Here is a 49,197-nt window from a genome sequence, read left to right as displayed (position 1 = left end):
GCCGCCATCTCGCCGGTCGCAGCGCGCAGATAGCTTGCCTCCGCTTCCGCCAAGCGCCCCAACACCCGCAATTGGGCCGCCGCCCGCAGCGCCGCGTAGGGCGCGAGCGGTGTCCCGAGCGCTTCGTATCGGTTGTAAGCAGCTACCGCTTCGGCATGCATGCCAGCTGCCTCGTGGGCGCGGGCTGTGAGAAAGAGCGCCGGAGCGTAGGTGGGGGCATCTCGATCCGCCAACAATGGGCGCACCAATTCCGCCGCCGATGTCCAATTGCCGCGATCGCCATACGAGCGGGCCAGCATCAGGCGGGCAACTGGCGCTTCAGCAGCAGCGGGAAAGAGTTGCAACAATTGGCTAAGCAGGCTTGCCGCCGTAGAATTGTCGCCAATCTCACGAGCGGCTAACGCGCGCTGCCAGAGTTCAGCCGCCGTGATCGGCAGCGGAGTCGGCGTAGCCGGCAGGGAAGTGGGGGTGGCAGTCGGTGATGGTTGCGCTACCGGCATCAAGCAGCCCGCCAGTATGCAGCAGAGAAGGCAAGCGAGCCACACTGCGGCGCGCCGCCGGGGCAACTGCGTGAGCGCCATACATGCTCCTTTCGTCACGAGAGCAGTATAGCATGGTGTGGCGGGCGAGATTGCCGCGAGTGGCACTGTTTGGTAAGTGGGACGGATTTTTGGCAACACTCTTTGTGTATTACGCTGGTAGTACTTTAGTGCTAGAAAAGGTCAATCAAAGCACTACTTGAAAATAGTGTTTTTTACTATTTTCAAAACACCCAAAATATTTTATTGCATACACATTCATTAACACAAAAATCAGGAAATCTGTAGCTATTAAAAAACTACAATTGCCATTATTTTCCTAGTGTTGTTGTTATTTTTTATTGGATTCTTTTCCTTTCCAGAGTTTTTGCACAAGGTGTTGATGCTGATAAAAATAGAAATGACCTACTAGCTGCTGGCGAACAAGCAGTAAGGGAATATTTAGCGCGTAACAGTTCAACCGCTGCACTTGCGAGCAGCGACCCGATGGATAAGCAATATCGCCAATTTTTAAGCGATATATTAAATGATAATTATCCGGACATTTGGACAGATGAGAATCACGTAGCTATAGTAGCATACGCCGTTGAGCAATTAGGTTTAGCGGCAGACTTTGAAACGCCCTATGCGCAATGGACAACTTTTATACCGATTGTTGCAAATGGAATTTCACCAATCGTTTCACCTGAAGCAACAGTTGCTTCAGGTGGAGTCGCTCTACAATCCACGTCTCGTGTGAGGTATGATCGTAGTGCGGCTGTCAGGTACGCTTATGAATATACTAACAGATATGGAGGGTGGAATCGAAATTGGGCGTATCTTGATTTCTCAAACAGTGGTGGAGACTGCACTAATTTTGTTAGCCAAGCAGTCTTGGCTGGTGGTATTTCGATGCGGGGAGACGGTACTTGCCGCAGCGAGTCAACAACGCATGAGTGGTATATTTACCGCCTTAGAACAGAGTGTGGTTGGTGGTGGCAGAGTTTCCGCTTATGGAAATGGTCTACATCTTGGACTACAGTGGGAGATTTTCGGGCGTACAGGCGAGATTATGGGGCGAGCCGAGTGGAAGCCTATCCAGCTAATAAAGAAGCTCTATCATTATTAATCTCACGCGCTCGCCCCGGTGATATCATCCAGTTTGACGTGTATGATCGTTCTAAGGGCTGGGTTCCAACTCATTCGATCATTGTGGTAAAATCAGCGAACAATGATCTTCTCTACAATGACCATTCAGGTTCAATCTTGGGAAGCGATACATTTGAAGGCAGTATCAGGGGTAAGTTGAGGGAATGGTCTAGTGAATGGTTTAATGTTGCACCCTTCCGCTGAATGGTATTGATCCAAATGCCCTAAACGAGAGTATAAGTCTGATTGGCAGGTCAGGCGCAAGAGTAGTCTTGCGCCTGACCCACGATTGGCGCCCTTGCAGTTGTGCTGGACATTGCTATGAAGGTACACGCAAATCTTCCTCATCCCATCGCACTGTTACTAGTGCCGCTCATCATTGCCATACTGGCAATCTATCTCTCGTTAGCAACCCCGCCTGCCGATGATATACCGGTGGCCCAAGACATACCAACGCGCGAAGCGCCGATATTAGTGAACGAGATGGTTGCCCGTGTCGCTGCTGCGATCGTCGTGAGCATTTTGGCGTAAGCGGTATTTACCGGTTTATACCGCATCAACCGGGTGCATTCAACCGTGCAAGCAGTTGTCATCGGAGTAGTATCGCTAGCAGTGGGTCTCTTTGTCGCGTCTTCGCCAGTAGGCGCACCAATTGTATGGTCAATAGTGTATCGATTTCAATTCAAACAATATGATCGATTCTTGGACCACATCCTGTTAGCTCTGTATCATGGCTTGATGTTTGTGATTGCGTGTCTCGTTGGATTTACTCTGATCGCCATGATACGGTTGTGGGCAAGCGCTCATTCATCGCAGCGTTAGAGCGACAGCCGAGGCAAGGCAAAGAATGCGCCTGAAAGCGCTGTGATGCCGCTGAACCATGGTGATAAATGTTAATCGTGAGTAGTCTCTTGCATCTTCCCAATTAATGCCTGCGCTTCCGCTTCGCTCAAGGCCGGGGCGAACAGCCAGCCTTGCCCATGACTGCACGCCAATTGTTTTAATTGCTCGAACTGTTCCGGGGTTTCGATCCCCTCAGCCACCACTTCCATATTCAGGTTGTGCGCCAATTGGATGATCGTCTGCACAATGTCGCCTTGGCTCGATTTCGCGTCGATCCGGTTGACAAACGAGCGATCAATCTTGAGCACATTCACCGGGAAGGTATGGAGATAACTTAATGACGAATAACCGGTGCCAAAATCATCAATACACAATTCAACGCCTAAATTGCGAATGCCTTCGAGCAAATTATTAGTGAAACTGCCAAACTTAATAAAGGTATGTTCGGTGATTTCCAGCTTCAAATACTGCGGCGGCAAACCGGTTTGATCGAGAATGTGGTGCAGCCGCTCGATGAGATCGGGCTGGGAAACGATCCGTCCGCTCAAATTCACGCTAATCGACAAGCGCGGTTCGGTAGGAGTCTGCTCGTGCCAGCGCTGCATCTGCCGGCAAGCCTCTTCCAGCACCCACCATGTCATCGGCACGATCAGGCCGGTTTCTTCGGCCAGCGGCAAAAACTCACCGGGAGCCAGCAAGCCGCGTTGCGGGTGTTGCCAGCGAATAAGCGCCTCAAACCCGACAATTGCGCCGGTGCGCAACAGCACGATCGGTTGGTAAAAGAGGCGGAATTCGTTGCGTTCGAGCGCGAGCCGCAAGTCTTGTTCGAGTTGCAATTTCGCCAGCGCTTCGACATGCATCGAGGGATCAAAGCGCACGTAGCATGCTTTGCCGCGTAATTTGGCGTGATACATCGCGGTGTCGGCATCACGGATCAGATCAGCGGGTTGGGCATAGCTGCTGCTGTAGGCAATCCCGATGCTTGATGAAATGACGATCTTATGGCCTTGCAAGTAAAGCGGCGCTGACAAGGCGCGCTGGATGCGTTCAGCCACCTGCTCAGCTTGTTGTTCGTGATCGATCGGCTCGCTCAAAACGGTAAACTCATCACCGCCAAGCCGGGCCACTGTATCATTCGGCCGCACCGATTCTTGCAGACGCACTGCCACCGCGATCAACAACTGATCGCCAACTTATGGCCAAGGCTGTCGTTAATGACTTTAAACCGGTCGAGATCGAGAAAGAGCACCGCAAAGTGACGATCCGGCTCGCGCCGCTGGCGCACGATCGCGCGTTCGAGCCGGTCACTAAACAGCACCCGATTGGGCAGGCCAGTCAAGCTATCGTGCAGCGCATCGTGCTGAAGTTGCTGCTCAGCTTTTTTGCGATCGGTAATATCAGTCTGTGAACCGGCAATCCGCACTGCTTGGCCATGTTGATCCCACACCGCTAACCCCCGGCAGAGCATCCAGCGGTATGAACCATCACGGTGCAGGATGCGATACTCGTGCTGAAAATGGGACAGAAGCCGGCGGAAGTGAGCCATCAACCGCACCTCGAACAACTCGCGATCTTCCGGGTGAATCCGGTCGAACCACTCGCCCGGCGTATCACCAATCTCGTTTTCGGCGTAGCCGAGCATCTCTTGCCAACGCGGCGAAAATATAGATGGTACCGGCGGCAATATTCCAATCTCACAAGCCATCGTTAGCGCCGCGCGCTGCCAGCGCATACCGCTCTTCGCTAAGGCGCAAGGCTTCTTGAGAACGTTCGAGATCGGCAGTGCGTTCGGCAACCATCCGCTCAAGTTCGAGCCGATAGCGCCGCTCGCGGTCGCACAACCGCTTGCGCTCCAGACTGGCATTGATCCGCGCATTCAGCAGCACAATGTTGTACGGTCTGAAGACATAATCATCAGCCCCGTTACGGATGCAGGTGACGACATGATCAATATCAGCCGAGACGACGATTACCGGCAGATCGTAGAGATCAGGGTCGCTTTTAATATGGTTCAACACCTGAATCCCATCCATACCGGGCATCATAATATCGAGCAGGACTATATCAAAGGCGTGCTGCCGCAGCATGTGCAGGGCCGTTGGCCCATCAGGCACCTCATCAACCGCATGACCAAGAGCGGTAAGCTCGCGCCGCAGCAAGAAGCGTAGCACTTCCTGATCATCAACGATCAGTATCCGGCCGGGTTGCGTTTCGGCAACATCCGCTTGGGAGCGTTGGATGTGGTTCATAGCCTGCTCATCGATCTAAGCAGTGCGATTCAGGAGGGCTTGCACCTTTTCACGGAACCGGCCAAAATCGATCGGTTTGGTCTCGAAGTCATCACAACCGGCAGCCAACGAGCGTAGCCAATCTTCATTCAAGGCATAGGCCGTTAGGGCCAACACCGGAATGTGGCTCGTTCCCGGTTGAGATTTGATGCGATGAGTGGCTTGCCAGCCATTAAGCACCGGCAAACCCATATCCATAACGATCAAATCCGGTTTGGCGCTGCGCGCCAGCGCCACTCCTTGCGCACCATCTACCGCCAGTATCGGTTCGTGTCCCATTAATTCTATAATACGCGCGATCAGATCGCGATTATTGGCGTCGTCTTCTACGATCAGAATCTTAGCCATAACCGTAGCGCCCCACCCTATAACATACTCCTTAACCATGCAATCCATTTAGTTTGATGTGGTATTAGCAGCAGACGATGCCGGATTGCGTTGCATCATCTGCCGGATACGGACAACGATCTGTTCCAGATCCAAATCTGCCTTGCATTGGATCGCACTAACGGTTTGGGCCAATCGTTCGCGATCGTTGGCGGTCAGATCGCGAGCAGTCATGAAAATCACCGGGATGCTCTGCCCTACGGGATCGGCCCGCAGATGTTCCAGCAGTTGCAAGCCATCCATCTTCGGCAGCATATAATCGAGCAGGATCAAACCCGGTGGACGGGTCAGCGCAGCCGTCAGACCGGTTTCACCATCAAACGCCACCTCAACCGGCCAGCCAGCCACGCGCAACGTGCGCGCCACCAGTTCGGCCAGCGCCTGATCATCCTCGACGATCAAAATGTGGGACGGCGTCCCTCCATCTTGGCGCCGGCAGTAGCGTTTGACCACCATGAGCAATTTCTCTGGCTCGATCGGCTTAACCAGATATTCAGCCACTTCCAACGCCAAACCGCGGCGCGCCTGATCGTCAATCGTCAAGACCACGACCGGGATAGCAGCTACTTCAGGCGTGTCACGCAGCCGGGCTAATACTTCGATCCCATTCAAGTCAGGCAGTTTCAGATCGAGCACGATCAGATCGGGCAATAGATCGTTTGCCAAGCGCAACCCTTCCACGCCGGTCTCGGCTGTCACCACGTAGACCTCATTGCTTGGCGCTATCCGCCGGATCAGATCGCCAACCGCCGGATCGTCATCGATCACCAGTACGATGGCATTGCTGACCGGCGCGGCACTATCAGCCGCCACCGGCAGCGGCTCGCTTGCATCCTCTGCTGAAGACAGATCGGCTAAGCGCAGGGTTGGCGCGGGCAACACATCACCCAGCTCAGCCGGTATCTCCATGGTGAAGACCGAACCCACGCCAACGGTGCTCTGCACTGTAATCCGCCCGCCAATCAGCTCGCACAGACGCTGGCTGAGCACCAAGCCCAAGCCGGTGCCGCCGTACTTGCGGGTCGGCGAGTCATCAACTTGCGAGAAGGCTTTAAACAGCTTATCGAGTTTATCGGCGGGAATACCAATCCCTGTATCGGCCACCTCAAAGCGGAACCACGTCTTGCCATCTTGCTCGTGGCGAGTGACGGTCAACTTTACTTCGCCATCTTCGGTAAACTTGGCCGCATTGCTGAGCAGATTGATCAACGCTTGCCGCACCTTAGTCGCATCGCTATTGAGCAATCCGATATCAGGCGGGCAATGGACTTGGAAGCGGTTGCGGTTTTTATCCATCTGCGGCAGCACCGTATTTACCGCGGCGTGCACCAAATCAGCCACATTGGCATACTCGGCGCTGATCGTCATCTGGCCAGCCTCGATCTTCGAGATGTCGAGAATATCGTTGATGAGCGTGAGCAGATGGGCGCCGGCGGCCCAGATGCGTCCTACGTCGTGAATCACGGTCTCGTAGATGCCTTTGTTGACGAGTTGTTCCATCAGTTGGCTATAGCCGATAATTGCCGTCAGTGGCGTGCGCAGCTCGTGGCTCATAGTGGCGAGGAAGGTGCTCTTGGCGCGCGAGGCGGCTTCGGCGGCATCGCGGGCTTTAATGAGCTCTTGTTCCACCCGGCGACGCTCTTGAATCTCGGCTCTCAAACTCTCAGTCTGCTTGGCGATCTCAGCATTGCGCATGCGCAGTTGGTGCATCATCGCATTAAAAGCGCGCACCACCTCCGCCACTTCCCGCTCTGAGCGCACCGGCAGCGGATGGGGCAAATCGCCGCCGCCGATCCGTTCGGCGCCTTGGCGCAACTCGTCGAGCACGCAGAAGATGAACCGATTCAGGAGATAATTTGTCGCGAGCAAGAGAAGGATGCCGAAGATAATCAAACTGCCCGTGAAGATTATGCCGGCTCGAGTTGACAGCTCGGTGGCTTCTGCTTTCGGCACTTCAGTGAATACGTGCCATGAAGTGCCGGGGATATTGAGCACAACGCCGAGCGTCTCTTCGCCAACGAGGTTGGTATAATGTCGTTGGCGTCCGTCGGGGGTGAGCGTGCGAAATTCGGGCCGATTGTTAATACTGGTTAATACTGGTGTAGTCGAGCACAATTTGAGGATTAGGGTGAGCAATGATGACCCTATCCTCGTTGACGATATATGCGTGGCCGGTGCGGCCAAACCAGATCGTCGCCATCGTTTCCCACAGCAAATTCATGCGCAGCCGTCCGGCTACCACACCGCCGTCGCTGGCCGGAATAGCCATAATGATATACGGCTCGCTATCAGCAGTGATAAAGAGCGGGCCGAGGTAACGTTGGCCGGCCCGCGCCTGCTGAAACCAATTAGCGAGCGGGATGGTCACTAAATCACCCAGCAAGGAACGATCGCGCGTCACTTCCGCTATGACGCGGCCATTGCGATCAACCCGCACAATCTCGATCCACGCCGGCGCCCGGTTCAAAATCTCTGGCAACAGATCAGGCGAGCGTTCGACTTGTTCAACCGACAATGCGCCCACCAGTGTTAAGGTGTCTTCGATGCGCAGCAAAAAGTCATCGATCGTGCGCACCGCGTTCTGGGCCGCCTCGCGCTGCCGGCCAGCCCAGCCCTCGTGCTCGATCGACTCGATGAACAGGAAGAGGCCATACGCCGCGACCAGCAAGATCAAGGTCAGCATCAGGCTCAAAAAGAGCGTCAGCTTGACCTGCAAGCTAGTATTGAGATGTTGCTGAACAGAGCGTAGCCAAATGCGCAGACGTCGCACGAATCACCTCACCATCGCTGCCAGTAGTTGCTCCCACAATTGATGCCGGTATGCAGCCAGATCAGCCGGCGGTTCCAGCATATATTCCGCTTTCAACATATCCTCCCCGCTTGGAAAGATCCACGGGTGATGCTGCAAAGCTGGATCGATCAACTGCATTGCTTGATCGTTCGCCGTCGCCACGTAGACTTCATTCGTAATCAACGCGCACATTTCCGGCTGCAAGACAACATTGATGAATTGGAAGGCAGCCGCTTTGCGCGTGCTCTGCGCCGGCACAACGAACGTATCAATCCACATCATTGTCCCCTCTTCAGGAAGAACGAATGTTACCGCTGGATTGAGCGCTTGGCCTGCCAGCGCATCGTACGACCAACCGTACAACACCGGGGCGATACCGTTAGCCACCAAGTCGGCGGCAGTGGGCATTAACGGGTCAAGCGCCACCACATTCGGCAGCAGCGTACGCAAACGTTCGGCAGCCTGATCGAACACGGCTGGATCGGTGACTGTGAGGGGCTGGCCCATGGCCTTCAGCGCAATCATAAAGAGTTGGTCTTCTTCGAGCCACATCGCTATCTTGCCGGCCAAGGCCGGATCCCACAGATCGGCCCAGCGCGTAATCGGACGGTCGAGCAGATCGGGCCGCACGACCAACCCGCTCACTCCCCATTGGTAAACGACCGAATAACGGCTGCCCGGATCGTAGGTCAGATCGCAAAAATTGGCGCTGACATAACGAAAATTCGGGATTTGGCTGTAATCAATCGGAGCCAGCAATCCGTCTGCGACCAAAGTCGGCATCAACGTACTCCTCATCACAACCACATCGTAGTCGCCAGTGCCGGCGCGCAATTGGTCAATAACGTCAAATTGACTTTCGTAACCGACATATTCCACCGCAATCCCGGTCTCGGCGCTAAAGGCGTCGAGCAGGGCTTGCGGCATATAGCCGGCCCAACCGGCAATGACCAGCTTGTCTGGCGCCGGCGTGGCAGTAGGCGGCGTGACCACTGGCGCAGGGCTGCACGCAGCGAAGATAAAAAGCAGAATGAAGTGCAGAGCGTAACGCATATATTTATATTACGGTTGAGCGGCGCGCAATACATCAAATGTTATCGTACATTGCCTGTGTTATCGGATCAAGGGGTAATTCTAGTTCAGCCCGTTGCAAGGTAGCAAGCGAAGGGAAAATGACCTCGCTATTGCGAAACTCTGGCTTAACGAGGGGCCACGATACTTCATTCGCGGTTGCTATCGCTAGTTCATTCGTCACCAGCGCACTGATATCCAGTCGCAAAAAGAAATCAATAAACTGTTCGGCAAGCGCCTGCTGCGCGCTAACGGCTGGAATCACAAAACTGTCAACCCAGAGAATCGTGCCTTCACCGGGAGTAATGTAGGCGATATGGTCGCTTTGGCGCTGCGCGTCGAGCGCGTCATACGCCCAACCTAACGCCACCGCATACTCGCCGGATACAAGGTCTTGCGCTGCCGAGTCGACTCCCTCCTCAACCCAACCCAGCCGGCGGGCAAAATCCGGCGCCCGTTCGAGCGCGGTGGCAAGATGGACAGGATTGGTGGTGTTAATGGAAAAACCCAGCGATTTTAAAAGTACGCTCACCGTATCGCGCGGAATCGGCCAGAGTAAAATCTTGCCATCAAGGGCTGGATCCCACAAATCAGACCAGCGCATGATTGGGCGGTCGAGCAGATCAGTGCGAATGAGCAGACCAGTGGCGCCCCACTGGTAGACCACTGAATAGCGATTGCCCGGATCGAACGCCAAATCGCGGAAGTTGGCGCTCAGGTTGCGCGCGTTGGGAATGTTGGCGTAGTTAATGGGGACAATCGCGCCGTTGCTGACTAGATCAGGAATAAATTGATAGCTGACAACCATCAAATCATACACGACACCCTGTGCAAGCGCTGCAATTGCCGCTTCGGTGGTGTCATAACCGATATATTCCACTGCAACGCCCGTTTCAGCGCTGAAAGCGTCAAGCAGCTCTTGCGGCATATAATCAGCCCAGCCGGTCATAGTAATTTTTTGTGATGCTGGCATGGGTGTTGGTATGGGTATAAATGAACATGCTGCGAAAAAAATATGGTTGCGATGGGTTGGATTTTTATTTTAACCTTATTTTAAGTATAAAATCGCGATGTAGAAAGTATACCATTTGCATGTTACCATGATGATTCCAAGCGAAACCATAGAGCGATTATCAGATGACAATTTATTCATCAAAGAATGGCGGGACACGCGATCGCTCATCCCGCTGGTCGGATCACAAAGCGGATTGCTGCTTAATCAGCATTATCAATCTGCGCTCGCTGCGATGCGCCGCTGTAATCGATATACACGCTCTTCCACTCTGAGAAAACGTCGAGCATAGTCGGGCCGGCTTCGCGGTGGCGTCATTGGAACGCTTAGACCAGCCGGTGGTCACATCGGTGTACTGGTCGTGTTCTGGCAGGAGTGTAGCCAAGATGATACAATTGTTCCAACTGCTGTTATTAAGGTTGCTATCCATCTTTGCGCAGCCATTTGCCAAGCAGCGATTGAAGCGGTAGGCAAACCCGCCGGCTCAACATACAACCCGCTTGTCCGGAGCAGGGTGTTGCGCTCGCACGATTGGGTGGCACAGGCGGCGATGATTGATGCCGCTATTCCATACTGGAAGGAACAGCCCATGCCAAACCGCGAAGAAGTGATGACATTGCTGCGGCAACATTATCCTTATCTAGCTGCTCAGTATGGAGTTAAAAAGATAGGCCTGTTCGGCTCTTATGCTCGTGATCAGTCAGATGAAACGAGCGATGTTGACATCATTGTGGAGTTTGAACGTCCGCTAGGATTTCGATTTGTGGAATTAGCTGAATACCTCGAGCACCTCTTAGGCCTTAGGCCGGCGGGTCGATTTGCTGACGCTGACCGGCGTGCGCGGTGTCCGGTTGCCATGGGTGGCGGAAGAGATTGAGCGGAGCGTTATTGATTGCTAGTGGATTGCTGTGACAAAGAAATAAGCGCCTGTATCAGGTTATGCTATCTCTACTAAACTACGTGGCGAGACGCCCATGCAAGCGTCTCGCCATAGGGTTATCCCTGCCGCAAACTAATCCGCGTTATCAATTTGCGCCCGCTGCAACGCGCCGCTGTAATCGATATACACGCTCTTCCACTCAGAGAAGACGTCGAGCATGGTCGGGCCGGCTTCACGGTGGCCGTTGCCGGTGGCTTTGACGCCGCCGAAGGGCAGGTGAATCTCGGCGCCAATGGTGGGTGCGTTGATGTAGACAATGCCGGCCTGCAGCGCCTGCATGGCGCGGAAGGCGGCGTTGATGTCGCGGGTGTAGATCGCCGAGCTGAGACCGTAGGCCACGTCGTTCGCCACTGCCACCGCTTCATCGAGGCTATCCACCTCGATCACACTAAGCACCGGCCCGAAGATCTCTTCGCGAGCAATGCGCATCTGCGGCGTGACATTGGTGAAGACGGTCGGCGCAATGAAGTGACCGTAGTCGTAGTCGCCGCCGGTCAGCCGGTAGCCGCCGCACAACAGCGTTGCCCCCTCTTGCTTGCCGATTTCGATGTAGTTGAGCACACGCTGCATCTGCTTCTCATTCACCAGCGGCCCCATCTCGGTCGCCGGGTCAAGGCCGTTGCCGATCCGCAACGATTGGGCGCGAGCGACGATCCGATCCACTAGCTCTTTGGCCACTGCCCGGTGGACGATCAGGCGGCTGGTGGCGGTGCAGCGCTGGCCGGTGGTGCCAAACGCGGCCCACAACACCCCATCGAGCGCCAGATCGAGATCGGCGTCGGGCATGACGATCAGCGGGTTCTTGCCACCCATCTCAAGGCTAACTCGCTTGATCCGGCGCGCGCCAAGCTCGTATACCAGCCGGCCCGTCTCAGTGCTGCCGGTAAACGAAATTACCGGCACGTCAGGGTGTTCGACTAGCGGTTGGCCGGCTTTGGGGCCATAGCCGGTGACAATGTTGACCACGCCGGGAGGCAGGCCGGCTTCCATCAGGCACTGTACTAAATTGTAGGTGCTGACCGAAGCATCTTCCCCCGGCTTAATCACGACGGTGTTGCCGCAGACAATGGCTGGGAGCATCTTCCACGACGCGATCGCCATAGGGAAGTTCCACGGCGTGATCAGGCCGACCACGCCAATCGGCTGGCGAATGCTCATCTGAAACTTGTTGGGCAGTTCGGATGGGGTGGTGACGCCGTGCATGCGACGGCCCTCGCTGCCGGCGTACTGGGCCATACCGATCGCTTCGACAATATCGCCGCCAGCCTCGAACAACGGCTTGCCCATCTCGCGGGTCAAGTCGCGGCTGTACTGCTCTTTGCGCGCTCGCAACAGCTCGGCGGCGCGGAGCAGAATCTCGCCGCGCTTCGGCGCCGGCACTTTGCTCCATGTGGCAAACGCGGCCTTCGCCGCTTCGACTGCCGCATGAACATCACGCTCATCGCTGTCGGCAAATACCCCCACCACATCACGGGTATCGGCAGGGTTACGGCGCTCGAAGGTTTGGCCACTCTGAGCAGGCACAAACTCGCCGCCGATGAGATTGTGAAATATCCGCGGTGCGGACATCTTCGTCCTCCTTGTCTCAAGAACTGGTAACGGTCTGATTATAGCACGGGGCAACTTGTGGTATGCTGTAACGGACATTGGGCGATCAAGAGGGGAAGCGGGCAATGGCAGAGTTAGAGATGCGGGTCGCGATTGCGAAAGTTCCCCGCGCCGGCGAAGTTGAGAGTGGTGACACACTGGAGATGATCGAGCGTCCGGGGGGCGGGTTTTCGTTTGTGCTCGCCGATGGGCAGGGCAGCGGGCGCAGCGCCAAAACGCTGTCGCATCTGGTGGCTACGCGGGCGATTGCGCTGCTCAAAGATGGCGCTCGAGATGGAGCCGTTGCGCGCGCTGTCCACGATTACCTGTATACCTATCGAATGGGGCAGGCGGCGGCGACGCTCAATATCCTCTCGGTCGATTTTGCCGCGCACAAAATCTTGGTGACGCGCAATAATCCAGCGCCATTTTTCGCTATTACACCGCAGGGCTTGCGCAGCTTTAACGCGCCTTCAGCGCCGATCGGTTTGCAACCGCTCATCCGGCCCCAGATCAGCGAATTGCCGGTGGCGGCCTACACGTATGTCGTCGTGTTTACCGATGGCCTGTTGCGGGCAGGTGAGCGGCGCGGCGAGGATTTGGGATTGCCGAATTACCTTGCAGCATGGCCGGCACGTGAGGGGCGTGATCCGCAGACCCTAGTTGATAGTGTGATGCAACGGGCGCTCGAGCTTGATGATGGCCAACCGAGCGATGATATGAGCATCGTGGTGCTGGCAATCTTGCCGCGCAGCGATGCGCCGGGTCTCCGACGGCTAATGGTCAGTGCGCCGATCATCGCTACCGGCCATTACGAACCGCCCGATGAGCCGGAGATTGAAGAATAACTAGGGTGCGGCGGAGATGGATTGGCAGGATCATGAGCGGCGACAGCCACGGGTGAGCGCGCGCGAGCGGGTGGCCGCGCTGCGTGCGCAACGGCAGCAGCGCTGGCGGCGCTTTTTGACGTTTGGCGGCTTGGCGCTGGCAGTACTGGTAACGGTGTGGGGTGTAGGGTGGCTGTGGAACACCTTCGCCGCCAGTATGCGCCTGAGCGATCCGCGTCCGGCGAGCGGCGGGTCAGCGCCGGCGAATACTGTCTTTCGCCAGCCATTCACCGTCTTGCTGCTCGGCGTTGACCAGCGCGACGATGGCGCTGAAGGGGTGCGCAGCGACACTCTGATCTTGGCTTATGTCAATCCAAATGAACGCTGGGTCAGCCTGCTCTCAATCCCGCGTGATACGGTGTCCGTGATCCGCGGGCTTGGCGAGCAGAAGATCAATGCAGCGTATGGTTATGGCTACCGCCATGCTGTCGATCTGTACGGGCGCGGAGTTGACCCGGCAGCGGCGGGGGCGGCGCTCACCGCCGAGACGGTGGCTACCTTGCTCAATCTACCAGTCGATTATGTCGCCCAAATCGATTTTGCCGGCTTCGAGCGGATGATCGATGCGATCGGCGGCGTGATCATCGAGGTGCCCTCCCCCTTGCTCGATAGCAGTTTCCCGACTGCTGACTACGGGTACGAACGCATCTTCATTCCCGCCGGCTTGCAAGTACTCGACGGCGCGACCGCGTTGCGCTACGCCCGCTCGCGCCATGGATCGAGCGATTTTGACCGCGCCCGCCGCCAGCAGGCGATTGTGCGCGCGGCTCTAGCGACAGTACGCTCGCGCGGAATGCTCGATCAGGCCAGTGCTCTGTCAGCATTACTGGCCGAAGCCCGGCGCAGCATCAAGACGACGTTGCCGATTGACGATCCAGCGGCGTTGCGCGAGTTGATTGCGCTGGCCCAATCGCTCGATCCTGATCGGATTGCGACCTTCAGCATCAACCCGCGTGAGGTGGCAGTGGTGGCCGAAATCGGCTCAGACATCTACTGGAACCGGCGCGATGTGGCGGCGCTGGTCGAGCGGGTGCGAGCCGGGCCGCAGCTCGATCGCGAAGCAGCGACGGTGCAGGTGCTGAACGGGACGCCGGTGAACGGGTTAGCAGCGCGGGTCAGCCGGGCGCTGGATAATGCTGGCTTCCGCACCTTGCCGCCCGCCAACGCCGAACGCCGCGAGACGACGATCATTATCGATTATGCCGGCAAACCAGCGGCGCTCGCCCGCTTGGCCGCTCATTTGGGGTTGCCGGCGACACAGGTCTTTGCCACCCCGCCGGCTGATGCACCGCCCCAACCGCTGGGGGCCGATATCGTCTTGCTGTTGGGGCGCGATTACAATCCGGCGTGGGCCTTGGCGCCGTAATGGCGATATTGCGCCGGGATAGGGCATGCTATTCAGGGTAATGAATGCTTGAGAGCCGCACGGCCGTGCGGCTCTCTACGGGGACGTACATGGTGGTATCGGAAACAATGCTGTGGTTGTTATTGGCGCTGGCTTTCGTTCTGCCACCCATCGGCGCTATCATCCTGCGGCTGCTGCAAAACCGCATTGGCGGCGCCGGGGTGGCGGCAGGGGCAGGATTGTTGCTGCTCATCGCGGCGGTAGCGCTGCTGACCATTGCCCGTTCGGCGTTGCCGCCGTTGCGGATCGGCGATCTGACCTTGTTGCCGGCGTGGTCGCCGCCGGTCGCTAAGGCGGTTGACACCGGCGTAGCACCTGACTTGCCGACCGTCACCCCGCCGCCAGCGTTGCCAACCTTGCCCCCGCGGCCAACGCTGACCCCAACCTTGACGGCGACACCAGAGCCAACAGCAACGCCGGAGCCAACCCCGACACTGGAACCAACCCCGGAACCGACCCCAACGCCGGAACCGCCTGCCGCCGGGCCGCGCCGCTATACGGTGCAGGCCGGCGACACGCTCCGCGCAATTGCCGAACGGTTTGGGGTTACAATTGAAGCGATCTTGCAGGCGAATAATCTGACCCCGGCGCAAGGCGATAACCTGCGCGTCGGGCAAGAATTGGTGATTCCATGACCACAATTCGCACCGTTGAACGGCGCCCGCTGGTCGAGGCCGGGCCGGCGCCCTTGTTGCTGATGTTACACGGGTTTGGCAGCCACGAACGCGATCTGTTTGAGCTGGCCGATCTGATCGATGACCGGATGCACATTGTCAGCGCACGCGCGCCCATTGCCTTGCCGTGGGGCGGGTTTGCGTGGTACGAACTGAGCGGCGCTCCCGGTCGCCTGATTCCCGATCCGGTGGGGCGGGCGCGAGCGGTAGATCTGTTGATCAAATTTGTCAGCGAACTGCCGGCCCGGATCGGTGCCGATCCACGGCGCACCTATCTGTTTGGCTTCAGCCAAGGCGCGATCCTCAGTCTGGCGTTGGCATGGCGCATTCCCGAAAAGCTGGCCGGCGTGATTGCAGCCAACGGCTACCTCGATCCGGCCTTGGCAACTGATCCGCCAGCGGCAGGGTTGGGCCGGTTGCCGATCTTGCAACTACACGGCAGCTACGATGATGTCATCCCGGTCGAACAGGCCCGCGCCACTCGTGATCTATTGGCCCAACATGCGCCACACCACCGCTACCACGAAGACCCGGTCGGGCACAGCCTCCACCCGAACGGGTTGAACCTGATGCAGCGCTGGCTGACCGAGCAGATCGACGGCCCGCCGCCGCACGGTGAGGGGTAACAGGCATACGCTCCGCGCGCCTCCTTTCATTGCGAGCCGCCCAAGGCGGCGAAGCAATCCCCCACGAGCACGGACGATGACCGTCAGGCATGCCTTCCGCACGCCTCCTGTCATTGCGAGCCGCCCAAGGCGGCGAAGCAATCCCCTGCGAGCATGAACCTGCAGACATCTCGTTCGCTGAAGCGGGAGATTGCTTCGGTCGGGCGGCCCCGCGCTCCGCGGGGGCCGTCCCTCCCTCGCCATGACAAGCGAGAGCGTGTAGTTCCGCGCCGCAGCGCCTCGCCGTATGGTATACATGAGCAATGCCAGCACCCTGCTCGGCAAGACCTTTGCGTACCATCTGAGGTATCCCATGGCGGTTGATCTCACACGCTGCGCCAGTTGCGGGCAGCCGTTAACCAATGGCTACTACGTCTTAATTGACCGGCCTGACCGGTTTTGCCCGCAGTGCATCGCGACCCGGCCACGGTGCGACACTTGCGGCGCGCCGCTTGGTAATCGCTTTTGGAATTTGCATGATGGGCGGCGACAGTGCGATACTTGCCACGCGATTGCGATCTACGATCCGGCGCAGGCGCAACAGCTCTTTCAGCAGACGGCCAGTATGCTGGCCGAGGACATGGGGTTACGGTTGAATGTCGGTGTGGCCTTCCGGCTCGTTGATGCACCCACGATGGCTCAGCTCCGTGACCCGCAATTGCCCGGCCTGAACACGCTTGGCCTCTACCAGCGCCGGAACCATATTCGCGTGATCTATCTGCTCTATGGCTTGCCGTTGCTGGTGTTCCGCATCACGGCAGCTCACGAATACGCTCACGCTTGGCAAACCGAGCAATGCCCGTTACTGCGCGACGAGTTTTTGCGCGAGGGGCATGCGGAATGGGTGGCTTACCGGCACCTGTTGCAACTTGGCAGCCAAAAGGCGGCGGCACGCATGCTTGATGAAAACCATCCGTATTACCACCCGCTGCGCCACATGCTAGCGTTAGAAGCACAGTTGGGCGTGACGGGGGTGAATGCTTATTTGAAGCGGCTCGAGCAGTGATGGCATACAATATGCCATCATCCGCTCGCAAGCAGGTTATTCTATGCATATCTGGTGGCTCGATCCCTTTCACGGCGGTTCGCATGCGGCGGTTGCCAGCGGCTATGCCGCTCATAGCGCGCACCGAGTGACGCTGATCACGCTGAGCCAAGCCGGTGGCTGGCGCTGGCGCATGCGCGGCGGGGCGGTAACGTTGGCCCGGCAGGCGGCTGAGCGGTATGATGTACCCGACCTGATTGTCACTACCGATATGCTCGATGTGGCTGCCTTTCGGGCCTTGACCCAGCGCCAATTGGGCCACGTGCCGGTAGCCGTCTACTTTCACGAAAATCAATTGACCTACCCGCTGCCGCCGGGCCGCAAGCGCGACTACACGTTTGCGTGGATCAACTTTACCAGCGCGCTGGTCGCCGATGCAGTGATCTTCAATTCTGAGTTTCACCGTCGCGACTTTTTGACAGCGCTGCCGGCGATGTTGCGGCGCTATCACGATTATCACGAATTGCAGACGGTTGAACAGATTGCGGCCAAAGCGCAGGTCTTGCCACCCGGCCTCGATCTGCCGCCACTGCCGCCGCTGCCACCGCGTGATCCCGCGGCGTCGCCAGTGATTCTGTGGAATGCGCGGTGGGAATACGACAAACAGCCGCAGGTGGTGATGGCGGCGTTGGAATATCTGGCGGCGCAGGGCATTGTCTTTCGCTTGATTGTGACCGGCGAGCACATTGATCCGACCATGCCTGATCTGGTGGCAGCGCGCGAACGGTGGCAGGCGCAGACGATCCATTGGGGCTATGCCGCCACCCGCGCGGCTTATCTCCAATTGTTGCAACAGGCTGACATTGTGGTCTCGGCGGCGATCCAAGAGTATTTCGGGATTGCGATTGTCGAGGCGATGGCTTGCGGCTGCATCCCGCTCTTGCCGGCGCGGCTCAACTATCCCGATTTGATTCCGCCGGCATGGCAGGGCGACTGCTTGTACGCTACCGATGACGACTTGCCGGCTGCACTTGCCCGACTCATCGCGAACCTCCCAAAGATGCGCCAACGCGATTGGCCGGCGCTAGCCGCGCCGTACCGGTGGGAAACGCTGGCGCCACGCTATGATGCGGTGTTGGGCGAGATCAGTTATGGAAAGGGGTTGCGTTGACTTGGGTTGATGGGAGATTGTGGCAAGAGCGTAGTGACAGTGAGCGAACTCTGTGCGGCAGTATAACTGCCGCACGCCAGAGTGTCAAATGCGCTCATTTGGCCATCAAGGCGTTTATGTTCGGCTGTGTGCAGCGGCTCCCCTCTCCCGCCGTCAGGTGGGAGAGGGGGCCGGGGGTAAGGGTCATCAGCCCGCGCAGCGGGCTTCGTACCCCTAGCCCGGCCCTGAAGGGCCGGGCTCTCTACACAATGGTCAGCGGCTGCGCTAAAGAGATATCCTACTTACACATAACAAACGTGCGGCAGTATGACTGCCGCACTCCAGAGGGTCAATGCGCTACAATCAATAGCACAACTTGCCTCCTCACCCCAGCGGGAGCGTTGGGAAGAAGCCAGATGTGTACCAACCAGAAAGAGGTAACTTCATGCGACACGAAGATCAGGTAGCGCTGCGCAAGCTGATCGACGAGAACCATACCGCCGCACTCGGCACGGTCACTTCCGATGGTGCGCCGTTTGTTTCGTATGTGTTGTACGTCGTCGAACGGCGCGATGGGCATCCGCCAACCCTCTTGCTGCTGCTCAGCCGATTGGCGGCGCACACCGGCCATCTACTGGCCGAACCGCGCGTCTCGTTGCTGATCACCGCTGCGCCGGGCAGCGTCACCGATCCGCAGGCGCTGGCGCGAGTAACGCTGCAAGGCGCGGCCCAGCCAATCGGGCGCGATGCGCCTGATTATCCAGCGGCGCAGGCGTGCTATCTGGGCCAACTGCCCGGCCAGCAACATCTCTTTGCCTTGCCCGATTTCACCCTGTTTCGAATTGAGCTGCGCGAAGCGCGGTATGTCGGCGGTTTTGGCCGCGCCTTTACGCTCGACGCGGCTAAGCTGGCGGCAGCGTTGGCGGTGAGTGTCGCGAACCCGGCGTAACGGGCGATCATCAGGGCGTATCCGTGGTATCATGGATGGAGCAGGCAGAGATTAACATCGGGCCGTCCCACCATATTGCAATGGTATCAGCGACGATGCAAACCGCTGGGGGCAAGCTGATCATGGCCACGGTGCTGTTCGATATTATTGAAAGACTATAGGTGCAGTTGTGCCAGACCAAGAACGCCGTCCGACTACGTTGCTCTTGATCCGCCATGGGATGAACGATTGGGTGCATGGCCGGCTAGCCGGCTGGCTGCCGGGAGTGCATCTGAGCGAAGAGGGACGGCGGCAAGCGGCGGCGCTAAGCGAACGGCTGGGTGATCTGCCGATTACGGCGCTCTATACCAGCCCGCTCGATCGCTGTATCGAAACGGCGCGGGCGATTGCCGAACCGCGCGGGTTGCCCTTGCGGATCGTCGAGCAGATCGGCGAGGTGCGGTACGGCGAGTGGGAAGGGGCCGAACTGAAAGAGCTGTACAAGCACGATCTCTGGCCGGGAGTGCAACACTACCCGAGCGGCACCCGCTTCCCCAAAGGCGAGACGCTTGGTGAAGCGCAGATGCGCATGGTTAGCGCACTCGACCAACTGCGCGCCCGCCATCAAGGCGAACTGATCGCAGTGGTCTCGCACGCCGACCTAATCCGGCTGGCGTTAGCGTATTATATTGGCGTGCATATCGATCTGTTTCAGCGGCTGGTCATCAATCCATGCTCGTTGAGCGCCGTCGCCTTCGAGCCAATGGGGCCTCGCCTGCTGGCCTACAATGAGACCGGATCGCTTGAACATCTTCGCCCCAAACCACCCGCTCCGCCGGCTGAACCGGCGGCAACGTCCCCGTCATCAACGGAGGCAGCGTAGGACTATGTCAGAGTTTACGTTTGATCTCGAATCGGTACATCGTATCACTGCCGGCGCGGTCGGGCCGCGTGGCCGGCGCGTGTTCTACTTGCAGGCCCGGCGCGGCAACCGGCTGGTGACGCTACTGGCCGAGAAGGAGCAGATCCGCGAGTTGGCCAACGCGATCAACCGCTTGCTCGAAACGATCGGCGAACGGAATCCCCGCTTAGCGACCTCTGACGATCTGATCGTGGCCGATATGAGCCTCGAAGAGCCGCTGGAGCCGGAATTCCGCATTTATCAATTGGGCTTGGGTTACGATAGCGAGCGCGATCGGGTGGTGTTGCTGGCGCAAGGCATGCCCGAAGGCAACGATGAAGAGCCGCTCTCGGCCCGGTTTTACGCCACCCGCGAGCAAATGAAGGCGTTGAGCATTCACGCCGAGCGGGTCGTCGCCGCCGGACGCCCGATCTGCGGCAATTGCGGTCGCCCGATCGATCCGAGCGGCCATTTCTGCCCGCACCGCAACGGCCATGGGCCGGTGTGTAGCTGAGCCGCCGTTGCGTCTTGGCGTTGAGCGACCAATCCATCAGACGACAAGGGGACGGTATGGAGCTTGATCGCAGCCACTCGCGTGAATTGAGCGTTGCCCGCGTGTTGACGGCGTTGGCGCAGGGTGAGATGAACATCGAAGCGGCGATGCCGTACAGCAGCAACTACACGCTACTGACCAGCATAGAGTACGAAGATCTGCACTTGCTGGCGGTGTACAAACCGCAACGCGGCGAGCGCCCGCTCTGGGATTTCCCGCGCGGCACGCTCTACCGGCGCGAGGCGGCGGCGTATGTGGTCAGTGAGGCGCTCGGCTTTCATCTCGTGCCGCCGACCGTCGTGCGCGATGGCCCGTATGGGGTGGGCATGGTGCAGCTCTTCATCGACAACGACGAAGAGGTGCATTTGTTTACGATGTTGAAGCAGGGCGGCTACGAGCAGGAGATCAAACAGCTCTGCGCGTTTGATTGTCTGGTCAACAATGCCGATCGCAAGAGCGGCCATTGCCTGCAAGGGCAGGATGGGCGCTTGTGGGCAATTGACCATGGCATCTGCTTTCATGTCGAACCCAAGCTGCGCACCGTGTTGTGGGATTTTGTCGGCGAGCCGTTACCGGATGAGGTGATGGCGGCGTTTCGGGTGTTTCGCCAGCAGCTCGATCAGAACGATCAGGTGGCGCAGACGCTATCGATGCTGCTCGATCGGGCTGAGGTCAAAGCGTTGCGCCGCCGCCTGAATCACCTGCTTGACACCGGCCGCTACCCCCCGCCCGGTCCCGGCCCGCATGTGCCGTGGCCGCCAGTATGATGGATGTGGAGCCCACCCCCAACCCCTCCCCCGCTGAGGGCGGGCAGTGGACCGCAGAGAGCGCGGAGAACGCCATCCTAATAATCTTGGCGCCCTTCGCGTTCTCTGCGCCCTTGCCTCCTTTGCGCCTTGACAGTTGCCCTACCCCAATCCCTCCCCCGCTGGGGGCGGGCAGTAGACCGCAGAGAGCGCGGAGGATGCTCCATCCCAATACTCTTTGCGCCTTTGCGTTAAAACCTTTGCGCTCTCTGCGGAGCCGGACAGCCATCCGGCGCTACACCAGCTCGAACGGCGCGCTCAGCCGGATGTCTGCCGCCGAACGGCCCACTAACGCCACGAATTCACCCGGTTCGGACACCCACCCCGGCACTGCCGGATCGTAGTAGCTCAGCGCCTCGCGATCGATGGTGAACGTGACCGTTGTTGTTTCGCCGGGTTGTAGCGCGATCTTGGCGAAGCCTTTCAGCTCTTTGTCGGGCCGGGTGAGGCGGGCCGCGCTATCGCGCACATAGAGCTGCACCACCTCGGCGCCGGGGCGCGGGCCGGTGTTGGTGATATCAACGCTCACGGTGAGCGTCTCGTCGGGCCGCATCGTGTTCGCCGAAAGGCGCAGATTGCGGTACGCAAACTCAGTGTAGCTCAACCCAAACCCAAACGGAAAGAGCGGTTCGACGCCTTTGCGGTCGTAGTAGCGGTAGCCGACGAATAAGCCCTCGCCGTACAGCACGTGGCCGTTTTCGCCGGGGTAATTGATGTAGGCCGGATTGTCGGCCAGCCGCTTGGGGAAGGTGGTGGGCAGGCGGCCACCCGGATCGGCCACGCCAAACAGCACATCGGCAATCGCATTGCCCGCCTCTTGGCCGCCGTACCACGCCAGCACCACCGCCGCCACCTCATCAAGCCACGGCATCTGCAACGGCGATCCAACATTCAGCACCACAATCGTGCGCGGATTCACCGCCGCCACCCGCCGGATCAGTTCATTCTGGCGGCCCGGCAGATCCATATCGATCCGATCGAAGCCTTCGCTCTCCCACTCTTTGGTCAAACCGGCAAAGACAATTGCTACATGTGAGCGGGCTGCCAGCGCCACCGCTTCCTCAATCGGATCATCCTCCCGTTCCGGCCAGAGGCCAACCTGCACTGCCCGCCAATTGCCGGGTACTGGCCAGCGAAATTCGACTGCCAAGCGGTAACGCTTGCCGGCCACGAGGGTGATGGTCTGGCGTCGCTCGCTGCCATCCATCAGCTCTTTGTGCCACTGGTCGAGCACCAATTCGTCGTCGAGCCAGATCCGCGCTTGACCGGCGCACGACAGTCCCAGTTGATAGCGCCCGCTCTGCGGCGGCAGTAGATCGCAACTGAGCCGGGCCGCGAAGGTGGCAAGGTTCAGATATTCGATCTGGTCGCCAAACCAGCTCGCTTCGAGAGTTGCGAGGTGATCGGTGCGTACCGGCGCGCCGCTGAGGTCGAGGTTGGTGAAGTAGTCGATCCGTACCCCCGACTGGTTGCTGCCGGGCGCCCGAATCCACTCTGGATCGAGGTTGGGCAAGCGGCGGAAGATCGGCGTCCCGATCGCATAGTCCACAATGCACTGCGCGCCGGCGCGCGCGCGGATGCCCTGCAACGGCGTGACCACATAGTGCGGCGCGACTTCCGAGCTGCCGCCACCCATGATCGCGGCCCAATGCGCGTTAGCCCCGATCACGGCAATCGGTTGGGGTTGTTTGGGATCGAGCGGCAACACCGGCCCGTCATTCTTCAGCAGCACAATCGACTCGGCGCCAGCCCGCCGGATGAGCGCGCGGTGGGCGGGCCGGTCGTTGGCCTGTTCCGCCGCTGGCGTGGGATTGGCAAAGCCGCCAACCCGCTCGATGGTACGCAACAGCCGGCGCACCTTATCGTCGAGGTCAGCTTCGCTCAGCTCTCCCCGCTCGATCGCCGCCAACACATGCTCACGGTTCAGCCAGCGCGCCGGCCCCGGCATCTCCAGATCGAGACCGTTGCTGGTGGCGCGCTCGCTGTAGGTGCCGTACCAGTCTGACATCACCAACCCATCGAACTGCCATTCGCCCTTGAGAATCTCCACCAGCAACCGGCGGTTTTCGCTGGCCCAGACGCCGTTGATCCGGTTATAGGCCGACATGATCGTCCACGGCTTGGCCTGCTTGATCGCTAGCTCGAACGGGCGCAGGTAGATCTCGCGCAACGGGCGTTCGCCCACGTCAGCACTGATGCTAAAGCGTTCAAATTCCGAATCGTTGCAGACGAAATGCTTGATGCACGCCCCCACGCCGCGGCTCTGCAAGCCGGTGATGTAGGCCGAAGCCATCACGCCGGTAAGGTACGGGTCTTCGGAAAAGCACTCGAAATTGCGCCCGGCCAGCGGCGAGCGATGGATATTGACCGTCGGCGCGAGCAGAATATGCGCGCCTTTATCCTTCGTCTCTTCGGCCAGCGCCTCACCGATCTGGCGCACTAGTTCCGGGTTCCACGTCGCTCCCATCGCCACCCCGATCGGGAAACAAGCCGAGGTATGGGCGCCATTGCGGCTCACGCCGCGCGCACCATTGGGGCCATCGGTGACTTTCATCGCCGGAATGCCGAGGCGCGGGATGGCAACGGTGTGCCACGCATCAGCCCCAGCCACCAGCGCAATCTTCTCGTCGAGCGTGAGTTGCGCAAGGAGAGTTTCGATGTAATTGGTCATGATGTTCCTCTAAGTGTGTGTTGGAATAGCCGCAAAGAGACGCAAAAAGGCGGTACGGGATGGCTGAGATTGGTTGTTGCAGGTGCAAAGCCGTTCACTCGTTCTTCTGATACACCCGCACATAATCAACCAACATCTGCTGCGGGAAGACGGTCGTTTCATCGGGATACCCCGGCCAGTTGCCACCTACCGCCAGATTGAGAATGATGAAGAACGGGTGATCAAACACCCACTCACCCGGCGTTTGGCCGCGGTGCAGGGTGTGGTAGAGCTGGTCGTCAACGTACCACCGGATCTCGTCCGGCTCCCATTCGACTGCGTAGAGATGAAAGTCATCGGCAAGCGACACCGGACTGGTGAACGATTTGGTGATTGCATTGCCAGCGGAATAGCCGGGGCCATGCACTGAGCCATACACGGTGGTCGGGTCGCCAATGTTCTCCATGATGTCAATCTCGCCGCAGTTCGGCCAGCGCGCGGTAGCGACATTCTCACCCAGCATCCAGAAGGCGGGCCAGATGCCTTTGCCGCCGGGGGGCAACTTGATACGCGCCTCGACCCGGCCATACGTCCATGCGTGCAAGTAATGGGTCTTGATCCGGGCCGAGGTGTATTCCCACGCCAGATACTCTTCGTTGCGGGCCTCGATCACCAAAACGCCGTTTTCGATCCGGGCATTTTCGGGCCGATCAGTATAAAATTGCCACTCGTTGTTACCCCAGCCGCCGGCCCCCTTGTCAAACAGCCAATTGCGCGGATTGAGCGCCTCGCCGTCGAACTCATCGCTCCAGACCAGCGTCCATGGTGAGACGGTTGGCGTCGGTTCCGGCGGGGCTGGCGCGGTTGCGCAGCCGGCCAGCAGCAGGCCAACGGTTATGAGACAGATTGTCAGTGAGCGGAGGTAGGTCACGGTACACCTGTGTGCGTTTTGGGGGACGATGGCTGGCATTAGGCGACGCTGCCGCCGCTCAACGCGATCACGTCCCCACTCCTACTTCTCGATATTGGTAATCACCACACCCTCAAGGAAGATCCGCTGGGCGAAGAAGAAGACCACAATCGGGATAATCGCCGAAATCAGCGATGCGGCCTGAATCAGGTTGGTTGACTGCGAATAGAGATTGTTGAACGCGGTCAGACCGACGGTAATCGGGAACTTATCGGGATGGCCGGCGAGATAGATCAACGGGCCGAAGAAGTCGTTCCATGCCCAGAAGAAGTGGAAGAGGGCGACGGCGGTCAGGGCCGGGCGCGACATCGGCAGAATGATCGAGAAGAAGATGCGCAGCGGGCTCGCGCCGTCGATTTGAGCCGCCTCTTCCAGATCACGCGGGATGCCGAGGAAGAACTGGCGCAACAAGAAGACGTTGGTGCCCCACGAGAAGAAGGCCGGTACGATCAATGGCAGCCACGTGCCGACCCAACCGATCTGCAAGAAGACGAAGTAGGTCGGAATGAGCGTCACCGCGCCGGGCAAGATCACGGTCGAGAGCATAATCATAAAGAGAATGTTCTTGCCGGGAATGCGGAAGCGGGCGAAGCCGTAGGCCACCAGCGCCGCCGACAAGACCGCGCCGAAGGTGGTGATGCCGGCGTACATCAACGTGTTGCGCAACAGGTTCGGGAAGTTGATCGTATTCCATGCGCGGGTAAAGTTGCTCCATTGAATATCGAGCTGCCAGACCCGTTCGAGTTGCCGCCACTGGCCTTGCCACTCAAACGGCCCCGCCGCCGGATTTTCCGGGTCGATAAACAAGCTGCGCTGGCGTCCGGGCCGGTAGAGCGCCAATTCACGGATCTCGCCATCAACCGGCACCAAATAGACATCGTAGGCTTTGCCCTCGTATTCAAAGGTGCGTTCCCGCGCCGGCCACCACGGTGCGCCGGTCTTGGCGATTTGGCTATCGGTTTTGACCGCGGTGGTCATACCGTAGACCATCGGGATCAAGAACAGGGCCAGCACAGCGAGAGCAAGGCTGGTCAGACCGATGCGCGCAATCGCCTCGCGGGTTGATTTGGGCAGTACGTTGCCGCTCGCGCGTCGTGAGAGTATCATCACCGTTCCTCCCCTGCGTAAAAGACCCAGAGCCGCGAGGTGCCAAAGAGCACAACCGTGATAATCATGGCGATAATCAGCATCAGCCATGCCAGCGTCGCGCCGTAACCCATGCTAAAGAAGCTGAACGACTGCTTGTAGAAGTAGACCATGAAGAAGCGAGTCATGCCTTCGGGGAAGCCGGTGCCGCCATTGAGCACAAATGGAGCAAGGAAGTATTGCAACGAACCGATCACCCCTAGCACCAGTTGGTAGAAGATCACCGGCGTGATCAGCGGAATGGTGATGAAGATCAGGCGCTGAAACCAGTTAGCGCCGTCGATCTGGGCCGCTTCGTAGAGCTCGGTCGGCACGCCCTGCAAGCCGGCCAGAAAGATGATCATCGCGTTACCGACCCCCCACAGGCCAAACATGGTGTAGGCGTAATAGACCAGATTGGGGTCGGCCAGCCAGCGCAAGCCCTGCGTGCCGGTGGCGCGAATCCCGGTCAGCCGCTCGATGATCACGTTGATCCAGCCGGTCTGCTCATTGAGTACGCCGTTCCAGATCAACACCGTCGCCACCAGCGGGATCATAGTCGGCATATAGAACAGCGTGCGGTAGATACTCTTCCCCAACACGTGTTCAGAATTAAGCAAAATCGCCAAAAAGAGCGCAAAGAGGAGTGACAACGGCAACGAAATGGCGGTGAAGTGGAAGGTGCGTTGCAACGACAGCCAGACCTCTTGATCTTGGAACAGCGCCCGCTGCCAGTTGGCGAAGCCGACAAAGCGCGCTTGATCAGGCACCGCTGGGTTAAAGTCGTAGAGCGAGAAGCCGAACGATGCCAGCATCGGCAACAAGTAAAAGAGCAGAAAGCCAATGATCCATGGGCTGATAAAAAATAAACCCCAGCGGATCTCCTTCTTTTCCAGCTTGCTCAGCTTCCGCAGCTGCTTGGCAGCGGTCCGGCTGCGCAATACGCTACTCAGTTCTGGCAAGGGAGCCATTGTCACGCCTCCTTGTCGGTGGGTTGGCGCAGGTGAGGGGAAACTGGTCTTCAGCCTCACGTGCGTATCGCGTCGTTGCGTTGATCAGTCTGTCAACCAGCTCTTCCGTTTGTCCGGCTCCGCTCCCAACTCCCACTGAGTGCGGAGCCGAACCATTCGCGGCAGAGTCGCCGCTTACCGCAGAATTACCGCTTCGCTGCGTCAAAGATCTTCTGCAGGTCAGCCTTCAACTTAGCGACTTCCGCCTCAAAATCGGCATCCGGCGTATTGGCGAGATAGTTCCAGAACTCGTTGTAGCGGTCGGTCGTCTCTTGGAAGCTGGGCATCCAACTCTCGTGGTTGGGGTTGTCGGCATACGCCATCGCTTCCACCACCACATCCCAGTTAATGTCAGTCTTGTTGGGGAAGCTGGTCTGATTATACTGGGCGAAGTAGTTGTCTTGTAACGAGAGACGGGCCGGCATGCCGCCGTAAATGGTCAGCAATTCATTGACGTGCTCGGCGCTCAGCATATAGCTCAACACCTCGAAGGCGGCATCGGGGTAAGGGCAACCTTTGAGGATGCCGAAGGTGTCGGCATGCATCTTGGCGGTAATCGTGCCATTGTAACTCGGCGTGGCGGCCAGATTCCAATCGAAATCCACATTACCCAAGGCCCACGGCGCCACGTACCACATGTGGATGTGGATCATCGCCAGATTGCCCGACGAGAAGGGGCCGCCGGGGCCTTGCAGGAAGTCGGCGCCGCCGTAGGGGCCGTTCGGAATGAACCAATCTTTCCACCAACCATCATACGTCCACTTCCACGCCGCCTTCCAGTTGTCGGGAATTTGGGCGTTACCGTTCTCATCAACTAGCGAGCCGGGGCCAAAGAAGGTGCCAATGCCACGTGGGTCAGTCCACTGGTTCATCCAGCCAAACTGCACAATCTTGGTGGGATCGAAATCGGGCGAGGTGGCATCGTTGCCGTTGACATCAACGGTCAGCTTCTTAGCCAGCTCGGTCAGCGTCTCAATGTTCCACTCGCGCTCAACGCCATTCTCGTCAACCCATGGCGCACCGTGAGTAGCGGGCGGGTAAGGCAGGCCAGCCTCATCGAACAGGTCTTTGTTGTAGATGATGAATGAGGGGAAGATCGCGAACGGAATGCCGAGCTGGCCTTCTTCCTTCACCTGATAGAACTTGACCAGATTCGGATCGAAATCGCTCAGATCGTAGTTGTATTTCTCGATGAACGGTTGCAGGTCGAGCCACGCGCCTTTGAAGCTGTCGCGTCCGCGAATACCGACCGGGCCAACAAGGCAGGGAGCGTTGCCGGCAGCAATCTGGGTCGCCAGCGTATCGTAAGCGACGTTGTTGTCAACGATCTCAAGCCCTAGTTCGATCTTGTCTTGGCTGGCGTTAAACCGCTCGACAAAGGCATTCTGGCCGGGAATAGCGCCTTCATCGGTACCGGCGCCCAACCCGACGAACCAGCGCACTTTGACGCGATTAGAGGTTTGGGCAGCAGTGGGAGCAGGAGCTGAAGTGGGAGCAACAGCAGCGGTTGGTTCACTCGCCGCGGGTGCGCTAGTGGATTGGGCCGGCGGCGTCGCGCCGCCGCTGCCACAGGCAGCGTTGACCAGCGCGGCCACGATCAACATAAGGCTAACGAGCAGCGGTTTCAGCGATTTCATTGAATCTCCTCCTCTGGAATGAGTCGCCATTGCTATTCACGTGCCGAAGATGGTTTGAACTGGCGGGCGAGTTGGGCATCTGCAATGACTAGATATCTTCTCCTCCCGCATCCCCAGTGCTAGACTCACGTCTGGTCGCTTGCACCCCCTTTCACTGCTGGCGAACGCAACTGTCGCGGATCACCAATTCGGTTGGCAACATCACCCGCTGGGTCACGGGTGTGAGAGAATCGGTCGTGAGCCGGTCGAGCAGCAATTGGGCCGCTGTCTGGCCCAATTCACCGATCGGTTGACGTACGGTGGTGAGCGCTGGCGTCATCGCTGCCGCCAGCGGAATATCGTCAAACCCGGCCAAGCCAATATCGCCGGGAACGCTGAGGCCAGCGGCGCGCAACGCCTTCAACGCGCCGAGCGCCATCATGTCGCTGGCGGCAAAGACCGCGTCGGGGATCGGCACCAGCCGCAAGAGCGTTTGCATCGCGATAAACCCGCTCTGCTCGCTAAAATCGCCTTCAATCACGAGTTCCGGCAACACCGGCAACCCGGCAGCATGCAGCGCATCGCTATAACCGGCAAACCGGTCACGGCCAGCCACAATATTCATCGGGCCGGTAATCGTCGCAATCCGGCGATACCCTTGCCAGAGCAGATGCTCGACCAACGTGCGCGCGCCGTGGCGATTATTGACATCGACATAGGGAATCGTCTGCTGCGACGTAATCCGTCCCACCGACACCACCGGGATCGTCTCTTGCGCCAGCCACTGCAAGAGGAATTGGTCTTCGACCGCCGAAGCGACAATCGCCCCTTCCAGAAACCCGCGCCGGCCAAGGTGTCGATACGGGTCGCCGTCAGTTGTGGTGGCCAGATCGAGCATAATCGAAAATTGCCGTTCATTGCAGACGTGGGCAATCCCCTCGATCAGCAGCGGAAAGTAAGGATCGGCAAAGAGGGTATGGATCGGCTGCGGAATAATGATCCCGATCACCTGCGAGCGGCGGCTGGCCAACGAGCGCGCCGGTAAATTAGGCTGATAATTCGTCTCGCGGATCGCCTGCCACACCCGCTCGCGCACCACCGAATTGACGTGCGGGTGATTATTGATCACCCGCGAGGCGGTTGCTCGCGAAACCCCGGCTCGCCGGGCGATGTCGTCAAGGGTGATATTCATCGCTTGCCACCATTGACTGGGAACGCTTCCAACTACCCGTATAGTACCGAAACAGCGCTGCGCTGGCTTTTCAAAAAGCGCGAATCAGTTGCACAAAACCGTGAAAGCGCTTTCAGGGGGAAGCTGCGCTCTTTACGCAGAGAGACGATGGTGGGATTGCTTGACACGCGGATGGGGCCATCCTATAGTAGTTCGAGTAGCAGATAAAACCAGCCAATCCCAATGCTCAACGCCGAAACGATCCTCGCCACGTTAAAAGAGCTGCAACCAATCATTGCCACACGCTATAAAGCCGCGGCAATCGGTCTCTTCGGGTCGTTTGCGCGCGGCGAACAGACTGCCACGCGTGATATTGACCTGTTAGCGGATTTTGCTGAGAGCGCAGATGTATTCGACGTCATCGGATTGGCGCTCTACCTCGAAGAAATCTTCCAGCGACCGGTGGATGTGGCGCCGAAACGCGCTCTGCGCGCCGAGTTACAGGACGCAGTACTAGGGGAAGTAGTGATAGCATGAGAAACTATAACAGGGCAAGGGGTGGGGGCCACTGCCAAGCGCAGAGGTTTTAACGCAAAGCCGCAGAGAACGCAGCGGTCGCGAAGGGTTGGTGATGGGTGCCTTCACCCTACGCCCGCGGCGCCCCTCCCCCAGTGGGGGAGGGGCAAGGGGGGGGGGCGCCTGAACACGCGAGCGAGGGATACCCCCACCCCAATCTTCCCATGTTGGGGGAAGGTGTCAGCAGCTCCCCCCGCTCCCGCCGTCAGGTGGGAGCGGGGGCCGGGGGTGAGGGCCATCAGCCCGCGCAGCGGGCTTCGTAATCCTAGCCCGGCCTTGAAGGGCCGGGTTCCCTGCTCCCCCAACAGCACACCTACCGCTGCACCAACGGCACATGAATAAAGGCACGCTCGACCGCTCCCATATCGCACGCGCCACCCTGTGGCCGGCTGACGCCACGTTGATCAATCGAGTTGCCAATCCCGCACAGACCGCTATTGATCGCCGGTGAACCGTGTTGTAACGCATGAGTCGGCGTGAAGCCGCCATTATTCGTTAAGGCGCCTAGCAACGGATTAAGCTGAAGATTGTTGCTGCCATCCGTACCGCATGACCCATTCCACGATCCGCTGGTGAAGCAACCCTGCACGTTGCTGTAGGCGATCGTCGGGGTACTGGAGAAATTATGGATGCCACCGCCGGAATTGGCGCTGTTACCCCAAATAATTGCATTCCTGACCAACGGATTGCTGAAACTATCGTTGTACATACCGCCGCCATTCATGCCGGCGCTGTTCCCCGTCACCGTTATGTTAGTCAAGGTCGGGCTACTGTTGCTGTAGAGATAGATCCCGCCGCCAAAACTGCTGGCGCTATTCTGGCTAAACGTAACATTCACCCAAGTCCCTGCTGCGCTCTGCATAAACACGCCGCCGCCGTAATCGGCCCTATTCGCGTGGATGGTAACGCCGGTCATCATAAGGGTCTGGTTGCGGCTAAAGACGCCTCCGCCCCAATTATTAGCGGCATTGAGCGACAGCACGACATCTTCCAAAATGATAGTGCTGTCAACGTTGGCCATGCCGCCGCCATTCCGATTCGCATTGTTGCTAAGGAAGGTGGCGTATCTGAGGTACGCGGCGCTGAGGCTGTTGTACATGCCACCGCCGTCGCTGTTGGCATCGACCGTGGCGTCATTGCCGCTGAAGGTAACGTTGCCCAGCGTCGTTGTGCTGTTCAGATTGGCCATACCGCCGCCCCGTTGCGCCCGGTTGCCCTGAAAGGTCACGTTAAACAGGGTGGCGTAACCGGCGATATTCACCATGCCGCCTCCGGTCTGGGCGTTATTTTGCCGGAAGGTGACATTGGTGACGATGGGAAAACCGTTCTCATTCGCTAAACCGCCGCCTTGGCTGGCGGTGTTGCCGCCAATGATTAGATTGTTCAATTGGGGACGGCTATTGGACAGCCAGATGCCGCCGCCTTTGCCGGTGGCAGTGTTGCCGCCGGTAATGGTGAACCCATCGAGAATAGACGCATCATTGACATCGACCGCTCTCACGACGTGGTAGCTATTCGTGCCGTTAATTTCTATGACGATACTGTTGCTGTTGTAGGTGTCATTGTCCTCAATGTCACCAGTGAGCACCGTGCGGTTCGCAGCCGGATTGCGTTCATCCAGATTCAATTCGGTACCGGCAAATCCGCCATAGATTGCCACGTTGTTTTTGAGGATAAAACTATCGTTCGGATCGGAGCCGGGTTGGTAGAACCCCGCCGCCACCCAAATCTGGCCGCACGCCAGATTCGCTAGCGCCGATTGGAGATCGTTGTACGCATCGCTCCATGCCGTACCATTATTGCTTCCCAGCGCATTCCATTTGACGTAGCAACGGCCACTTTCCGCCTGTATCGGCGCCGTGCCCGCGCCACTCATCAGCGCCATCCCAAGTACGATCAACAACCCTAACCGCAAATAACGGATCTTCATAAATCACGGCTCTCCTTCATCGTTCCTATGATGGAGCGCAGCGGCATTGCGCCACGCTCCTTACCAAGAACAGGCATTATCTTATTCCGAGAAGGTGCAACTCCAGCGACCCTTCAGCCGGCCAGCCTCAAACGTGCCCGACTTCCCATCTGCCGCAACAACCACCGTCCCTTCGCCAGCAAACATTTGCGGTTCATCGGAACGGCCAAGTCCGACCTCAAAACTGGCCGGCGACGGTTGATTGGGCTTCACGCCGCCGGAAGCCGAGAGGGTAAAGACGCCGACCGGCGTGGGCGGGTCTTCACCGGGTCGCGCGATGAATGAGACGATAAACGGATCGGCTGCCGGATCGAATGAGCACATCGCAAAGCCGGCAATCGAGACGATGTTAAGACTTTCGAGCGTGGTCACGCCAGCCATATTCGCTGGCTCTTCGATCACCACCTCCATCCCGATCAGCGCACCAGATTGAGGGGCGGGCTGATTAGCCACATCACCCGCTGGCGGCGGCGTAAACGGCACAAGCCGATCGGCGAGTAACTGGCCGATCGCAATCACCTCTTCACGGCTGAGCTTATAGCCGTAAAGAGTGACGTTCCAGCCATTCACCACGGCATACAGCGAGAATTCACCATCGCTCTCCACAATCGCCGCGCGCTCGCCAATGTCTATTTGCTCGACGGTTTTGCCTGAGTCTTGGTTGAATTGGATTACCTTGGCAAAGGCTTCGGCGCCGGGATTTCGCAGATCAATACCGAGATTGGCGTTGCTCTGATCTTGGTCGTTAAACACGTAAGCGCAGGTAGCAAAGAAGCGATCGTTCCCCGGAAACGCATCCAACAACGGCACGCCGGTAATAGCCGCCAGCTCATCAGGGGTGAAAACGGCGCACGGCTCTGCCGCGCGCGGGTCGAACTGGCCGGCTGCCGCGGGTGCGGTGGTAGGCGCCGGCGCTGGGGTCGAGGCTGGAGCCGACGCAGTGGTGGGAGCAGACACTTGGGTAGGGGCGGAAGCCGGAGCGGTAGTGGGCGCATTGGTGGTAGGCGTCCCGCCACCGCAGGCGGAAAGCAGCAACAAGACAACGAGCACAAGGAGCGTTGGCCGCATACGAGCACCTCTGAGAACGTGACTGCTGATACAAAAAGCGCCCAGCCTGCAAGCATGGCCGGGGCATTCGTAGTGTAGCAGGCCAGCGTCCTCAAAACGTCCTTAAGTGAGGACAGGCCTCACTCCCTCCCCCGGTCTCACCTGCCGGCAGGAGAGAGGGAGCTGCGCTCTCCCCTCCTCCGGTGGGGAAGGCTGGGGTGGGGTCAACCAAAAAACCTTTGCGCTCTCTGCGTCCTTTGCGTTAAGAACCTCTACGCCTTGGCTCGCTTTGCGCCTTGCAGTTGCCCTCACCCCCAGCCCCCTCTCCCGCCGTGAGGTGGGAGAGGGGGAGCCGCGTGGTGTGCGGAAACGACCGTGTTTCAGCGGAACACAGTAGCGCCCCTCTCCCGCTGGCGCGGGAGAGGGGACGGGGGCGAGGGTTCGATCAGGTTTACCGCCGAGAGCACTGCGGGGGAGAGTCATTCCAACCCCCGCTGCGCCTTGGCTCGCTTTGCGCCTTGACAGTCTCCCAGCGGGGGAAGGCTGGGGTGGGGTCAACCAAAAAACCTTTGCGCTCTCTGCGTCCTTTGCGTTAAGAACCTCTGCGCCTTGGCTCGCTTTGCGCCTTGACAGTCTCCCAGCGGGGGAAGGCTGGGGTGAGGGCTTGCCTAACGTTTACCGCAGGGGGCGCCGAGAGCGCAGAGGGTGAGGGTTATTCCAACCCCCTCTGCGTCCTTCGCGACCTTTACGCCTTTACGTTAAGTATCTCTGCGTCTTTGCCCCTACTGCGTCTCTGCGATAAGAACAGCGGCCTACGACCCCACCCGCCGCTTCCGCGGCGCAACCGCCCGTTCCGGCGCGTGCGGGGTCAAACTCCTGAGGCAATCCGCGCGCAACCGGCCCGCCTCTGCCAAACCGAGCGGAATCGCCAGCGGAGCAAACGATTGGCGGGCAATGTTCTGCACTTCGGCCAACGCAGCCTGCGCGCGGCTAGCATCGCCCAACCGCAAACAAATGTCGCTCAGTACGAGCAAGCTCTCGCCAAGCAACGGCACATCAGGGCAGGCGCGGGCCAGCATCACCGCCTGCTCGGCTGCCAGTGCCGCTTGCGCCGCTTGGCCGCTCGCCAACCAACCGTTGGTCTGCGCCAACGCCACTAACGCCTGCGCCGGTAATTCGCCGGCCTGCGCGGCCTGTGCGCTGAGCGCATCAAGTTCGGCCCAAAGATCGCTCTGCGGCGCCATCGCGATCCGCCGGCCAAGATACCGCACCCGCGCCGCCAAGACAAACGACGGCACATTACTCGCTTGCGCTGCGCGCCACGCCCGCTCATACAGTGCGAGCGCCAGTTCTGACTGATCGAGCAATTCCCCAATCTGACCAGCCAACAGGCAAGCAATGTATGCCACCGGATGGCTTTGGGCAGCCTCAGCCTGCGCCGCCAATTGCGCCAACGACCATGCCGGCGTCCGGCCTTGGGCCAAATCAACGAAGGTCAAGTAGCTCTGCATTAAAAGCGCGCCATATTGGCTCTTGACCTGCGTCGCGATATCCAAGCCACTCGTAAAATCGCGCCGGGCCGCTTCGTGTTCGCCAATCCGCAGATACACCCAACCGCGACCGGCATACTTGCCCCACATCCCCGGCTTATACGACTCGCCGGCGACTTCCAGCGAGCGCGTATACACCCGCTCGGCCTCATCGTACCGCCCGCAGTTCAGCAACATCTGGCCGATCATCGTCAACGCCGCCGCTTCCAACCGGCGCAAACCGCTGCGTTGCGCGATTGCGACCGTCTGATCGAGCACATCACGGGCCTGCCGGTACTCTTGGGCAAAGACCAGCGCCGTACCGAGATGGTTCAAACTTTGCGCGGTTTGGGCCATCACCCCCGGCCCGTGATCATCATCGGGCCGGATATGTTCAATGCTGGCGCACGCTTGGCGCAGATCGGCAATCGCTTCCTCCATCTGCCCCAACATCAAGGCGCTAACGCCACGAATATTGCGCGCGCGCACCAGATTGATCGTATCGTTGAGCGATGTCGCCAGCGCCAGCGCCTGCGTCGCCGCAGCGTATGCCTCGCCAGCCCGATCGCGGGTGTAGAGGGCATACGCCTGCATGACCAGCGCCTGCACATAGAGCGCCGGGAACTCACGGCTAGCCGCCACCGCCTGCGCGAGTAGAGCGAAGGCTGGCTCCGAATCACCTTGATACAGCGCCACCACCCCGCGTTGCATCGCGGCCCGCGCCCGCAGTTCACGCTCGGCGCGGCTCGCGCCGGTGAGCAACGCTTCGGCGTGGGCAATTGCCTCGCCCGCCGGCACAAATGCCGCCAGATCAGTACTCTCGCGGGCGTGGTCGAGCCAGCAACGGGCAGCGTGCAACCGGTAGCCGGCTTGCTCGTAATGATAGGCAATCCGCGCCGCATAGCCACTCTGGCCGGCGTAGACCGCCGCTAACGCGCGGGCGGCTTGCTCGTGCAGGAGTGGCACCCGATCGGCGGGAGTCTCGCTCACGATCAGATCGTGAATCAGATGGTGCGAAAAAGCGTAATCGTCAGCGCCGTGGATCACCGTATCCACTAGCAAGTGGCGCGCGCTCAACTCATCAAGCGCCGAAGCGTACTTGGCCGGCGACCACGCGAGCATCCGTTGCAAAACCGCATCGGCGCAGGAAAAACCCAAGATCGCCGCCGCTTCCAGCATCTGGCGGTTGTGCTCGCCGATCGCGCGCAAGCGCAACCTGAGGATATCGCGCAGACCGGTCAGACCACTCTTGGTCACTTGACGCATCTCACCCAATGCCGCTACCGCTTCATGCAAGAGGAGCGGCAACCCACCCGCATACCGCCGGATATCGGCCAGCGTAGACGCACTAAGCGACTGCCGATCCAGCATCTGGGTCAAAAAGCGATCCGTTTCCTCCGCTGTGAATGGTTGCACGGAGACATCATGCGCGCATTGCTGGCGGCGCAGACTCCGCTTCAGCGCCAGCAATGCCGGCGTAATCGCGCCCGACCGGTGCGTCACAATCACCAAGAGCGGCAGCGAACGGCACCCCGCAGCCACGTCACTCAGCACGTCCAGCGAAGCTTGGTCGATCCAGTGCGCATCTTCAATCAGCAACAGCAGTGGTTGGGTAGCGGCCAACGCTTGCAACGCTTGCCGGATCGCCAGCCGCAGCGCCGCGGCATCAGGCTGATCAGGCACGAACAAGCCGGGCCGCAATAGCGCCAATTCGGGCGCTAGCGGAGCCAACCGCGCCAGCCAATCGGCGTTCGCTGCCGCCTGCACCAAATGAGTGGCAGCGGCGGTCAAGACCTGCCGCCACGGTAGATATGCCTGCTGCTCGCCGATACTGCGGGCCGGCTGGCAATACCCTCGCAATACCTGCCATGCAGGCATGGTAGCCATCCCGTTCGAGCGGTGGATCGCCTCTTGCACCAGTGCCGTCTTGCCCACACCAGCCAGCCCGGAGACAAAGACGATCCGGCCCTGCCCTTGCCCGGCATGGTGCATCAGTTCAAGCAATTGCCGGAGCGGTTCATCACGCCCGATAAACAGCGCCAGCGATTGGCGGGCAGGTTCCGGCAGCTCCAACCGGTGATGGAGCAGATCGTGATACAGCGCCGTCGTTTCCGGGGCCGGTTGCGCATCCAACTCGCGCTGCAACTCTTCGACCAGCGCCCGATACAGATCGAGCGCCGCCGCGCGCTGGCCGGACGATGCCGCCGCCGTCATTGCCCACCGCACCGCCTCTTCATCCCACGGATCGAGCGCCAGTAACCGGCGCGCCCATACGCCTACCCGCTGCCAATCGCCGCGATCGAGCCAGACCCGCGCCAGCGTTTTAAGCAAGAGCAGATAGCGCCGGTGCAAGACTGCGCGCCGGGAGAGAATCTCGTCATCGCTATCAACGCCGGGGGCCAATTCACCGCCGTACAGCGCCGCTGCCGCCTCCATCTCCGCCACCGTCGTCCACTCTTGTTCAAAGGCAGTGACATCGAGCTGGCAGTCGGGCGGCGCATTCCAGACAATTTCTTGCGTTGAAACCTCCAACCATGGCCGTGCCGCCGGCGGCAACAGCTCGCGCAAGAGGTACAGATGCCGGCGCAGATTCGCCAACGCCTCAGCCGGTTCAGCGTCGGGCCAGAGGATAAAAGCCAGTTGCTTGCGGCCACACGGCTGGCGCGGACGCAAGACCAAACGAACCAACAACCGGCGCAGACTCTCACGGTACGGAAAGATAGTACGGTCTGCTCCCGCCTCAAACCGGATATCACCGAGCAACACAATGCGGACGGAGAGGGTCACTGACGCCATCGATGCTCTCCGAGGCACGGAACGGATAGGCGATGCTTGATATTATAGCTTGCCTCACCGCGAGATGCTAGTCAACGCCGCGATGTATGGAGAGACGTCCGCCCGTCCCCACGACGCAGAGGAAGCAAAGGTACAGTAGATCCGGCAGCTGTCCGGCTCCGCAAAGACGCCAAGAACGCAGAGTGCGCAAAGATCTGTGGGATGTCGATCATCCTCTGCGACCTCCGCGCCCTCTGCGGTAAACTCACCCCTCCCCCGCTGGAGGAGGGGTTGGGGGTAGGGCCACATCCCCCAGCGGGAGAAGTCAACGTATCACACCCCCAACGGGATAGCCAGCCTACCTTTAGCCCGCAGCGGCAATGCCCTGAATACCGCCTTCGGTCATCTTGTAGACATCGAGCAGCTCGTCAACCTGTTCGGCAGTGAGCAGGCCCTTCTCGACCACCACCTCTTTGATCGTCTTGCCGGTGGCCATGGCCTCTTTCGCCACCGCCGCACCGTTCAGGTAGCCGATCACCGGATTGAGCGCCGTGACCAGAATCGCATTCTTGGCGAGCCAGCCCGCCGCCTTCTCGCGGTTAGCAGTGATGCCAACCACGCATTTCGTAGTAAAGGCGTTAATCGCGCCGATCAGCACATGCATCATCTCAAACAAATTGTGCGCGATAATCGGCATCATCACGTTCAACTCAAGCTGACCAGCTTGCGCCGCCAACGCCACGGTCAGATCACAACCCTGCACGTGATAGCACGCCATGTTCAGCATCTCGGCCAGCACGGGGTTCACCTTACCTGGCATGATCGACGACCCCGGCTGCACGGCGGGCAAGCGGATCTCGTCGAGACCGGTGGCCGGGCCGGAAGAGAGCAGGCGGAAGTCGTTAGCGATGCGACCCAGCGTGATACAGAGCGTACGCAGACTGGCCGAGAAGTCGGCGGGATCGGCCATGCTCTGCATCGACTCGAACAAGTTGCCCGACGAGCGTAGCTCATGGCCGGTTAGTTCGCTCAGCTTGGCAACCATGCGCGCATGGTATTCAGGGTGGGCATTGAGGCCGCTGCCGGTGGCAGTACCGCCAATTCCCAGCCGGCGCAGGCGGTCGGCAGCAGCCGATATCCGTTCCATATCGTTGCGCACCGCCTTCGCATAGGCGCCAAACTCTTGGCCGAGCCGCACTGGGACGGCGTCTTGCAAGTGGGTGCGGCCCGACTTCACCACATCATCGAACTCAACGGCCTTCGCCTCCAGCGCATCGGCCAGATCGTCAATCGCTGCCAGCAGTTCGGGCAACCGCCACAGACACCCCAACCGGATCGCGGTCGGAATGGTGTCGTTGGTTGATTGGGCCATGTTCACGTGGTCGTTCGGGCTGACCGGCTTCTTGGGGTCATCAAGGCTGTAGCCCAAAATCTGGTTCGCGCGATTGGCCAGCACCTCGTTGACGTTCATGTTGTGCGAAGTGCCGGCACCGGCCTGAAACGGATCGACTACGAACTGGTCAGCATGCTGGCCGGCCAGCACCTCTTCGGCAGCTTGAATGATTGCATTGGCGATCTGCGGATCAAGCAGCCCTAAATCGCGGTTGACTTCAGCCGCCGCCCGCTTGATCATCGTCTGCGCCCACACAAAGGCGCGATAAGGACGCATCCCGCTCACCGGGAAGTTCAAGACAGCGCGTTGCGTTTGCGCGCCGTAGAGCGCATCAGCCGGCACCTGCATCTCACCCAACGAATCGCGTTCAATGCGGTAACGCTCAGCCATGAGTTCAACTCCTTTTTTTCATGTAGCAAGAGCGCATATTGCGCTCTGTTCGGCATGGGGCAGATCACATCACATCGCGATTGTATCATAGCCGCACCAATACCAAAGCGCAAAGGCGATGATTCGGGTTGGTCAATCATCATCACCTTGCGCTTTGGTATTGTCCCCAACCTCATCAGGACTCACGTCGGACAGAACCTCTAAGCGCAGATGCAATCGACCGCCTTGGAGGCACCGATTTACCCTCACCCCCAGCCCCTCTCCCGCTGGCGCGGGAGAGGGGAGCGCACAGTTAAGCTTCGAGGTATCGCACAACGACAACGATTTTGACAGACCAACGGTTCTGTCCGTCCCTCACCACCCTCCGTCCTCGGCGCCCTCTGCGGTAAACTACTTGCCTCCTCCCCGTGGACAAGGTGGGGAGATGTTGTGTACCGCTCCCGCCGTGCCGTTCCCTCCCGTCCAGCAGCTCCCCCTCTCCCACCTGACGGTGGGAGAGGGGGTTGGGGGGTAAGGGCGCCCGCTCCCTCCCCTAGCGGGGGAGGGTTGGGGTGGGGCAGGATCTACCTGCACCGGCGAGCCGGACAGCCGTCCGTCTTTACATCTATCCCCTTTGCGCCTCTCCGCGTCCTTCGCGTCTTTGCGTTTACATCCCTGCGCCTTTGCCCCCTCTGTGCCTTTATGAGCCGGACAGCCGTCCGGCTGTTAAAAATCCCTTACAGTTTGATGAAACTGTATTCGCAACCCGCTGCCGATGTGCTATAATCAGACCAAACCGCCGCACCATCGGTAGCGATTTATGTCGATATAATACCAAAAAACCGACACCGCTATCATTTTTTCGGACAAATGTTTTAGGTTTAGATCGCCTGTTTGCCCTTGATCACGCCTGTCAAGTGTAAAGAATTTTTCGACGCGAGCACACCATGCGCGACTTTGTTCACCTGCATGTCCATTCCGAATACAGCCTGCTCGATGGCTACGCCACCACCAAAGGGATCGTTCAGCGCGCCGCCGATTTGGGCATGGATAGCATCGCCCTCACCGACCACGGGGTGTTGTACGGCACGATAGAGTTTTACGAGGCAGCCAAAAAAGCCGGCATCCGCCCCATCCTCGGTGTCGAAGCCTATATGGCCCCCGGGTCGCTGAGCGACCCGATGACCAAAGGGGCCAAGAACTATTTCCACCTCCTGCTGCTGGCCCAAAACGAAACCGGCTATCGCAATCTGGTCAAGCTTACCACCCGCGCCCACCTTGAAGGCATGGGCAAAGGCGTCTTCGCCCGCCCCCGCATCGACCGCAATCTGCTCGAAGCGCACCACGAGGGCCTGATCGTCACCTCGGCCTGTCTGGCCGGCGAGGTGTTGCACTATCTCAAGAGCGGCGATCGCCGCACCGCCGTTGAGACGGCGGCCTATTACCGCGATCTGCTCGGCCCTGACCGCTACTATATCGAGTTGCAACTGCACGATAATACGCCCGAACTCGAACCGCTCAACGATGAGTTGGTGCGAATCGCCCGCGAACTCGGCATTCCCCTCGTTGCCACCAGCGATGCCCATTTCGTCCGCCCCGAAGATAAGGACACCCAGCATAAGGTGATGGCGATGGGCATGAATATGACCCTTGCCGAGTTCTGCGCCCGCGAATACGCGATGGACGAAACCTACCACATTCTGTCGGGCGAAGAGATGTGGGACCGCTTTAAGCGGTACGGCACCGAGCCATTGGAAAATACCCGCCGCATCGCCGATATGGCCCGGCTCAAGCTGGAGTTTGGCCGCGTCCAGTTGCCGGTCTTCGAGCTGCCGGAAGGGCACGATGCCGCCTCGTACCTGCGCCTCGTCTGCGAAGAGGGGTTGATGCGCCGCTTTCACGGCCAGCCGCCCGCAGAGTATCTGCGCCGGTTGGAGTATGAGCTGGACGTGATCAATAAAACCGGCTTCCCCGATTATATGTTGATCGTGTGGGATTACGTCAAGTTTGCTCGTTCGCGCGGCATCCCCTGCCTGCCCCGCGGTTCGGCTGGCGCGTCGCTCGTGCTTTACGCCCTCGGCATTACCGACGTCGATCCGGTCAAGAATAAGCTGCTCTTCGAGCGGTTCCTCTCGCCTGAACGGCTTGAGATGCCCGATATCGATACCGACTTCGCCGATTCGCGCCGCCACGAGATTCTCGATTACATTGCCCAGAAGTATGGCCGCGAGAATGTGGCCCAGATTATCACCTACGGCACCCTCGGCGCCAAGGCGGCCATCCGTGATATGGGCCGCGTGCTCGGTCTCGATCCCGGCGAGGTTGACCGGGTGGCGAAGCTGATCCCGTCGCTGCCGGTTGGCACCACTATTGCGCAGGCGCTTGAGCGGGTGCCTGAATTGAAGCAGATCTACGAGACCCAGCCCCATTTGCGCGAGTTGATTATTGAAGCGCAGAAGGTGGAGGGCCGTATGCGCTCGGTCGGCACCCATGCCTGTGGCGTGGTGGTTAGCCGCACCCCGCTCGAAGAGCTGGTGCCGCTCCAACGCACCACCAAAGACGAGAATGCGCTGATGGCGGCGTTTGAGGGGCCGACGCTCGCCAAGATGGGTCTGCTCAAGATGGATATTCTCGGTCTCACCAACTTGTCGGTGGTGGCCGAGGCGCTGAAGTATATCGAGCAGACGACCGGTCGCCGTATGTGGCTCGATGAGATTCCGCTCGATGATCCGAAGGTGTTTGAGGCGTTGGGTCGCGGCGAGACCAAGAATGTGTTCCAACTGGAGTCAGCGGGGATGACCCGCTATCTCATGCAGTTGAAACCGACCCGCGTTGAAGACCTCTACGCGATGGTCGCGCTCTACCGGCCCGGCCCGCTGGAGCAGATTCCAGTCTATATCCAGAATAAGAATAATCCCTCCCAAATCCGCTATCTCCACCCGGTGCTTGAACCGATTTTGTCCGATACCTATGGCGTGATCGTCTACCAAGAGCAGATTATGCAACTGCTCCAGACGGTGGCCGATTATACGCTCGGCCAAGCCTATATCGTGATCAAGGCCATTAGCAAGAAGAACAAGGAGCTGATGGCCGAAAACGAGGCGATCTTTAAGCAGGGGTGCCAGCGCAAAGGCATTAGCAAAGAGGTGGCCGACCAGCTTTGGGAGCTGATCTTGCCCTTCGCCGGCTATTCGTTCAACCGCCCCCACGCAACCCTGTACGGCTTGCTCAGCTATCAGACGGCGTGGCTCAAGGTGAATTATCCGGTTGAGTATATGACCGCGGTGCTGACCGGGGCCGGCGGCGTGATTGAAGATGTGACCAAGGCCGCGCTTGAGGCGCGCCGGTTGGGGGTGGCGGTGCTGCCGCCCGATGTCAATCGTTCACAGAAGGGCTTTGCCATCGAGCCGCTGGCGCCGCCGCTGCCCCCCGGCGTCACCCATAACCGCGGCATTCGCTTCGGTCTGATGGCAATCAAGAACGTCGGCGAAGGGCCGGTTGAGGCAATTATCGCGGCCCGCGAGACCGGCGGCCCGTTCCAGTCGCTCGAAGACCTCTGCGCCCGCGTCGATCGCCACGCGCTCAACAAGCGCACGCTGGAAAGTTTGATCAAGGCCGGCGCGCTCGATTCGCTGCCCGGCACCCGCCGCCAAAAGCTGGCCATCCTCGATCAGGCGGTGAACGCCGGCATTGAAGCGCAGAAGGCGCGCGAAATCGGCCAGAGCAGCCTGTTCGATATCTTCGGTGAAAGCAGCAACAGCGGCCCGACCGTGGCCCGTATCCCAATGCCGCTCATCACCGAGACTCCCGCCGAGCAGAAAGAGGTGCTGCTGTGGGAGAAAGAGCTGCTGGGGCTGAATATTTCGGACGATCCGATCGCCAAGGCGCTGGAAGGGATTGACCTCAGCGGCGCTACCGAGCTTGGCTCGATCAATGAAGAGCTGATCGGCGAAACGCTGACCTTCGTCGGCGTGCTGAGCGGCGTGCGCCGGATTGCAACCAAGAAGGGCGATTCGATGCTGGTGGCGATGCTCGAAGACCTCACCGGCAGCATCGAGATCGTGGTCTTCCCCAAGGTGCTGGCGAAGTCCGCCGATCTGTTGCAGAACGATGCGGTGGTGCGGGTGACGGCGAAAGTTGATAACCGGCGCGATACGCCGCAGTTGGTGGTCGAGAGTGTGGAAGCGCCAAGCACGATTGATGTCGCCGCCAGTGCGCAACCAGTTGAGATGGATCTGGAAGGGATGGGTGAGGAGCTGATCAGCGACATGGTGATCGAGCTACCGGCGCCGGCACCCGTCGCGCAACCGGCGCCAGCACTAGCTGCTGCTCCCGCCAGCGCGCCTGTTGCTGCCGCGCCTGCCGCTGCCCCGCCGCCGGCTAAGCCGCCAGCCGTGCGTCCGCGCCAGCCGGTCAAGCTAGCCAGCAACGGCAATGGCAACGGGCATAGCAATGGCAACGGCCACGGGAAGACAGCCGAACCGGCCCGCGCCGATGGCCCGCCGGCGCGCAATCTGCGCATCTACCTGCCGCGCAGCAACGACTTCGACGCCGACGTTGCCTTGATGCAGCACATTCACAGCCTGCTCAGCGCCAGCCACGGCCACGATCAGGTCACGCTTTACCTGCCCAACGGTGTTGGCATGGTGGTGCTGCAATCGCAACAAACCATCGAACTGTCAGACGCGCTGGTCAACGAATTGCGCCAGCTCCTCGGCCACGAGCGGGTCTTGGCGGCATAAGTAAGTAAAGCCGCACGAACGTGTGGCTCTCATCACGCACGTCCGTGCGGCTCAAGGCGCAGAGGGGGCCAAGGCGCAGAGACCTTAAACGCAAAGGTGCGAAGAACGCAGAGGCCGCAGAGATCGCAAACGCAAAGGCGCGAAGAACGCAGAGGTCGCAGAGATGTTAGAGTTGACAAAGCCTCTGCGCTCTCCGCGCCCTCTGCGGTAAAACTAGCTCCCTACAGGCGTAGCGATCTTCCTGTAAAGCCGCACGGCGGTGCGGCTCTTAACACTCCTTATTGAGATGCAACCACCGCAAACCCACCCACAAACGTCTGCTGCGAATGGTGGCTATACAACACCAGCGTATACGTTCCCGCCGGCACATCGCGCAGCGATAGCGTCCCGCTCACCCGGCCATCGCCATCGGCCCGCACCGTTGTCACCGTCACCGGCGGCGCGCCATCTGGCGGGTTATACCAAATCCCCACCGGCTCGCCGGGAGCAAACCCTTCGGCGTCATAGGATAACGTTTGCCCAACTATCGTCACCTCAAGCGCGCGCCAGTAGGTCAATTCCGGGCCGAGGCCTATAGTAGCGCGCGGCACATTACTCTGCCCGCGCCCCATTTCGGTCACGCCGTCGCGGTACGCCAAACGGGCTAATCGGCCAATCGCAACCCCATTCGGCGCATCATCCCGCACCCGGAAACGGATCGTCATCCTCACCAGATCACGGTTAGCCGCCAGCGGGCCGGTACGGATCGTAATCAACCCCGGCTGCACCTCGCTCACCCACACCCCAGCCCGGCTCGGCGTCGCATCGAGCAAGATCAACGTATGCGCATCAAACGGCAGCTCGATCGTCGCATCAAACACCGGCCCGCGGCCATAGTTCTCTAACACCACATCGAGCGCCAACACCTCGCCGGGCCGCGCCACATCATCCACTCGCTGCGCCAACGCAAGACGAGCCGGACGCGCCCCACGCGCCAGATCTACCGTGTACTGCACATCATCAATCAGCCACGTGTCGCGTGTGCCACTGACTTCAATTGTCGCGATGGTCTGGTTCGGCGGCGCAGTCAGTGTCACCCGATCAAGCTGGCCGGTAAAGGTGTTCGGTTCAACCACCGCTGTCCCCAACACGCTACCGCCAGCAGCGAACGCCGTGAAGGTGAGCGGGTCTGAGGTTGATACTGCTGCACTAAATGACATCACACCCTCTGGCAGCGCAATCTCGCCGGTACCGGCGCCGCTCACCCGCGCAAAACCATTGCCGTTCACCGCAAAAGCGCAGGTACCGCCAAAGTCAGGGCATGATTCAGGAAACGGTGCATTATAGCGCCCGCTGCGCAGATCGCCGAACCGCCAGCCCAATTGAAACACCAACCCGCCGTAGGCATCGATCGATTGATTATCAGGGAAGCCTTCAAAATCGAGGGTAAACGTTCGCTGCGCTTGGGCAGCCGCCGCCGATACCGAAAGCAGCGACCAAACGATCAATACGATGGCAAGATAACGGCGCATGCAACCCTCCCTCGCAGCAGCAGCGGTTGCTTTCTATTATAGGGGGTAGCGCCGGATGTTTGGATGGCAAATTTGTCAGGAATGGAACGCATGAGATAACGGTTTTGCGAGTAATGCGCTGCCCGCACAGGCCAGCGCTTGGCTGGCCACCGAGCAAGCTGTAGGACGCTGATCGACTCCCAATCGTGTCGTTTAGCGTGCGTTTCCGAATCGGTCAACACCGCGTCAAGCCCCGATCCCAACGTGCTCCTCACATTGGCGAAAATCCCAGCGGTTGATCAACGTAGACGCTACACCGCCTCAAGAATGTTGATAGAAAATAAAAAATATTGCAATTGTAAGATATTGCCAACAATACGTTCACGACATAGGCTAAGAACCATATCAACACAGTGTGAAAGGAGAGCGAAGATGACCGAGCTAGGGTCTCAGACTAGTCGCTCCAAATCTCTCTGGCCATTTTACCGTGAGGTAGATGGGTTGGAGTTTTCCAATCCACCAATAGCTAGAGAACGGTTCGATCAAATTCTGGCTGAAGGTCTCAGCCATTACACCGGTCCACCCGATTTGTGGCACAACATCGCTATAACGGCGGGATGTGTCCAGCATAACCAAGCCCAGCTCGCTTTTGTGGAAGAAGGTTTGCGCGAGTGGCTCGAAAAGGTTGATCTCTTGTGCGATGCGCTCCAATACCGCTTCTCGAGCCACTTTGATCCAGAACAAGCGCAGCGGCTGTAGCAAACGCTTGCCGGCATGCCACGCAAGCAGACCGGGCCATACTGGCGGTTTTGGGGGTATGGCGCAATTTATCACGCAACGACGCTAAACGATCCAGCCACGGCACTGCAGTTGCTTGATGATGGCCTGCTTGCTGTGAAGCGCGACGGGTTAATGGATATCTTGCGCACCTACCGCCGCGTCTTGATCGACTCGGTGCCGTTGCGTAAGCTTGACAGCATTGACCAGCTCGCCGCCTACCAGCAAGAGGCCATAAGCATCCTTGAGTCGCGCTACCGGATGGGCATCCAGCTTGGCATTGAGAATGCTTACGTCTTGGCGCAAGATTTGGCCCGGTTGCATCAGGAACGCGCTGGCGTCGAAGCAGACGAATCCACCCCAAACGAGAATGATGCCTACCTTCGTAAGGGCATTGGCATACCTCGACCTTGCCGAAAAGCTCTATACCGGCGATCCTAATCATCAGATTTGGAATATCTATGTGCAGCGCGTTCGCATTCTGATGGCCCAACACAAATATGGCGAAAATTTTGCGCAGCTTGCCTGAGCAGAGGCAGAAAGGGGATCCATCGCTCACCATCATGTATGAACCCGCGGCCTACATGACCGGCGAGTCTGAGCAGGAAGCGGATCGGAGCGCAACCATTGCTGGTCCGGCAGCGGAGAAGACCGCAGCAGAACATCTCGAAAAAGCTCTTCAGCTCATCTTCGCCAATGAGGGAAGCCTATTGCTTGAAATCGCCAAAAATAATCCCCCCATCGTTAGCATCCTACGGCGAATTGTGCGCGCCTTGGACATGGAGAAGCGATGATGAAAAACCGCTACGTCGTGCAACGCCCTTTTCTCCGCTTCGATCACCGCATCACCGATATCGATCATTTGGCTGACGATCTCCGCCGGTCTAGCCTTGCCAACATCATTGCCAATGACATTCTGAGTGAACGGCCGCCCAGCGTGATCGGGGTGTCAGGAAAAGGGGTATCAATTACATAACCCATCCCTTGGCGGCAAAACCACCCATCGCTTGATCGCTTCGTATTTGATCGACCTCCTGATCGAGGTTTCCCCGCTCGTGGTCCCGGGTGGCGGTGTTGCGGCAGCGGCGGGCAAGGCGATTCGCTCAGCGACGAGCAAATTTCAACAGACCAAAGATCAACGCGCGCAACCCCTGCTGATCGATGAGGTGAAGGGTAAGATGGCCGAGTTGGTTGAGGCCATTCTAGATAGCGCGCATGAAGCTGATCCAACGAAGCAGAAACAATACCGGCTGGTTATTTTCATCGATGATCTTGACCGCTGTTCGACCGAGCGGATGGTGCGTATGTTTGAATGGCTAAAGGTGCATATGCTGGTGGAAAGATGCACCTACGTGCTGGCGCTGGATCACATCGCCGCTGCCCGTGCGATTGTTGGCCGCTACCGCGAGTACTTAGGCGAAGACCAAGATCTTGCCTATGGGTTGCGCTATCTGGAAAAGTTGATCGAGTGGAGTACGAATTAGGCATTGCGCGCGACGTCGAGCAGATGGCCATCCGGCAAGTGCATTATCCGCATAAAGTGCCGTACCGCAGAGTCAGTGAAATTGCCCAACAGTTACGTGACGGCGATTGCCCCGGCGTGCAGCACATTGATCAATTACTGGCACTGCGCTCGCTGCTCGTGCCGCGCACCATGCTCAAGATCGTGAACCGGTTTAAGCCGGTGATAGAATTTCTCAGGGAGCATCCACTGGCAAACCAATTGCCTGAGTCATATCTGTTCTAGGTGTTGTTTTTGATCGCTATGTACTACCAGCTCAACTCGGACCATCTTGATGAGTTCGTGCGCGGGCGCGGCACGATTCATGAACTGATGAAGAATCTGGGATCGGTGCAATCGGACAAATGTGGTACCGGCCCATTTCGCGAATTTTGCCAGTATGCCGATCGTTTCGGCGCATCGGCAGGGTCAAGTTTACAAATACTTCGCGTAGACTATCTCCTTGTCTTAACATCAATTGTCCGCGAAAGCACCTTTGACGGTCAGTTGTGAATGATCAGCAATAGCTCTGCGTATCACAGCACCCCTATGCTCTGGCAGGAGTGAGCACATGGGTGCCGATGCTTTCCGCACCGCACATTCCATCCACCATCCTGAAAATCCCCCATTCCCTCCCGCCCTGCACAATGCTATAGTAGCAGTACAATCTATCTGCCAGCAGTGCAACCTCTCTGCAGATAGCGCGTACATGCATGATGCATGCAAGTCTTCTCGGCTGCTCGAATTCGATACCTCAAGGTCGTTTACCGTCTTAAATGACAAGACGGCAGAAAAGCGCTCGTTGTAGGGAGGCCGTATGTTTTTTGCTCACCGGTACTGGTTCGTCGCCCTTGTCGGTCTGCTCATCGTTGCTCTCACCGCGTGCGGCGGCGGCAATGCCGCGCCGACCGCCACCCCCACCCAAGCCGCTGCTGCACCCACCCGCA

Annotated in this window: 41 protein-coding genes and 2 pseudogenes; 22 read left to right on the top strand and 21 right to left on the bottom strand. The window is 59.0% G+C overall.

Features of this window, described 5'->3' with window-relative positions; all coding sequences use genetic code 11:
• On the bottom strand, nucleotides 1-581 hold a 581-nt coding region (locus U9R81_RS00230; RefSeq protein WP_322493540.1), incomplete at its 3' end, for a tetratricopeptide repeat protein.
• Between the two features lie 444 nt (nucleotides 582-1,025).
• On the opposite strand from U9R81_RS00230, the gene U9R81_RS00225 reads away from it, so the two are divergent.
• Nucleotides 1,026-1,871, top strand: a complete 846-nt coding sequence (locus tag U9R81_RS00225; protein WP_322493539.1) for an amidase domain-containing protein — start codon at nucleotides 1,026-1,028, stop codon at nucleotides 1,869-1,871.
• Between the two features lie 117 nt (nucleotides 1,872-1,988).
• Nucleotides 1,989-2,198, top strand: coding sequence for a hypothetical protein (locus tag U9R81_RS00220; protein WP_322493538.1), 210 nt, complete (start codon nucleotides 1,989-1,991; stop codon nucleotides 2,196-2,198).
• A gap of 362 nt (nucleotides 2,199-2,560) precedes the next feature.
• Here U9R81_RS00220 and U9R81_RS19980 read toward each other — a convergent pair.
• The 8 genes and pseudogenes from U9R81_RS19980 to U9R81_RS00180 all read right to left on the bottom strand — a co-directional run bounded on the left by U9R81_RS19980 (nucleotide 2,561) and on the right by U9R81_RS00180 (nucleotide 9,996).
• Nucleotides 2,561-3,933: pseudogene (locus U9R81_RS19980) on the bottom strand (putative bifunctional diguanylate cyclase/phosphodiesterase).
• A pseudogene (locus U9R81_RS19975) lies at nucleotides 3,934-4,152 on the bottom strand (PAS domain-containing protein); the annotation flags it as partial. It lies immediately after the preceding pseudogene.
• A gap of 52 nt (nucleotides 4,153-4,204) precedes the next feature.
• Nucleotides 4,205-4,759, bottom strand: coding sequence for a response regulator (locus tag U9R81_RS00205; protein WP_322493537.1), 555 nt, complete (start codon nucleotides 4,757-4,759; stop codon nucleotides 4,205-4,207).
• Between the two features lie 15 nt (nucleotides 4,760-4,774).
• Nucleotides 4,775-5,146: a response regulator gene (locus U9R81_RS00200; protein ID WP_322493536.1), complete on the bottom strand. Its 372-nt coding sequence runs from the start codon at nucleotides 5,144-5,146 to the stop codon at nucleotides 4,775-4,777.
• Between the two features lie 48 nt (nucleotides 5,147-5,194).
• Nucleotides 5,195-7,321, bottom strand: coding sequence for a hybrid sensor histidine kinase/response regulator (locus tag U9R81_RS00195; protein WP_322493535.1), 2,127 nt, complete (start codon nucleotides 7,319-7,321; stop codon nucleotides 5,195-5,197).
• Nucleotides 7,266-7,955 (bottom strand): cache domain-containing protein, encoded by a 690-nt coding sequence (locus U9R81_RS00190; protein ID WP_322493534.1) that lies wholly within the window; start codon nucleotides 7,953-7,955, stop codon nucleotides 7,266-7,268. Before U9R81_RS00190 ends, U9R81_RS00195 begins: the two co-directional genes overlap by 56 nt.
• 3 nt (nucleotides 7,956-7,958) lie before the next feature.
• A complete protein-coding gene (locus U9R81_RS00185) occupies nucleotides 7,959-9,029 on the bottom strand; it encodes a spermidine/putrescine ABC transporter substrate-binding protein (protein ID WP_322493533.1) in 1,071 nt (356 codons plus the stop codon).
• 34 nt (nucleotides 9,030-9,063) lie between these two features.
• Complete coding sequence (locus U9R81_RS00180; protein WP_322493532.1) at nucleotides 9,064-9,996, bottom strand: spermidine/putrescine ABC transporter substrate-binding protein; 933 nt, start codon at nucleotides 9,994-9,996, stop codon at nucleotides 9,064-9,066.
• A gap of 424 nt (nucleotides 9,997-10,420) precedes the next feature.
• On the opposite strand from U9R81_RS00180, the gene U9R81_RS00175 reads away from it, so the two are divergent.
• Nucleotides 10,421-10,936 carry a nucleotidyltransferase family protein gene (locus U9R81_RS00175; protein WP_322493531.1) on the top strand — a complete coding sequence of 172 codons (516 nt, stop codon included), beginning with the start codon at nucleotides 10,421-10,423 and terminating at the stop codon, nucleotides 10,934-10,936.
• A 135-nt stretch (nucleotides 10,937-11,071) separates the two neighbouring features.
• Here U9R81_RS00175 and U9R81_RS00170 read toward each other — a convergent pair whose 3' ends face one another.
• The gene (locus tag U9R81_RS00170) at nucleotides 11,072-12,568 is read right to left on the bottom strand and encodes an aldehyde dehydrogenase family protein (RefSeq protein ID WP_322493530.1); all 1,497 of its coding nucleotides are present in this window, start codon (nucleotides 12,566-12,568) and stop codon (nucleotides 11,072-11,074) included.
• Between the two features lie 104 nt (nucleotides 12,569-12,672).
• On the opposite strand from U9R81_RS00170, the gene U9R81_RS00165 reads away from it, so the two are divergent.
• From U9R81_RS00165 to U9R81_RS00120, 10 genes are all read left to right on the top strand, one after another.
• The gene (locus tag U9R81_RS00165) at nucleotides 12,673-13,434 is read left to right on the top strand and encodes a PP2C family protein-serine/threonine phosphatase (RefSeq protein ID WP_322493529.1); all 762 of its coding nucleotides are present in this window, start codon (nucleotides 12,673-12,675) and stop codon (nucleotides 13,432-13,434) included.
• A 16-nt stretch (nucleotides 13,435-13,450) separates the two neighbouring features.
• Nucleotides 13,451-14,839: an LCP family protein gene (locus U9R81_RS00160; RefSeq protein ID WP_322493528.1), complete on the top strand. Its 1,389-nt coding sequence runs from the start codon at nucleotides 13,451-13,453 to the stop codon at nucleotides 14,837-14,839.
• A gap of 89 nt (nucleotides 14,840-14,928) precedes the next feature.
• Nucleotides 14,929-15,513 (top strand): LysM peptidoglycan-binding domain-containing protein, encoded by a 585-nt coding sequence (locus tag U9R81_RS00155; RefSeq protein WP_322493527.1) that lies wholly within the window; start codon nucleotides 14,929-14,931, stop codon nucleotides 15,511-15,513.
• Nucleotides 15,510-16,178 (top strand): phospholipase, encoded by a 669-nt coding sequence (locus U9R81_RS00150; protein WP_322493526.1) that lies wholly within the window; start codon nucleotides 15,510-15,512, stop codon nucleotides 16,176-16,178. The genes U9R81_RS00155 and U9R81_RS00150 overlap by 4 nt, the downstream gene beginning before the upstream one ends.
• 295 nt (nucleotides 16,179-16,473) lie before the next feature.
• On the top strand, nucleotides 16,474-17,223 hold the full coding sequence (locus U9R81_RS00145) for an LIM domain-containing protein (protein WP_322493525.1): 750 nt from the start codon (nucleotides 16,474-16,476) through the stop codon (nucleotides 17,221-17,223).
• A 43-nt stretch (nucleotides 17,224-17,266) separates the two neighbouring features.
• On the top strand, nucleotides 17,267-18,373 hold the full coding sequence (locus U9R81_RS00140; protein ID WP_322493524.1) for a tRNA-queuosine alpha-mannosyltransferase domain-containing protein: 1,107 nt from the start codon (nucleotides 17,267-17,269) through the stop codon (nucleotides 18,371-18,373).
• Between the two features lie 424 nt (nucleotides 18,374-18,797).
• Nucleotides 18,798-19,301, top strand: coding sequence for a pyridoxamine 5'-phosphate oxidase family protein (locus U9R81_RS00135; protein WP_322493523.1), 504 nt, complete (start codon nucleotides 18,798-18,800; stop codon nucleotides 19,299-19,301).
• A 169-nt stretch (nucleotides 19,302-19,470) separates the two neighbouring features.
• Nucleotides 19,471-20,163 carry a histidine phosphatase family protein gene (locus U9R81_RS00130; protein WP_322493522.1) on the top strand — a complete coding sequence of 231 codons (693 nt, stop codon included), beginning with the start codon at nucleotides 19,471-19,473 and terminating at the stop codon, nucleotides 20,161-20,163.
• Between the two features lie 4 nt (nucleotides 20,164-20,167).
• Nucleotides 20,168-20,695: a DUF3090 domain-containing protein gene (locus tag U9R81_RS00125; RefSeq protein WP_322493521.1), complete on the top strand. Its 528-nt coding sequence runs from the start codon at nucleotides 20,168-20,170 to the stop codon at nucleotides 20,693-20,695.
• Nucleotides 20,696-20,751: 56 nt separating this feature from the next.
• Nucleotides 20,752-21,501 (top strand): SCO1664 family protein, encoded by a 750-nt coding sequence (locus U9R81_RS00120; RefSeq protein ID WP_322493520.1) that lies wholly within the window; start codon nucleotides 20,752-20,754, stop codon nucleotides 21,499-21,501.
• A gap of 274 nt (nucleotides 21,502-21,775) precedes the next feature.
• Here the strand turns inward: U9R81_RS00120 and U9R81_RS00115 are convergent, their stop codons facing one another.
• The 6 genes from U9R81_RS00115 to U9R81_RS00090 form a co-directional block, all read right to left on the bottom strand.
• Nucleotides 21,776-24,211 carry a glycoside hydrolase family 3 C-terminal domain-containing protein gene (locus U9R81_RS00115; RefSeq protein ID WP_322493519.1) on the bottom strand — a complete coding sequence of 812 codons (2,436 nt, stop codon included), beginning with the start codon at nucleotides 24,209-24,211 and terminating at the stop codon, nucleotides 21,776-21,778.
• A 94-nt stretch (nucleotides 24,212-24,305) separates the two neighbouring features.
• Nucleotides 24,306-25,160 (bottom strand): family 16 glycosylhydrolase, encoded by an 855-nt coding sequence (locus U9R81_RS00110; protein ID WP_416180920.1) that lies wholly within the window; start codon nucleotides 25,158-25,160, stop codon nucleotides 24,306-24,308.
• A gap of 42 nt (nucleotides 25,161-25,202) precedes the next feature.
• Nucleotides 25,203-26,267 (bottom strand): carbohydrate ABC transporter permease, encoded by a 1,065-nt coding sequence (locus tag U9R81_RS00105; RefSeq protein WP_322493517.1) that lies wholly within the window; start codon nucleotides 26,265-26,267, stop codon nucleotides 25,203-25,205.
• Nucleotides 26,267-27,256, bottom strand: coding sequence for a sugar ABC transporter permease (locus U9R81_RS00100; RefSeq protein WP_322493516.1), 990 nt, complete (start codon nucleotides 27,254-27,256; stop codon nucleotides 26,267-26,269). The genes U9R81_RS00105 and U9R81_RS00100 overlap by 1 nt, the downstream gene beginning before the upstream one ends.
• Before the next feature lie 185 nt (nucleotides 27,257-27,441).
• Entirely contained in the window at nucleotides 27,442-28,932 is a 1,491-nt protein-coding gene (locus U9R81_RS00095; protein ID WP_322493515.1) for an ABC transporter substrate-binding protein, read from the bottom strand.
• Between the two features lie 151 nt (nucleotides 28,933-29,083).
• Nucleotides 29,084-30,103 (bottom strand): LacI family DNA-binding transcriptional regulator, encoded by a 1,020-nt coding sequence (locus U9R81_RS00090; protein WP_322493514.1) that lies wholly within the window; start codon nucleotides 30,101-30,103, stop codon nucleotides 29,084-29,086.
• 222 nt (nucleotides 30,104-30,325) lie between these two features.
• Here U9R81_RS00090 and U9R81_RS00085 point away from each other — a divergent pair, with 222 nt between their 5' ends.
• A complete protein-coding gene (locus U9R81_RS00085) occupies nucleotides 30,326-30,619 on the top strand; it encodes a nucleotidyltransferase family protein (protein ID WP_322493513.1) in 294 nt (97 codons plus the stop codon).
• Nucleotides 30,620-30,971: 352 nt separating this feature from the next.
• Here U9R81_RS00085 and U9R81_RS00080 read toward each other — a convergent pair whose 3' ends face one another.
• From U9R81_RS00080 to U9R81_RS00065, 4 genes are all read right to left on the bottom strand, one after another.
• Nucleotides 30,972-32,588, bottom strand: coding sequence for a choice-of-anchor Q domain-containing protein (locus tag U9R81_RS00080; RefSeq protein ID WP_322493512.1), 1,617 nt, complete (start codon nucleotides 32,586-32,588; stop codon nucleotides 30,972-30,974).
• A gap of 81 nt (nucleotides 32,589-32,669) precedes the next feature.
• On the bottom strand, nucleotides 32,670-33,695 hold the full coding sequence (locus U9R81_RS00075; protein WP_322493511.1) for a hypothetical protein: 1,026 nt from the start codon (nucleotides 33,693-33,695) through the stop codon (nucleotides 32,670-32,672).
• 791 nt (nucleotides 33,696-34,486) lie between these two features.
• On the bottom strand, nucleotides 34,487-37,999 hold the full coding sequence (locus U9R81_RS00070; protein ID WP_322493510.1) for an ATP-binding protein: 3,513 nt from the start codon (nucleotides 37,997-37,999) through the stop codon (nucleotides 34,487-34,489).
• A gap of 343 nt (nucleotides 38,000-38,342) precedes the next feature.
• Entirely contained in the window at nucleotides 38,343-39,761 is a 1,419-nt protein-coding gene (locus U9R81_RS00065; RefSeq protein WP_322493509.1) for an aspartate ammonia-lyase, read from the bottom strand.
• A 926-nt stretch (nucleotides 39,762-40,687) separates the two neighbouring features.
• Here U9R81_RS00065 and dnaE point away from each other — a divergent pair.
• The gene (gene dnaE, locus U9R81_RS00060) at nucleotides 40,688-44,482 is read left to right on the top strand and encodes a DNA polymerase III subunit alpha (protein WP_322493508.1); all 3,795 of its coding nucleotides are present in this window, start codon (nucleotides 40,688-40,690) and stop codon (nucleotides 44,480-44,482) included.
• Nucleotides 44,483-44,760: 278 nt separating this feature from the next.
• Here dnaE and U9R81_RS00055 read toward each other — a convergent pair whose 3' ends face one another.
• Nucleotides 44,761-45,993 (bottom strand): hypothetical protein, encoded by a 1,233-nt coding sequence (locus U9R81_RS00055; protein ID WP_322493507.1) that lies wholly within the window; start codon nucleotides 45,991-45,993, stop codon nucleotides 44,761-44,763.
• Nucleotides 45,994-46,404: 411 nt separating this feature from the next.
• On the opposite strand from U9R81_RS00055, the gene U9R81_RS00050 reads away from it, so the two are divergent.
• Genes U9R81_RS00050 through U9R81_RS00020 form a run of 7 tightly spaced genes read left to right on the top strand, consistent with a single transcriptional unit; the run spans nucleotide 46,405 to nucleotide 48,763 of the window.
• Nucleotides 46,405-46,731, top strand: a complete 327-nt coding sequence (locus tag U9R81_RS00050) for a hypothetical protein (RefSeq protein WP_322493506.1) — start codon at nucleotides 46,405-46,407, stop codon at nucleotides 46,729-46,731.
• Nucleotides 46,732-46,746: 15 nt separating this feature from the next.
• Nucleotides 46,747-47,190 carry a hypothetical protein gene (locus tag U9R81_RS00045; RefSeq protein ID WP_322493505.1) on the top strand — a complete coding sequence of 148 codons (444 nt, stop codon included), beginning with the start codon at nucleotides 46,747-46,749 and terminating at the stop codon, nucleotides 47,188-47,190.
• Between the two features lie 59 nt (nucleotides 47,191-47,249).
• The gene (locus U9R81_RS00040) at nucleotides 47,250-47,543 is read left to right on the top strand and encodes a hypothetical protein (protein ID WP_322493504.1); all 294 of its coding nucleotides are present in this window, start codon (nucleotides 47,250-47,252) and stop codon (nucleotides 47,541-47,543) included.
• On the top strand, nucleotides 47,540-47,725 hold the full coding sequence (locus U9R81_RS00035) for a hypothetical protein (RefSeq protein WP_322493503.1): 186 nt from the start codon (nucleotides 47,540-47,542) through the stop codon (nucleotides 47,723-47,725). The genes U9R81_RS00040 and U9R81_RS00035 overlap by 4 nt, the downstream gene beginning before the upstream one ends.
• Nucleotides 47,726-47,756: 31 nt before the next feature.
• Nucleotides 47,757-48,233 carry a P-loop NTPase fold protein gene (locus tag U9R81_RS00030; protein ID WP_322493502.1) on the top strand — a complete coding sequence of 159 codons (477 nt, stop codon included), beginning with the start codon at nucleotides 47,757-47,759 and terminating at the stop codon, nucleotides 48,231-48,233.
• Entirely contained in the window at nucleotides 48,218-48,496 is a 279-nt protein-coding gene (locus U9R81_RS00025) for a hypothetical protein (RefSeq protein ID WP_322493501.1), read from the top strand. The genes U9R81_RS00030 and U9R81_RS00025 overlap by 16 nt, the downstream gene beginning before the upstream one ends.
• Nucleotides 48,497-48,514: 18 nt before the next feature.
• A complete protein-coding gene (locus tag U9R81_RS00020; RefSeq protein ID WP_322493500.1) occupies nucleotides 48,515-48,763 on the top strand; it encodes a hypothetical protein in 249 nt (82 codons plus the stop codon).
• The last annotated feature ends 434 nt before the right edge of the window (nucleotides 48,764-49,197 follow it).

This window comes from Chloroflexus sp. (genome assembly GCF_034435895.1).
GTDB lineage: Bacteria > Chloroflexota > Chloroflexia > Chloroflexales > Chloroflexaceae > Chloroflexus.
This window is presented reverse-complemented; position numbering and strand designations above follow the sequence as displayed.

Coding starts and splice junctions, on each gene's coding strand:
- U9R81_RS00115 (WP_322493519.1), bottom strand. CDS start 24,211: ATGACCAATTACATCGAAACTCTCCTTGCGCAACTCACGCTCGACGAG.
- U9R81_RS00125 (WP_322493521.1), top strand. CDS start 20,168: ATGTCAGAGTTTACGTTTGATCTCGAATCGGTACATCGTATCACTGCC.
- U9R81_RS00080 (WP_322493512.1), bottom strand. CDS start 32,588: ATGAAGATCCGTTATTTGCGGTTAGGGTTGTTGATCGTACTTGGGATG.
- U9R81_RS00160 (WP_322493528.1), top strand. CDS start 13,451: ATGGATTGGCAGGATCATGAGCGGCGACAGCCACGGGTGAGCGCGCGC.
- U9R81_RS00145 (WP_322493525.1), top strand. CDS start 16,474: ATGAGCAATGCCAGCACCCTGCTCGGCAAGACCTTTGCGTACCATCTG.
- U9R81_RS00105 (WP_322493517.1), bottom strand. CDS start 26,267: ATGATACTCTCACGACGCGCGAGCGGCAACGTACTGCCCAAATCAACC.
- U9R81_RS00090 (WP_322493514.1), bottom strand. CDS start 30,103: ATGAATATCACCCTTGACGACATCGCCCGGCGAGCCGGGGTTTCGCGA.
- dnaE (WP_322493508.1), top strand. CDS start 40,688: ATGCGCGACTTTGTTCACCTGCATGTCCATTCCGAATACAGCCTGCTC.
- U9R81_RS00135 (WP_322493523.1), top strand. CDS start 18,798: ATGCGACACGAAGATCAGGTAGCGCTGCGCAAGCTGATCGACGAGAAC.
- U9R81_RS00110 (WP_416180920.1), bottom strand. CDS start 25,160: ATGCCAGCCATCGTCCCCCAAAACGCACACAGGTGTACCGTGACCTAC.
- U9R81_RS00165 (WP_322493529.1), top strand. CDS start 12,673: ATGGCAGAGTTAGAGATGCGGGTCGCGATTGCGAAAGTTCCCCGCGCC.
- U9R81_RS00065 (WP_322493509.1), bottom strand. CDS start 39,761: ATGGCTGAGCGTTACCGCATTGAACGCGATTCGTTGGGTGAGATGCAG.
- U9R81_RS00055 (WP_322493507.1), bottom strand. CDS start 45,993: ATGCGCCGTTATCTTGCCATCGTATTGATCGTTTGGTCGCTGCTTTCG.
- U9R81_RS00020 (WP_322493500.1), top strand. CDS start 48,515: ATGTACTACCAGCTCAACTCGGACCATCTTGATGAGTTCGTGCGCGGG.
- U9R81_RS00070 (WP_322493510.1), bottom strand. CDS start 37,999: ATGGCGTCAGTGACCCTCTCCGTCCGCATTGTGTTGCTCGGTGATATC.
- U9R81_RS00185 (WP_322493533.1), bottom strand. CDS start 9,029: ATGCGTTACGCTCTGCACTTCATTCTGCTTTTTATCTTCGCTGCGTGC.
- U9R81_RS00045 (WP_322493505.1), top strand. CDS start 46,747: ATGCCACGCAAGCAGACCGGGCCATACTGGCGGTTTTGGGGGTATGGC.
- U9R81_RS00155 (WP_322493527.1), top strand. CDS start 14,929: ATGGTGGTATCGGAAACAATGCTGTGGTTGTTATTGGCGCTGGCTTTC.
- U9R81_RS00225 (WP_322493539.1), top strand. CDS start 1,026: ATGGATAAGCAATATCGCCAATTTTTAAGCGATATATTAAATGATAAT.
- U9R81_RS00180 (WP_322493532.1), bottom strand. CDS start 9,996: ATGACCGGCTGGGCTGATTATATGCCGCAAGAGCTGCTTGACGCTTTC.
- U9R81_RS00120 (WP_322493520.1), top strand. CDS start 20,752: ATGGAGCTTGATCGCAGCCACTCGCGTGAATTGAGCGTTGCCCGCGTG.
- U9R81_RS00205 (WP_322493537.1), bottom strand. CDS start 4,759: ATGAACCACATCCAACGCTCCCAAGCGGATGTTGCCGAAACGCAACCC.
- U9R81_RS00200 (WP_322493536.1), bottom strand. CDS start 5,146: ATGGCTAAGATTCTGATCGTAGAAGACGACGCCAATAATCGCGATCTG.
- U9R81_RS00170 (WP_322493530.1), bottom strand. CDS start 12,568: ATGTCCGCACCGCGGATATTTCACAATCTCATCGGCGGCGAGTTTGTG.
- U9R81_RS00220 (WP_322493538.1), top strand. CDS start 1,989: ATGAAGGTACACGCAAATCTTCCTCATCCCATCGCACTGTTACTAGTG.
- U9R81_RS00035 (WP_322493503.1), top strand. CDS start 47,540: ATGATGAAAAACCGCTACGTCGTGCAACGCCCTTTTCTCCGCTTCGAT.
- U9R81_RS00040 (WP_322493504.1), top strand. CDS start 47,250: ATGGCGAAAATTTTGCGCAGCTTGCCTGAGCAGAGGCAGAAAGGGGAT.
- U9R81_RS00150 (WP_322493526.1), top strand. CDS start 15,510: ATGACCACAATTCGCACCGTTGAACGGCGCCCGCTGGTCGAGGCCGGG.
- U9R81_RS00140 (WP_322493524.1), top strand. CDS start 17,267: ATGCATATCTGGTGGCTCGATCCCTTTCACGGCGGTTCGCATGCGGCG.
- U9R81_RS00095 (WP_322493515.1), bottom strand. CDS start 28,932: ATGAAATCGCTGAAACCGCTGCTCGTTAGCCTTATGTTGATCGTGGCC.
- U9R81_RS00085 (WP_322493513.1), top strand. CDS start 30,326: ATGCTCAACGCCGAAACGATCCTCGCCACGTTAAAAGAGCTGCAACCA.
- U9R81_RS00075 (WP_322493511.1), bottom strand. CDS start 33,695: ATGCGGCCAACGCTCCTTGTGCTCGTTGTCTTGTTGCTGCTTTCCGCC.
- U9R81_RS00050 (WP_322493506.1), top strand. CDS start 46,405: ATGACCGAGCTAGGGTCTCAGACTAGTCGCTCCAAATCTCTCTGGCCA.
- U9R81_RS00100 (WP_322493516.1), bottom strand. CDS start 27,256: ATGGCTCCCTTGCCAGAACTGAGTAGCGTATTGCGCAGCCGGACCGCT.